Source organism: Mesorhizobium sophorae (genome assembly GCF_002270415.1).
Lineage (GTDB): Bacteria > Pseudomonadota > Alphaproteobacteria > Rhizobiales > Rhizobiaceae > Mesorhizobium > Mesorhizobium sophorae.
In genome coordinates, this window is record NZ_NNRI01000021.1 from 340489 (window position 1) to 398159 (window position 57671).

42 protein-coding genes and 17 pseudogenes (2 of these 59 only partly in view) are annotated in these 57671 nt (G+C 60.5%); 19 read left to right on the forward strand and 40 right to left on the reverse strand.

All coding sequences use genetic code 11. From position 1 onward, the window contains the following. The 14 genes and pseudogenes from CGZ66_RS29840 to CGZ66_RS29915 form a co-directional block, all read right to left on the reverse strand. A protein-coding gene (locus CGZ66_RS29840; RefSeq protein WP_095090372.1) for a HesA/MoeB/ThiF family protein crosses the window boundary here: on the reverse strand, positions 1–1289 show its 5' portion. The gene continues 166 nt to the left of window position 1, outside the view; 1289 of the gene's 1455 nt are visible here — the first part of the coding sequence; the start codon lies at positions 1287–1289; its stop codon lies off the left edge, out of view. Further along, positions 1286–1708 (reverse strand): E2/UBC family protein, encoded by a 423-nt coding sequence (locus tag CGZ66_RS29845; RefSeq protein WP_095090373.1) that lies wholly within the window; start codon positions 1706–1708, stop codon positions 1286–1288. Before CGZ66_RS29845 ends, CGZ66_RS29840 begins: the two co-directional genes overlap by 4 nt. Further along, positions 1708–1953: a multiubiquitin domain-containing protein gene (locus CGZ66_RS29850; RefSeq protein ID WP_095090374.1), complete on the reverse strand. Its 246-nt coding sequence runs from the start codon at positions 1951–1953 to the stop codon at positions 1708–1710. Before CGZ66_RS29850 ends, CGZ66_RS29845 begins: the two co-directional genes overlap by 1 nt. Before the next feature lie 203 nt (positions 1954–2156). Continuing rightward, complete coding sequence (locus tag CGZ66_RS29855; RefSeq protein ID WP_095090375.1) at positions 2157–2654, reverse strand: Lrp/AsnC family transcriptional regulator; 498 nt, start codon at positions 2652–2654, stop codon at positions 2157–2159. Positions 2655–3144: 490 nt separating this feature from the next. Further along, the gene (locus CGZ66_RS29865) at positions 3145–4689 is read right to left on the reverse strand and encodes a fumarate hydratase (RefSeq protein WP_095090377.1); all 1545 of its coding nucleotides are present in this window, start codon (positions 4687–4689) and stop codon (positions 3145–3147) included. A 6-nt stretch (positions 4690–4695) separates the two neighbouring features. Then, the gene (locus CGZ66_RS29870) at positions 4696–6129 is read right to left on the reverse strand and encodes an NAD-dependent succinate-semialdehyde dehydrogenase (protein WP_095090535.1); all 1434 of its coding nucleotides are present in this window, start codon (positions 6127–6129) and stop codon (positions 4696–4698) included. Between the two features lie 187 nt (positions 6130–6316). Further along, positions 6317–7243 (reverse strand): LysR family transcriptional regulator, encoded by a 927-nt coding sequence (locus CGZ66_RS29875; RefSeq protein WP_095090536.1) that lies wholly within the window; start codon positions 7241–7243, stop codon positions 6317–6319. 127 nt (positions 7244–7370) lie between these two features. Then, positions 7371–8273, reverse strand: coding sequence for an HpcH/HpaI aldolase/citrate lyase family protein (locus tag CGZ66_RS29880; protein WP_245331295.1), 903 nt, complete (start codon positions 8271–8273; stop codon positions 7371–7373). A 130-nt stretch (positions 8274–8403) separates the two neighbouring features. Continuing rightward, the gene (locus tag CGZ66_RS29885; protein WP_095090378.1) at positions 8404–9555 is read right to left on the reverse strand and encodes a CaiB/BaiF CoA transferase family protein; all 1152 of its coding nucleotides are present in this window, start codon (positions 9553–9555) and stop codon (positions 8404–8406) included. 15 nt (positions 9556–9570) lie between these two features. Then, positions 9571–10824 carry a methylaspartate ammonia-lyase gene (locus CGZ66_RS29890; RefSeq protein WP_095090379.1) on the reverse strand — a complete coding sequence of 418 codons (1254 nt, stop codon included), beginning with the start codon at positions 10822–10824 and terminating at the stop codon, positions 9571–9573. A 444-nt stretch (positions 10825–11268) separates the two neighbouring features. Beyond that, positions 11269–11778, reverse strand: a pseudogene (locus tag CGZ66_RS29900) (IS630 family transposase); the annotation flags it as partial. Between the two features lie 295 nt (positions 11779–12073). Then, positions 12074–12385: pseudogene (locus CGZ66_RS29905) on the reverse strand (transposase); the annotation flags it as partial. Positions 12386–12560: 175 nt separating this feature from the next. Further along, positions 12561–13901, reverse strand: a pseudogene (locus CGZ66_RS29910) (IS1380 family transposase). Between the two features lie 207 nt (positions 13902–14108). Continuing rightward, positions 14109–15041 carry a reverse transcriptase domain-containing protein gene (locus CGZ66_RS29915; RefSeq protein WP_245331297.1) on the reverse strand — a complete coding sequence of 311 codons (933 nt, stop codon included), beginning with the start codon at positions 15039–15041 and terminating at the stop codon, positions 14109–14111. Between CGZ66_RS29915 and CGZ66_RS29920 the strand changes: the two genes are divergently transcribed. From CGZ66_RS29920 to tnpC (CGZ66_RS29930), 3 genes are all read left to right on the forward strand, one after another. Beyond that, positions 15021–15407 (forward strand): transposase, encoded by a 387-nt coding sequence (locus CGZ66_RS29920; protein ID WP_095090381.1) that lies wholly within the window; start codon positions 15021–15023, stop codon positions 15405–15407. The two genes, CGZ66_RS29915 and CGZ66_RS29920, sit on opposite strands and share 21 nt — an antisense overlap. Continuing rightward, complete coding sequence (tnpB, locus tag CGZ66_RS29925) at positions 15404–15748, forward strand: IS66 family insertion sequence element accessory protein TnpB (RefSeq protein ID WP_023693549.1); 345 nt, start codon at positions 15404–15406, stop codon at positions 15746–15748. The genes CGZ66_RS29920 and tnpB (CGZ66_RS29925) overlap by 4 nt, the downstream gene beginning before the upstream one ends. A gap of 76 nt (positions 15749–15824) precedes the next feature. Further along, positions 15825–17465 carry an IS66 family transposase gene (gene tnpC / locus CGZ66_RS29930; RefSeq protein WP_095090382.1) on the forward strand — a complete coding sequence of 547 codons (1641 nt, stop codon included), beginning with the start codon at positions 15825–15827 and terminating at the stop codon, positions 17463–17465. A 1006-nt stretch (positions 17466–18471) separates the two neighbouring features. On the opposite strand, the pseudogene CGZ66_RS29940 reads toward tnpC (CGZ66_RS29930), so the two are convergent. From CGZ66_RS29940 to tnpB (CGZ66_RS29970), 6 genes and pseudogenes are all read right to left on the reverse strand, one after another. After that, positions 18472–19106: pseudogene (locus tag CGZ66_RS29940) on the reverse strand (IS110 family transposase); the annotation flags it as partial. 142 nt (positions 19107–19248) lie between these two features. Then, entirely contained in the window at positions 19249–19515 is a 267-nt protein-coding gene (locus CGZ66_RS29945) for a hypothetical protein (RefSeq protein WP_206073807.1), read from the reverse strand. 291 nt (positions 19516–19806) lie between these two features. Next, complete coding sequence (locus CGZ66_RS29950; RefSeq protein WP_095090383.1) at positions 19807–20853, reverse strand: IS110 family RNA-guided transposase; 1047 nt, start codon at positions 20851–20853, stop codon at positions 19807–19809. 16 nt (positions 20854–20869) lie between these two features. Beyond that, positions 20870–22345: a group II intron reverse transcriptase/maturase gene (ltrA, locus tag CGZ66_RS29955; protein WP_095090362.1), complete on the reverse strand. Its 1476-nt coding sequence runs from the start codon at positions 22343–22345 to the stop codon at positions 20870–20872. 450 nt (positions 22346–22795) lie between these two features. After that, a pseudogene (tnpC, locus tag CGZ66_RS29965) lies at positions 22796–24410 on the reverse strand (IS66 family transposase); the annotation flags it as partial. Positions 24411–24481: 71 nt separating this feature from the next. Further along, the gene (gene tnpB, locus CGZ66_RS29970; protein WP_095090384.1) at positions 24482–24655 is read right to left on the reverse strand and encodes an IS66 family insertion sequence element accessory protein TnpB; all 174 of its coding nucleotides are present in this window, start codon (positions 24653–24655) and stop codon (positions 24482–24484) included. Between the two features lie 23 nt (positions 24656–24678). Between tnpB (CGZ66_RS29970) and CGZ66_RS41840 the strand changes: the two genes are divergently transcribed. From CGZ66_RS41840 to CGZ66_RS29985, 3 genes are all read left to right on the forward strand, one after another. After that, entirely contained in the window at positions 24679–25008 is a 330-nt protein-coding gene (locus CGZ66_RS41840; RefSeq protein ID WP_167392284.1) for a DUF5372 family protein, read from the forward strand. Between the two features lie 159 nt (positions 25009–25167). Then, a complete protein-coding gene (locus tag CGZ66_RS29975; RefSeq protein ID WP_245331263.1) occupies positions 25168–25590 on the forward strand; it encodes a helix-turn-helix domain-containing protein in 423 nt (140 codons plus the stop codon). Positions 25591–25894: 304 nt separating this feature from the next. Next, positions 25895–28012 (forward strand): recombinase family protein, encoded by a 2118-nt coding sequence (locus CGZ66_RS29985; RefSeq protein WP_095090385.1) that lies wholly within the window; start codon positions 25895–25897, stop codon positions 28010–28012. Positions 28013–28018: 6 nt separating this feature from the next. On the opposite strand, the gene tnpB (CGZ66_RS41845) is transcribed toward CGZ66_RS29985, so the two are convergent. The 6 genes and pseudogenes from tnpB (CGZ66_RS41845) to CGZ66_RS30015 form a co-directional block, all read right to left on the reverse strand. Beyond that, on the reverse strand, positions 28019–28135 hold the full coding sequence (tnpB, locus tag CGZ66_RS41845) for an IS66 family insertion sequence element accessory protein TnpB (RefSeq protein ID WP_095090386.1): 117 nt from the start codon (positions 28133–28135) through the stop codon (positions 28019–28021). Between the two features lie 371 nt (positions 28136–28506). Further along, the gene (locus CGZ66_RS29995) at positions 28507–29706 is read right to left on the reverse strand and encodes an IS91 family transposase (protein ID WP_095090387.1); all 1200 of its coding nucleotides are present in this window, start codon (positions 29704–29706) and stop codon (positions 28507–28509) included. A gap of 10 nt (positions 29707–29716) precedes the next feature. Then, entirely contained in the window at positions 29717–30598 is an 882-nt protein-coding gene (locus CGZ66_RS30000; RefSeq protein WP_095090388.1) for a tyrosine-type recombinase/integrase, read from the reverse strand. Between the two features lie 218 nt (positions 30599–30816). Next, a complete protein-coding gene (tnpA, locus tag CGZ66_RS30005; protein WP_095090389.1) occupies positions 30817–31161 on the reverse strand; it encodes an IS66-like element accessory protein TnpA in 345 nt (114 codons plus the stop codon). A gap of 242 nt (positions 31162–31403) precedes the next feature. Continuing rightward, positions 31404–31681 (reverse strand): annotated as a pseudogene (locus CGZ66_RS41055) (helix-turn-helix domain-containing protein); the annotation flags it as partial. Between the two features lie 195 nt (positions 31682–31876). After that, positions 31877–32827 carry a MurR/RpiR family transcriptional regulator gene (locus CGZ66_RS30015; protein WP_095090391.1) on the reverse strand — a complete coding sequence of 317 codons (951 nt, stop codon included), beginning with the start codon at positions 32825–32827 and terminating at the stop codon, positions 31877–31879. Between the two features lie 185 nt (positions 32828–33012). Between CGZ66_RS30015 and CGZ66_RS30020 the strand changes: the two genes are divergently transcribed. Together CGZ66_RS30020 and CGZ66_RS30025 are read left to right on the forward strand one after the other, a co-directional pair. Then, positions 33013–33873, forward strand: a complete 861-nt coding sequence (locus tag CGZ66_RS30020) for a tyrosine-type recombinase/integrase (protein WP_095090392.1) — start codon at positions 33013–33015, stop codon at positions 33871–33873. 11 nt (positions 33874–33884) lie between these two features. Next, positions 33885–34166, forward strand: a pseudogene (locus tag CGZ66_RS30025) (transposase zinc-binding domain-containing protein); the annotation flags it as partial. Positions 34167–34603: 437 nt separating this feature from the next. Here the strand turns inward: CGZ66_RS30025 and CGZ66_RS30030 are convergent. Both CGZ66_RS30030 and CGZ66_RS30035 read right to left on the reverse strand, forming a co-directional pair. Next, positions 34604–35510, reverse strand: a pseudogene (locus CGZ66_RS30030) (IS91 family transposase); the annotation flags it as partial. 277 nt (positions 35511–35787) lie between these two features. Beyond that, positions 35788–36951, reverse strand: coding sequence for an IS110 family RNA-guided transposase (locus CGZ66_RS30035; protein ID WP_095090393.1), 1164 nt, complete (start codon positions 36949–36951; stop codon positions 35788–35790). Between the two features lie 102 nt (positions 36952–37053). Here CGZ66_RS30035 and CGZ66_RS30040 point away from each other — a divergent pair. After that, positions 37054–37379 (forward strand): annotated as a pseudogene (locus CGZ66_RS30040) (IS630 family transposase); the annotation flags it as partial. A 117-nt stretch (positions 37380–37496) separates the two neighbouring features. Here the strand turns inward: CGZ66_RS30040 and CGZ66_RS41850 are convergent. After that, a pseudogene (locus tag CGZ66_RS41850) lies at positions 37497–38103 on the reverse strand (IS110 family RNA-guided transposase); the annotation flags it as partial. 110 nt (positions 38104–38213) lie between these two features. Here CGZ66_RS41850 and CGZ66_RS41075 point away from each other — a divergent pair. Both CGZ66_RS41075 and CGZ66_RS30055 read left to right on the forward strand, forming a co-directional pair. After that, positions 38214–38477, forward strand: a pseudogene (locus CGZ66_RS41075) (IS481 family transposase); the annotation flags it as partial. A 469-nt stretch (positions 38478–38946) separates the two neighbouring features. Beyond that, entirely contained in the window at positions 38947–39837 is an 891-nt protein-coding gene (locus tag CGZ66_RS30055; RefSeq protein ID WP_095090395.1) for a TauD/TfdA dioxygenase family protein, read from the forward strand. Positions 39838–40107: 270 nt separating this feature from the next. Here the strand turns inward: CGZ66_RS30055 and CGZ66_RS41080 are convergent. Then, positions 40108–40308: pseudogene (locus tag CGZ66_RS41080) on the reverse strand (IS110 family RNA-guided transposase); the annotation flags it as partial. Positions 40309–40355: 47 nt separating this feature from the next. Here CGZ66_RS41080 and CGZ66_RS30065 point away from each other — a divergent pair. The 3 genes and pseudogenes from CGZ66_RS30065 to CGZ66_RS30075 all read left to right on the forward strand — a co-directional run bounded on the left by CGZ66_RS30065 (position 40356) and on the right by CGZ66_RS30075 (position 43457). Next, positions 40356–40862 (forward strand): UPF0149 family protein, encoded by a 507-nt coding sequence (locus CGZ66_RS30065; RefSeq protein ID WP_245331299.1) that lies wholly within the window; start codon positions 40356–40358, stop codon positions 40860–40862. Positions 40863–40949: 87 nt separating this feature from the next. Next, a pseudogene (locus tag CGZ66_RS30070) lies at positions 40950–41437 on the forward strand (transposase); the annotation flags it as partial. Positions 41438–42149: 712 nt separating this feature from the next. Then, entirely contained in the window at positions 42150–43457 is a 1308-nt protein-coding gene (locus tag CGZ66_RS30075) for an IS1380 family transposase (RefSeq protein WP_095090396.1), read from the forward strand. 187 nt (positions 43458–43644) lie between these two features. Here CGZ66_RS30075 and CGZ66_RS30080 read toward each other — a convergent pair whose 3' ends face one another. Continuing rightward, positions 43645–44139 carry a serine hydrolase gene (locus CGZ66_RS30080; RefSeq protein ID WP_167392301.1) on the reverse strand — a complete coding sequence of 165 codons (495 nt, stop codon included), beginning with the start codon at positions 44137–44139 and terminating at the stop codon, positions 43645–43647. 118 nt (positions 44140–44257) lie between these two features. Here CGZ66_RS30080 and CGZ66_RS30085 point away from each other — a divergent pair. After that, positions 44258–45325: pseudogene (locus tag CGZ66_RS30085) on the forward strand (IS630 family transposase). A 264-nt stretch (positions 45326–45589) separates the two neighbouring features. On the opposite strand, the gene CGZ66_RS30090 reads toward CGZ66_RS30085, so the two are convergent. Then, the gene (locus CGZ66_RS30090) at positions 45590–47029 is read right to left on the reverse strand and encodes an amidase (protein ID WP_095090539.1); all 1440 of its coding nucleotides are present in this window, start codon (positions 47027–47029) and stop codon (positions 45590–45592) included. 469 nt (positions 47030–47498) lie between these two features. Continuing rightward, positions 47499–48338, reverse strand: coding sequence for a transporter substrate-binding domain-containing protein (locus tag CGZ66_RS30095; RefSeq protein ID WP_095090398.1), 840 nt, complete (start codon positions 48336–48338; stop codon positions 47499–47501). A gap of 226 nt (positions 48339–48564) precedes the next feature. Between CGZ66_RS30095 and CGZ66_RS30100 the strand changes: the two are divergent. Then, a pseudogene (locus CGZ66_RS30100) lies at positions 48565–48763 on the forward strand (IS6 family transposase); the annotation flags it as partial. A 208-nt stretch (positions 48764–48971) separates the two neighbouring features. Here CGZ66_RS30100 and tnpC (CGZ66_RS30105) read toward each other — a convergent pair. Further along, positions 48972–50664 (reverse strand): annotated as a pseudogene (gene tnpC, locus CGZ66_RS30105) (IS66 family transposase). Between the two features lie 44 nt (positions 50665–50708). Then, positions 50709–50882: an IS66 family insertion sequence element accessory protein TnpB gene (gene tnpB / locus CGZ66_RS30110; RefSeq protein WP_095090400.1), complete on the reverse strand. Its 174-nt coding sequence runs from the start codon at positions 50880–50882 to the stop codon at positions 50709–50711. 23 nt (positions 50883–50905) lie between these two features. Here tnpB (CGZ66_RS30110) and CGZ66_RS41855 point away from each other — a divergent pair, with 23 nt between their 5' ends. From CGZ66_RS41855 to CGZ66_RS30125, 3 genes are all read left to right on the forward strand, one after another. After that, the gene (locus CGZ66_RS41855) at positions 50906–51235 is read left to right on the forward strand and encodes a DUF5372 family protein (RefSeq protein WP_167392284.1); all 330 of its coding nucleotides are present in this window, start codon (positions 50906–50908) and stop codon (positions 51233–51235) included. Between the two features lie 159 nt (positions 51236–51394). Continuing rightward, positions 51395–51817, forward strand: coding sequence for a helix-turn-helix domain-containing protein (locus tag CGZ66_RS30115; protein WP_245331263.1), 423 nt, complete (start codon positions 51395–51397; stop codon positions 51815–51817). Between the two features lie 304 nt (positions 51818–52121). Further along, complete coding sequence (locus CGZ66_RS30125) at positions 52122–54239, forward strand: recombinase family protein (RefSeq protein ID WP_095090385.1); 2118 nt, start codon at positions 52122–52124, stop codon at positions 54237–54239. 6 nt (positions 54240–54245) lie between these two features. Here CGZ66_RS30125 and tnpB (CGZ66_RS41860) read toward each other — a convergent pair whose 3' ends face one another. The 5 genes and pseudogenes from tnpB (CGZ66_RS41860) to CGZ66_RS30155 form a co-directional block, all read right to left on the reverse strand. Beyond that, positions 54246–54452, reverse strand: a complete 207-nt coding sequence (gene tnpB / locus CGZ66_RS41860; RefSeq protein WP_095090401.1) for an IS66 family insertion sequence element accessory protein TnpB — start codon at positions 54450–54452, stop codon at positions 54246–54248. Beyond that, positions 54449–54952 carry an IS66-like element accessory protein TnpA gene (gene tnpA / locus CGZ66_RS30135; RefSeq protein WP_245331300.1) on the reverse strand — a complete coding sequence of 168 codons (504 nt, stop codon included), beginning with the start codon at positions 54950–54952 and terminating at the stop codon, positions 54449–54451. The genes tnpB (CGZ66_RS41860) and tnpA (CGZ66_RS30135) overlap by 4 nt, the downstream gene beginning before the upstream one ends. A gap of 57 nt (positions 54953–55009) precedes the next feature. Next, positions 55010–55219, reverse strand: a pseudogene (locus tag CGZ66_RS30140) (transposase); the annotation flags it as partial. Between the two features lie 832 nt (positions 55220–56051). After that, complete coding sequence (locus tag CGZ66_RS30150) at positions 56052–57233, reverse strand: IS91 family transposase (protein ID WP_095090403.1); 1182 nt, start codon at positions 57231–57233, stop codon at positions 56052–56054. 8 nt (positions 57234–57241) lie between these two features. Next, positions 57242–57671, reverse strand: partial view of a tyrosine-type recombinase/integrase gene (locus CGZ66_RS30155; RefSeq protein WP_095090404.1) — the 3' portion only. 440 nt of this gene lie beyond the right edge of the window; the window shows 430 of its 870 coding nt (coding positions 441–870); its start codon lies off the right edge, out of view; the stop codon is at positions 57242–57244.

A 57671-nucleotide genomic window follows, 5' to 3' on the forward strand; every position in this document is an offset into this window, starting at 1 on the left:
CTCGGAAGCCGTCGATAGGGGCGCACCAGATCAAACAATGTCGCTACGGCCATATCGGCGGTCGCACTGGTGAACGGACCTACTCCGGGAGCCTGCTCGCCGCCCCCGACCAGATAGTGCTCCTTTCGAAGCGTTTCTGGATCCAGCTCCGCCAGCTCCGGACGTGCCTTTAGTGCACTCTCATAACTGAGCTTTTCCTCAGTCACCACGCCTTGGCACCTCAAGCACGCACCATATTCCGGAAGAACTGTGCTAACTCGGCCTCTATGGTCACGTAGATAAGGCTGATGCTCCTGGTCAAGATCAATCTTGCCGGTGAGCCCGCAGTCGATAAGTCCTTGGCAGTAGTAATACAATGCCTGATTAAGCACTTCCCTTCCCGCAACATCGTCAGTGCATCCGAACACCAGGTCAGCACTAGAAATTGCATCGATCGCTTCTGGAGACTCGTTCACATATGCCTCAGTGGCAACGACAGTCACCAGTAAGCCTAGATCTCGTATGTATCGGGCTAACGTGGCTGCCTTGCTCTCGCCGATATCGCAACGGCGATATCCGCGGACGCGGTTCAGATTGCTATCTTCGAGCAAATCGCCATCGATAATAATGAGTTCGCCAACACCCGCGCGGGCGACGAGTGTGGCGACCGAAGACCCCGTTCCGCCACCTCCGACGATTGCTATTCGCAAGGATTTGAGCTTCTCGTTGAAGGGCTTGCCAAACGCAGCTTCCTGGCGCCTTAGCAGTTCCGACGGAGCGGCATCATCTGCCCTGCCGATATGAACTCCCAAGTCCGTCCCAAGAACACAGACATGCCGGACATCAGCCACACAGTCGGGGGCCGCACCCAGCCGAACTCTCGCACGCCACTGCCCGTCAGCCAAAACCATCGCGACAAGTGATACGTCAGGGCCGTTGCAGCCAGCGTATCCCCTAAGAATGCTCTGTTCGTTCTGATCATCCTTGCTTGAGAAATCCAGAATGCCTCTGGGATGACAATGAGCGAACCCGAGTTCGAGCCGCTCCTGCTCGCAACGAACGTAGATATCCTGAAACTTGCGCAGATTGATGCGCAAGTGAACCGGGGAACTGTCTAGCACCCAGTCGCCATCCATCTCAATTATGTCAATACCCACGAAACGTGCTGACGGCGGCAGACCCGCTACAGCCCTGTCCATTTTGCGGAAGAGAACCAGCGCGCCGCGCTCGTGAGCGTCAGGGTGCCCCATCAACCAACTCTTGAGCTTATTGTCGAGAGAACCGGTAATCGAAATGCGATGTCCGTTCATGGGCGCCTTGCGTCAGGGTACTTAAAGGCCCACGAAATCCGATCCATAATCGTTTGGACGTTGTCGACCTTTGGTTTCCAAGGATTTTTGTTCCAGTGCCTAGACCACCGGCAAAACACCACGCCTTCGTGAGTACGTGAATCCTCATTGGGACTAGGCCCGCCAGTGTTTGGTATTGGCTTGCCGTCAGCCCTATGCAAGCGCGGGTGAACCCAGAACATGTCGCCACCAGAGGCATTGTAGTTCTGCGGAATAACATACAAAACATCGACGGCATCCGCGGGCTTTCCATCAGCCAGATAAACGCCTTTCGATAGCGGAAATTTTTTGAATATAAGAAAACGGGCGCCCTCTTCTTCTTTAAAATCGACGCCGGCTTTATTGAGTATCGCGTAGTCAGAATCGAACAATAGGGACATTATCCATTTCCGGCTTCGGAGCTTGCATCCTGCGCGTAAAATTTTTCGATCCCCGACTGCCGCAGATCGATTGATTCATCCCGCCCAACCAGCTGCCCGGGCTGGCCCGGCATTTTCATATACAAGTCCATGCTATCTGGCATGCCAGGGCCTACGCCTCGCACCTCCGCGCCGGTTATGGTCCGGTTGTCCCATTCGTAAATTTCGCTTTCGATTTTGAATTTATACTTCTCTTTGGCAGCCATAAGCTTCGATCCTTCTCTCGTAGTTGCTCGGTTCCCTGCTTGCCCAAGCGCATCGTCTCCCTTCTCGCGAATTCATGGAGAACACCCGGCCAGCCGCCTCTCTATATCAGAAACGCCTCTCGAATTTCGCGGGAATGCACGTCTTTCGCCGACGAATTCTCGGAATCGGCATCAAACGCCGTGAAAACGAGGGCTTCGAGGATTTACCGTTGCCTCAGAGCGGACAAGGGGATTGGTGAATTTGATTTCACCGGTTTCGTCACGACAAGGCTGTAGTATTGATCGATACCCAAGCCTGCCTGCAGCAATCTCTCCATGAAATCCTGATACGCAGCCATGGAAGGAGATGAAACGCGCATCAAATAGTCGATCCGCCCCCCGATGGCCCAGCAGTCCAGGATTTCCGGAATCTCTTGGATCGCAGTCTCGAAGTGCCGTTGATCCTCGAGACGATGGCGATCCAGAACCACCTCCACCATTATGGAGATGATACCCCCGATGAGGGCTGGACTGAGTCGCGCATAGAACCCCTCAATGATCCCTTCGGCTTCGAGCACACGGAGTCGCTCCGAACAGGCCGACGCCGAAAGATGAACACGCTTTGCGAGTTCGCTCTTCGAAATCCGACCATTTGACTGGATCTCTGAGAGAATCCGGACGTCCCAAGCGTCTAGGCGCACAGGAGAGGGTTTCGACTTCATGACCTTTTGCTCTCAAGCGGTGAACGACAGCGGAATTAGTTCTAACCAATTCTATCATTGATTGAAGTTAGGAATGTAGTGGACGTCATCCGTCCTTCGGCCAGCAACGCGTCAGTGAAGTTGTCAAAAGTCAGGTGACTGAGAGCGATCCAAGCAGAAAGGTTGTAGAACAGCTGGGCTATTGCCCCTCCCCTAGCCGGGCGTTGATGAGGGGTGATCGCCTGTCCGCGGCGAGCTCGTCGTAGATAGATCGCGCATTATTTTGGTATCTCCAGTGCTTGACCTGATTGGCACCCTCGAAAGCACTCGAGTGTCGATCGTATGGAAGGTAGATCGAAGCAGTGTTTGCCTCCGAGGATTTGGCATCGAGAGCGACTTGAAGGCCTTTCTTGTCTCGCTCGCCGAGGAGCTGAACCACAATACCGCTTGCGTGACCGTTGCGGCCCAAAATCCGGCGCGGAAGTCTGGCCGGATCGCGCAGCCGGGAAACTCAAACGCCGATGCTGCGGGCAATGCTTTCGGCGGCCATGCGCTTGCGCCACTCAAGAGGCCCGGAATTGTGAATGGAGTTTCCCTCAACATCGACAGCCATGATGACCGGCATGTCCTGCACCTCGAATTCATAGATGGCTTCCATGCCCAGGTCTTCAAAGGCAACGATGCGCGCCGCCTTGATCGATTTTGAAATCAAGTACGCAGCGCCACCCACTGCGATGAGATAGGGCGCCTTGTGTCTGACAATTGACTCGATCGCCGCTGGTCCCCTCTCCGCCTTACCAACCATCGCGAAAAGTCCGGTTTCGGCGAGGATCTTGTCAGTAAAACCGTCCATCCGGCTGGACGTTGTCGGGCCAGCCGGCCCGACCACCTCATCCCTGACTGCGCGGACGGGTCCGACGTAATAGATCACGCGTCCCCGCAGATCGATCGGAAGCGGCTTGCCGGCATCGATCAGGTCGACCATTCGCTGGTGGGCAGCGTCTCGGCCCGTCAGCATCTTTCCGGACAAAAGTAGGGTTTCACCGCAGCGCCACGATGCCGTCTCTTCTTTTGTGACCGCATTGAGATTGACCCGCCGGACGCCAGTTGCGTGCAAATCCTCATGACCGACCTGGGGCCATTCGGAAAGGTCAGGCGGCTCAAGCCTGATGGGTCCAGAGCCGTCCAAGGTAAACGTAAGGTGTCGGTTGGCGGCGCATTGCGGAATGAGCGCTACAGGCTTTGACGCCACATGTGTAGGATAGGTCGCAACCTTGACGTCAACAACTGTCGTCAGCCCCCCGAGACCCTGGGCTCCGATACCGAGCGCGTTAATGCGTTCATAAAGCTCAATCCGCAGTGCCTCCTCCGCGCATGACGGCCCCCTGCCGATCAAATCCGACATGTCGATAGGTTCGTTCATGGCCTCCTTGGCCAGCAGCATCGCCTTTTCAGCGCTACCACCGATGCCGACCGAGATCAGGCCGGGGGGGCACCATCCGCTGCCCAGGGTCGAAACAGTGTCGACTACCCAGTCGGCAACGGACGCGCTGGGGTTAAGGGTGGTGAAACGCGCCTTGTTTTCCGATCCGCCCCCTTTTGCGGCGATGGTGATTTCAATCTGGTTGCCTTGCACAAGGTCGACGTGGACGACTGCCGGTGTGTTGTCGCGGGTGTTCAATCGTGCGGCAAGCGGATCCGAGACGATCGATGGTCGAAGGGGATTGTCGGGGTCGAGATAGGCTCGGCGGACGCCCTCATTCACAAGGTTAGCGAAACTCGCCGTTGATTTGATGCGGACGCCCATGCCAACCTTTGCAAAGACCACCACGAGACCGGTGTCCTGGCAGATCGGGCGCCGTCCGAAGGCCGCCATGCGGGAGTTCAGCAAAATCTGACCGATGGCGTTCTTAGCCGACGGACTCTGCTCGCGCGCGTATGCCTGCGAAAGGTATCGGATGTAGTCGGGGGGATGGTAGTACGAGATATACTGAAGGGCGTCGGCGACGCTCTTTGTAATATCCTTGCCCGCAATGGTCCGTGTTTTTTTATCCACGAAATCTCATCCCAATGACCCGAGCCCGTTGACCAGTTTCAGGCTTTGAAAGCTCCGCAATCCCTGCTCGCCCCCCTCATATCCATAGCCGCTTTGTTTGACGCCCCCATAGGGTGCATCCGCGGAAACCCCTTTCAGGTAATTTACACTGATCGCGCCTGCCGAAAGACCGCCGATCAGCGCCCGTTTTGCATCGGTGGCGCCGGTGAAGAAGTAGGCAGCCAGGCCATACTCAGTGGCGTTGGCTTCTTCGATCGCCTCCTCGATCGTGTCGAACGGCGCCACGGTGAGGATCGGCCCAAACGGCTCGTCATGAAGCACTTTCGCATCTTTTGGCACCCCTGTCAGGATGGTCGGCGGCCAGAAAAAGCCCGGCTGGTCGAGGCGGGTGCCGCCGGTTTCGACGCGGGCGCCGCGATCGACCGCATCCTCGATCAGACGCTGCATGGCCTCGATTCGCCGCGCGTTTGCCATTGGACCCATCTCCGTCGCCGGGTCGTCCGGTGGGCCGATCTTGATTTTGCGAGCGCCTTCGGTCATCCGGGACAGGAATTCCTCATAGAGAGGCCGCGCGACGAGGATCCTGCTGGGCGCATTGCAGCTCTGGCCCGCGCATTCGAACTTGTATTCCGAAATTGCCGGTATGGCTTTTGCCAGGTCGGCATCCTCGCATACAACAACCGGGGAGTGCCCACCGAGTTCAAGAATGCACCGCTGCAAGTTATTCGCGGCGAGCTTGGCCAGCTGTTTTCCAACCTCGGTTGAGCCCGTGAAAGTTAGCACCTTGACTATCGGCGAACTGAGGAGATGCCGGGATATTTGCACAGGCACGCCAAAGACGAGATTTACCACGCCATCCGGAATACCCGCTTGTCGCAATGCTTCGACGAAATGAACGGCAGCGCTTGGTGTCTCTTCAGCTCCTTTGAGGATCACCGGGCAGCCCGCCGCCAAAGCAGGGGCGAGCTTGCGGGCGATGAGCACGGCGGGATAGTTCCAAGGCGTAAAGGCAGCAACGACGCCAAGGGGCTCGGGGACGATCATCCGGTTCGGGCCCATCGGAACAGGGGCCGACAGCTCTTCGGCGTGCGTGCCGTTCCACTCCAATGTTTCAACAGCGCGCGCGTATTCACCGGTCGCTTCGGCAATCGTCTTTCCCTGTTCGGTCGACAAATCCTTCGCTGCGTCTCCCACCTTCGTGGCAAGGATCCTGGCGGCCGCCACAAGGATTTCGCCGCGCTCTTTTGCAGGCCGTGAGGACCAAGCCCGGCGGCTGCGCTCTGCCGAAGCGAGGGCCTCATCAAGGTCCGACGCTGAAGCCGCCGCCACCGAGGCAAACACTTTCTCTGTCGCCGGGCTGGTAACCGGCAGAGTGGTTCCGTCGCTACTGTCTCGCCACCTGCCGTTGATGAAAAGCTGATAGCTCGGGGCGTTGGACATCGCATGCTCCGCTTGAGTGAATTCCTGCCAATTCGAGACCAGCCGATATCCGGACCAAGGCTCGCCTCTCTGCAGTTTCATCGCGATGGTCACGCCCGGTCAAATATGGAATATCGACCAAAACCATCTCGAATACAGATGACACAGCCGCGGAGGAGCGATAGCACTGAAACTGGTTGGGATGTGTTTAAGCCCGGTCCGGGGCCGCGGCTGACCAGCGCTTGCTCTCGATCAAAGTATTTGCGACCTTGGGGATCAGCTTGCGGACCGCAGAAACGGCCGGAGACCGCTCATCTTTCGGGTTGACGGCAAGCACAACGGAACGGGTGATCACGGGATCAATGATTTTAACCGTCCGTACTTGGCCTTGAGACGCCTCTTTCTGAATGGCCGACGGGGTAAGGATAGAATACGCTTTTCCTTCCATGACCATATTGATGATCGTTGAAAGGGAGTCGACTTCGAATCTCACGTCAAGCATACAACCGTGTTGCGCAACGACATCAGCCACCGAACGCCTGACATTGTTGTTGCGCATCGGAACCGCCAGCGGAAACGCATACAGGTCGGCGAGCGGAATCGAATCTTCGAAAGGCGGTTCACCTGGCGGCACCACCAGGCAAAATTCTTCGCGGGCCAGCACCGTCATTCGCCCCACGCTCTCGGCAGTGCGGTACAGGACTGCCAGATTGAAGCGGCCAGCAGCCATCCACTCCTCCAGCGGTCCCGTCATGCCCTCGATCATCTTAAGCGAGATCCTCGGCAATTCGCTTCTTACCGATTCAAGCAGCGGACCGCTAAGGACGCGAGCAGCTCCGGACGGAATGCCAATGGTCACCTCTCCAGAAGGAGAAGCCACCGTGTTGGTCAGTTCCGTCTCAGTGAGTTGAATTTCCCTAAGGATGCTCCGACCGCGCTCAAGCAATCTTGCGCCGGACGCGGTGACACTAACACCAGTCCTGTCGCGGACCAGCAGTTGGATACCAAATGCTTCCTCAAGCTGACGCACATGCAGGCTTAGAGCGCTTTGAGCAACGTTGAGGATCGAAGCTGCCTTCGTGAAGCTACCTGCTTCGACGACGCCGACAAAGTATCTTAGCTGCCTGATGTCCACGATGAACAAACCCAACCGAGGCGCAATCCCCAGTGTCTTCATATCTATCTCGAAACGAGATGGCAGACAAGTCACAAAACTGTCAAATCATGGCTCGAAAACCGGCTGTCTGGATGCCGATTAATGCTCAGTTGTTGCTAGCGAGAGCCAGGATCTCGCGGGCGCGCCGAACCACTGGCGGATCAACCATCTTACCGTCCAATGAGAATGCAGACAGGCCACGCGTGGTGGCATCGTCTTCCGCCGCGACAACACGATGGGCCCACTCGAGCTCCTGTGCGCTTGGCGAGAAAGCCTCATTGAATATGGCCACCTGTGTTGGATGGATCGCCAAAGCTCCGGCAAAGCCAAGCCGCCGTGCATGCGTCGCCACTTCCCGAAGTTTTTCAGTGTCGGAAAATTCGCCGATGCTTCCGATGAAGCCTAGAGGAAGCAACCCAGCCGCACGGGCAGCGAACAGAACGGAAAGGTTCGGCGCCAACAGAAGGTCGAATTCCGGAGCGCCGCCGACAGCGGCGCTGAAGTCTTCAGGACCCAGCGCCATTGCAACCATCCTAGGATGGGCCGACGCAATGGCCGCGAGCCTTTGCAAGGCGCCCGGGGTCTCGATCTGGGCAAGGAACCGAATGCGTCCTGGCGGAAGATTTCGTTCTCGCTCAAGTTCCGAAACCGCATTCGCGATCTCTATAACCCATTCAGCGGAATCCGTCTTCGGAAGAACCAGTGCGTCGACACCCGCTATGACGGCTGCATCGAGATCCGCCGCCAACGCGCGCAAACCACGATTGACCCGGACCAAAACCGACGCACCCCTACGGCTCACCTTTGCCACGGAGTCAGCCAGCTCCCGGCGGGCCTCGCGCTTCTGATCCTGGGGAACGGAGTCCTCCAGATCGAGAATGACTCCATCCGCACCCCGCTCATGGGCCGTCTTCACAAAGCGTGGAACGTGAGCGGGCACGAAGAGTAGGGATCTCCAACGGGGTACAGACATCGCGCCTTCAACGGCCGGGAGGGTATCCTTAATCATAGGTCGCCTCTGCGGTCGCCTTTAGCGAGGCCGGCAGCGGCAAGCTTGCTGGTCGGCCGATGACTCAGTGATCCGAGGTAAACAGGCTCTTCGTAAACCGCGAGCAGTCTCACCTTACTCAGACGCGCGCTCACGCTGACGCGGCTCTTTCGCGCAAAAGCCCCAGAACCTCGTCGCGGATAGCCTCGGTGTGAGCGCCAAGAGCCGGAACTGGTCGCAACGAGGGCCGCTCAGAGTTGAAAATTGCGGCCGGCGCTATCGTCTCGACAGTTCCTTCGGGTGTGCCAACCTGCACCCTGCGAATGTGCGGATGCCTTGAAACATCCGCCACCTCGTTCAGTCGGCCATATGCCAGACCGGCCGCCTCGAGCTCGTGCATTGCTTCGTGGCAGGATAGTTCGGAAAAGCGCTGTTCAATGATCTCATCAAGTTGCGCACGATGACCAAGGCGCTCCATGTTGTCGGCAAAACCAGGTGCGCGTGTGAGCTCGGGTCGCTTGAGGAATTGCTCGCAGAAATTTACCCATTCGCGGTCATTCTGAACCGAAAAGATGACGTCCTTGCCATCGGCGCAACGATATGCACCATATGGCGCCAGCGACGGATGTTTCACGCCCGCGCGTACCGTGTGATAGTCGCTGTAGTCGTGTTGCAGAACCGGAACGTTCATCCAGTCGGCGACGGCATCGAACAGTGACACCTGAATGCTTGTCCCTTCGCCGGTGACCTCGCGGTGATAGAGCGCCTGGAGAATCCCGCTATGCGCTGTCATGCCCGCCGAGATGTCGCAAACCGACACCCCAACACGCGCGGGCCCTTGTTGGTTGCCGGTGATCGCGCATAGCCCTGTTTCGGCCTGGACGATGAGGTCATAGGCCTTCAAGTGGGAATACGGTCCTGTCTCTCCGAAACCAGAGATGTCGCAGGTGATCAGCCGGGGATATTGTCGACGGAGATCCGCAGACCCGAAACCCAGTTTTTCGATACTGCCCGGCTTCAGATTCTGGATAAAGACGTCAGCGCTGGCAATGAGCGTGTTCAGGACGGCGCGGTCCGCTTCCGATCTCAGATCCAGACAGACTGACTCCTTACCCCGGTTGAGCCAGACGAAGTAAGCGCTCTGTCCCCGCACCAGCTTGTCGTAGTTGCGGGCAAAGTCCCCCTCGGGCCTCTCGATCTTGATCACACGGGCGCCCGCGTCCGCAAGGCGCGACGATGCGTAAGGCGCAGCCACCGCCTGCTCCACGGCTACGACAGTGATCCCCTCAAGAGAGTTCTGCATGCGACACCGTGCTTTTCATCCAATGATTTCGTTTTGAGTCCGGCGACGGTTCAGCATCGCCAGCAAACGGTTTTGTTCGTTCCCAACAATTGAGAATGCCTCGTCGACGCCCATTCCCGGCTTTGCAAGCATCATGTCTGCCTGGGTTGCCACCGATACGTGGACAGAAGCTTGGGCGGAGAGATCCGTCTCGGTACAGCTTCCCCCGACATACGCTCCGACCTTGTTTTCCTTGCAGATGAGAACGGCGCGCGCCGTATCGGCGAGCGAGCCGACGTCTGGAGTCTTGATTTGGACCAGATGCGCAGCCTTCGCTTCGGCAAAGTGCCGGATATCCTCAAGCGTATTGCATCTTTCATCAACGACAATGCGCGCCCTGGAACCCCGCTTGTCCAAAATCGATACGATCTTGGCGTAGTTCTCAATTTGAGCTTGCGTCGAACCAAAATCCGCCGGGGCCTCGATGTTGAGCGTGAAACCCGGGACGGTGTCTGCAACCTTGCAGATAAAGTCGGCGATGCTTTGCGGCTTCAGGCCGAATTCCTGGCCGATCCAGCCATACACATCGAAATGCAGCACCGGATGATATCCCCGGCAGCCGATTTGACGCGTACGCGTTGCAACCCACTTCACGAACTCCATGAAGGTCTGGCCGTTGACGCCGAATTTCTGCCGTGAGTTGATCAGGCCGTGGGGTAGCACATCGACTGCCTTCAGGATCATTTTATCGACGTTGAGTTCGCGTGCGTCACCGCTTTGGCAATAAATCGGGACCCTGCGCGTCGGCAGCGCGAGGTCAAATTCCGCACACACGACCTCTGCCATGGTCCCGCGGCAGAGGTGGGCCGCCGCCCTAAGCAGCGCTTGGCTTACCCCGTACTCGATAGCGAGGGGTAGCCACTTGTGTTCGTATGGCTCGAAAACCTTCGCGCAGGCCTCAAGGTAGTGAGATGCATCGACATCAAGAAGCCGCGGCGCAACCACGCGTGATGTTAGATTTGAGATTTGTTTGGTGTCGAACAGAGGATCGCGCCCACCTGCACCAGAGTACTGAACGTTCATCATGTCGCCCCAGACAACGGTGTCGTCAGTGAGGACAAGCCCGATGCTCAGCGAATTTGCCGGAACGCGAATGGACGTGAATCCCGGCGTTATCGGTTCGCCAAGATAGCTGAAGCCGTCCTGGATTGCGCCGGCTCTGATGGCAGCTTGGTCGTCATAGAAAAATGCGCCGTTGCCAAGTGCGAGAAGGACGTCTTTGATCTGCATTTCGTTCGCTCGATTTGTTTCAAACGCATCTGGTCCACCCCTATTTCCCAACTATGCGTCACTTAGCATGGAGTTCGCCAATATAAAGTCCGGAGCTGTGGCATCGCGTTTTCAGATGGCCAGGGCGTGAACAAGTATGCACCTCGCAGGCAGGCATATTTTTTCAGGTCGTTGATCGCGCGGAGAAACGCGGGACCATTATCGAGGATTGTCCATCCGCCAGCGCTCCGCGGCAAATCTTCGTGGCGCAGAGTCGTTCCGCAAGTGGCGCGTTCGTGACGCTCGCGGTAGGTTAGACTAGAATTCGCGCAGAAACCAGAACGCGTCCGGGATGCGCGTCATTCCAATCCTTTCATAGAAACCGGCAGAGGCGGGTATGGAGATCAAGACTATAGAGACGGCGGGTCCGAGCTGCCGGCGCGCTTCGTCAAGTAATACCAACGGTCAATTTGATTGACCGACGTGAGCCCATTCGCGCATTCCGATTGATGTGATGGTCTTTGGTCGTTCGATGAGCTCGCGCCAGGCCCCGCACGCGGCGTCGATGATGGCGTCGTAGCCTTCGAAGACGCGATTTGAGAGCCCAGTTCTGGCACAGATACTGCCAACCTTCTCGACGGGGTTCAGCTCCGGCGCGCGGGGCGGCAGGAAGATTAGCGTGATGTTCTTCGGCACTTTCAGTTTGGCGGTGGTGTGCCAGCCTGCGCGGTCGAGCAGCAGAACGGCATGGGCTCGTCTTGCGACATGGCGGCTGATCTCGTCGAGATGAAGCTGCATGGCCTCGGTGTCGGCGAAGGGCAGCGCCAGCGCCGCCCCGGTCCCACGCGCCGGGCAGATGGCGCCGAACAGGTATGCCGACTTGTAGCGCTGATCGGCCGGTTGACGGGGCCGCGTGCCACGCCTGGCCCATTGCCGCACGACACCGTTCTTCTGGCCAATGCTGGCTTCGTCTTTACATGAGGGTTCGACTGTCAACGCGATTATTGCATTTGCTTCTCCGCTTGAGGATGGTCCTGCGTCGACATCGTTTGGGTCCGGAGCTTGAGTTTCCCGCAGCGAATGCCGCGTCACCTTACTTACGGTCGCGCCTTTACACGGACGCGCACCACAATGCCTCTTGCACGAGACGTAGCCCCGGCGAGACACGACCCACCTGAAACGCGGCAGCGACAGGCTGCCAAAGAAGAAGACGGTCGCGCTCCCCTAGTCGCCGCCGAACCGAGCAGTGTCGGCGGCGAATCCTTGTCATCTATGCCGCTGCTGGTTCTTCGGTGCGAATGTCGGCGCCGGCCGGCACCACCCCGTCTTCGGCATAGCGCCAGAGTGCGATCAGCAGTTTTCGCGCCATCGCCACGATCGCGATCCGGCGCGTGCGTCCCGTCAGCGTCCCGACGCGATCGCGAAACCACTTGGCCAGGTCGCTGCCAGGCTGGTAGCGAAGCCAAAGCCAGGCAAGCTGGATCATCGTTGTTCTCGCGCGGGGATTCCCGGCTCGACTGATGCGCCGATCCCTGTCCATGCCGCCACTTTGGTAAGGCATCGGCGTGATGCCGACATAGCTAACCCGCTTGATGCACGGCGATCGGCTTTCGGCGGCCTGCATCGGCGATCTGGCCGCCCTCGGAGTGCATTTTGACAAGCCTCGTCGGGCGCCGGCGATGATCCGTCGTGATGGAAGGCGGGGGTTTGCGGGTTGAGGTCGGCGGGTTTGTTTCGGGACGTCTGCGTCCCATCGTTTATGTCGCGAGTTGCGGGATGCGACTGAGGACGATGCGCAGGATGCGCTGGTCGGGGCAGGACGTCGGCAGGTGCAGGCGGATCTGGGTTTTCATCTCGACCACGCGGGCGGCGATCTTGATGAGGCGCAATCGCAGCGTGTCGAATTGGGCGACGGCAAGCTCGAGCGTTTCGGCATCGCGGCGCGCAAGCCCCACATCAACCAGTAGGCGCCGGCATGCAGGAATAGCCGGAACTGGTTGGCCGTCGCTCTTGTGCAGGAGGTGCGGTCGGCGGCGAGATGCGTCTTCCACGACTTGATGTGGTTCTCGGCAGCGCCGCGCCGGCAGTAGACATCCTCGTAGAGCGCCTTGGCCTTGCCACTTGCAAGGTTGGTGACGATGAAGCGGGTATCGGCACCTTGGGCGCCGACCTCGACGCGGGCGATGATGCGCTCTACGCGGCTCCAACTGGCGGCGCCATCCAGGAACTCCTTGAAGCGGCGGACCTTGTTCGTCTTCGATGACACTTCAAAACGCGCCATCGTGCTGCTCTCCAGGTCCGCGACATGCTTGCGCAGGGTCGTGGTGGGCGCCACGCCGAGGATGAAGTCGACATCGTTGGCGCGGCACCAGTCGATGACCTGCGGGCTGCAGTAATGCCCGTCGGCCCGGATAAGGATGCCGGTGTTCGGCCAGTTGCTCCGGATCGCCCGCACCAGGCGGCGCAGGTGGGGGCGGATTTCAGCCCCGCTCGGCCGCTTCGCTGGTCGCAGGACCGCACCGACGAACCGGCCGTCGCCATCGAACACAACAATCGGCTGGAAGCCGTATTCGTCGTAATGGGCATTGAACAGCCGCAATTGCTGGCCGCCATGCACGGCGTCAAAAGTGTCGTCAATGTCGAGCACGATCCGCTTCGGAACCTGGCGGAAGGAAGAGCAATAGAGGTCGACCATCGCACGGGCCCATAACGACCAGTTCCCGCACGCCAGGCAGGTTCTCCAGCCGGCACATCGTCGATTGAGAGGCCAGATCCCGACCCGAAGGCAGCGCATCCTGGGCCATCTTGAAGATCGGATCGCAGCGCAGCCGGTTGGCGTCGTTGCCATCCTCGTAGCCGGCGGCAATCATCTTCATGCGAAAGCCGATCATATCGGCCACGCTATGGATGACCTGGTCCGGGCAGCGCGGATCATCGATGCAGCGCGCCAGACGCTCGGCGACACGCAGCCGCTTTTCCACCTCGGCCAGAGCCAGAACCCCACTGTTGGACGACAGCATGCCGCCGTCGAAACGGGCGATCACGGACTTGCCACCGACAGATGACAAACCGGCCAGCGGCAGCGTAAGATCATTCATGGCGGGTGCGGTCTCCGGGAAATGGTTCGGATCGGCTTCGACAACCAAATCCTACGTCATTTCAACGGCTTGCACCACATCCGCCAACCCCCCCGTAGAGTCGAGGAGGGGCGCGGTGGCTTGGGCCGTGTTGGCCTCGCTCCGTCTCCCTTCCCCGCTCATCAAACCGGACGTGCGGATTTCCCGCATCCGGCTTTCCGACTGGTTTCATCGTGAGGCACGCGGCGGCGGTCCAATGTGCACGCGTCGAAGACGCAGGACACCAAGTTTTCCGAAGACAATGTCGTCGGAGAAACGCTGTGTGCCGCGTCCTTGCACCTTGTGCCGTTTGCGCAGGAAGGCGCGAACACGGTCATAGACGTGGTTGTCGACCGCTCGATAGGCCGGCAAGCGTGTTCCATAGCCAAAGTAGCCTGACCAGCCGCGCAGAAGCCTGTTCAGCTGGGTGCAGACCACGGGCCACGGCTCTTTGTTGCCGTTTACCAAGTGATCGCCAATCTTCGTTTTGATCCGTTGCACGCTCTTCTTGGATGGGCTCGCACCCAGGTACCAATGGCCGTCTTTCCGGTAGCGGTGAGGTCCGAACGTATAGCCAAGGAAGTCGAAAGGCTCCGTGCGGGCATCCTTCAGCGAGGTCTTCGCCTCGTTCAGCGTCAGCCCGAGTTTTGTCATCACCGAACGTGTCCACGCCAGCGCCTCGTCCGCGTGCCCGCGGCTGAGGATGACGAAGTCATCGGCATAGGAGATGACATGCGCACGGAACGCCTCGCCGCGTCCGGTGAGCCGCCAATGTTTCAGGAACCGGTTCATGTAGATGACCGAGAGCAGCGGACTTGCGACCCCACCTTGCGGCGTGCCGCGCGTGCTGCTCTTACCACCGCTCACGTGCCGTTTCCCGTCACCGTCCCGCTCTTCGATCGGCGCTTTCAGCCACAGCTTGATCAGCCGCAGCACGTGCCGGTCGACAATGCGCCGGGCCACCGATGTGAGGAGGTCCGAATGCGGAATCGTGTCGAAGTATTTCGACAAATCGGCGTCTACCGTAAGCGCGTAGGCATCCCCACGTAGCGTGCAGGCGGTTGATCGCTCATTTTCAGCATGAATCATGCGGAGAATCCTGTGAGCGACAGTATGAGCCATCATCGAACATTCGAGATTTTGACGGCGGAGCCTGTGCCGTCCCGACGCAAGCCGCGCCATCGGTCGGAAGACGAGAAGGCACGGCTTGTCGCCGAAGCGTTCTCGCCAGGGGGCAATGTGTCGGCGGTTGCGCGTTCCGAGGGGCTGGATCCCTCGCAGCTCTATGCGTGGCGCCGCAAGGCGCTTTCGTCGGGCATGGTTGCGCCACTGACGGAGGCAGCGAGCAAGCCGGCGAAGTTCACGCGCTTTGAAGCGGTGGGCAGCGGCACGGTGGAAATCGTCATTGGCGATGCCGTGGTGCGCGCCGGCGGCGATGTTGATCCCGATCGCCTGGCGAGGATCATCCGCGCGGTTCGCAAGGCATGATCGCTTCCGGTGTGGTGGTTTACGTGTCGTGCCAGCCGGTCGACTTCCGCAAGGGCGCGGCATCTTTGATGGCGCTGGTCAGGGACGGCGGCCTGGACCCGTTCTCGGGGGCGCTTCACGTATTCCGTTCGAAGCGTGCGGACCGGGTTCGCATCGTGTGGTGGGACGGCAGCGGGGTGTGTCTTTATTCGAAGACTCTGGAAGATCACAGCTTCTGCTGGTCTGCGATATCGGCCGCGCGCATGCGTCTCGACCACGCCCAGTTGATGGCGCTTCTGGCCGGGCTAGACTGGAAAAAGATCCGTCCGGCCAGGGTCAGGCGGCCGTTATCGACGGGCTGAAACCGGCCTGCGGCAAGATGAATCATGGGGCTGTAACGGTTGGGAAAGCGGCTGTTTTTGTGCTCTGTTGCTTGCCATGGTTCTACCGGATCTTGCCCTTCCCGACGACGTTGATGCGCTGAAGGCGATGATCCTTTCCATGGCTCGCGAGCAGGCTGCGAGCGAGGCCCGGATCGCAGTCGCCGAAGCTCGGATCGCAGCATCTGAGGCGGAGGTCGCCCGGCTGAAAGCCGTCGAGAAAAGCGCCAACGAGCGTATTGCCAACCTCACGTCGATCCTGAAAGTTTTGCAGCGCACGCAACATGGCACGCGTTCCGAGCGGCTACGCCTGGCCATCGACGACGAGCAGGCCTCCTTTGTCTTCGAGGAGGTCGAGACCGGCCTTTCGGCGATCCGGAGCGAACTTGCTCACGCGGCCGGGGAAAAGCCGAAGCGTGCCCCGCGCCCGCGCAAGGGTTTTGCCGCCCACCTCGAACGCATCGAGGAAGTTATCGAGCCGGAAATCCCGGCCGACTGCGAGGAGTTGGAAAAGGTTCTGATCGGCGAGGATCGATCCGAGCGGCTGGACGTCGTGCCGCCGAAGTTCCGAGTCATCGTGACGCGCCGTCCCAAATACGCTTTCCGGGGCCGTGACGGCGTGGTCCAGGCTCTGGCGCCGGCGCACATCGTTGAAAGCGGCCTGCCGACGGAGCGGTTGCTCGCCTATATCGCTGTCTCGAAATACGCCGACGGCCTTCCGCTTTACCGGCAGGAGGCAATCTATCTGCGCGACGGTGTCGAGATCAGCCGGTCGCTGATGGCGCAGTGGATGGGACATCTGGGCTTTGAATTGCAGATGCTCGCCGATTATATCCTGGAGCGTGTGAAGGAGGGCGAAAGGGTCTTCGCCGACGAGACGACCTTGCCCACCCTTGCCCCTGGGTCCGGGAAAACCACGAAAGCCTGGTTGTGGGCCTACGCGCGTGATGATCGACCGTTCGGCGGGACCAGCCCACCGATGGTTGCTTATCGCTTTGAAGATAGCAGAGGCGCCGATTGCGTGGCGCGTCACCTCGCTGGATTCGGGGGCATCCTGCAAGTGGACGGCTACTCGGCCTATACTAACCTGGTCAAGGCACGGGCCAAAGCCGGCGGCAATGAAACAATCCGGCTCGCAGGGTGCTGGGCGCATCTGCGGCGCAAGTTTTACGATCTGCACATCAGCGGGATCTCACAGGCCGCGACGGTAACGATCACCGCCATGACCGAATTGTGGAAGGTCGAGGACGAGGTTCGCGGCAAGGATGCTGGGAGCCGCGCCGCGCTGCGTCAGGAAAAGTCCGCGGCCATTGTCGCGAGCCTCTTCGACCTGTGGGAAAAAGAACTGCACAAGGTCTCCGGAAAATCCAAGACTGCCGAGGCGATCCGCTACGCGCTCATCCGGCGGGAGGCGCTGGAACGCTTTCTGATGGACGGTCGTATCGAGATCGACTCCAATATCGTCGAGCGTGCAATCAGGCCCCAGACAATTACGAGAAAAAATAGTCTCTTCGCTGGAAGCGAGGGCGGTGGACGCACCTGGGCGACCGTCGCGACACTTCTGCAAACCTGTAAAATGAATGGCGTCGACCCACTCGCCTGGCTCTCCCAGACCTTGACCCGCATCGCTCAGCGCTGGCCCGCAGCCAAAATCGAACTGCTCATGCCCTGGAACTTCAAACCAGACGCCGTCAGCTAACCGCTTACCGTCTACCACGTCCGTGTAGCCCCGGCAGACAAGCCGGTGCACTTCCTTGATTGCGTCGGTCCCACTGCGTCTGGGCCGATAGCCATAGGCACCATCCTCGAAGTCCGCCTCGAATATCGGTTCCAGCACCAGCTTGGCGGCGGTCTGAACCACCCGGTCCCGAATGGTCGGGATGCCGAGCGGACGTTCGCCGCCCCCCGGCTTCGGGATCATCACCCGTCGCACCGGCTGCGGCCGGTAGGTCTTCGAGACAAGTTCCTCGCGCAGGCCCGCCAGCCACCTCTCCGCGCCTTCCGCCTCGATCTTCGCGAATGTCACGCCGTCCACGCCCGGCGAACCCGCATTGGCGCGGGCCAGCGCATAGGCATGGCGCAGCATGTCCTCACGGCAGATCTTGTCGTAAAGCACGTAGAAGCGGAAAGCGGGCTCCGCCTTCGCCTTACGATACAGCTTCCTCTGCAGGTGCCTGATCTTTTCGGGTGTTTCGAGGCTCATCGCCAATCACCCCCTCCTAACCAACTTCGAAAGCACACCAGAAGTCAGGGCCCTTCCCTCCACCGGCATTACCCGGCTTCAGCGGTATTATGACCCTGTCCGACTCCCACCGGCACCGCCGCCCTGACGGCTGCGTTGAGGCCGCTACCCTCATGCCGAGCGGGTCTCCCCCGTTACCCGCATCACCCTTCCGACGTGCCGTGCCCATTACCCCGGCGGATCGAACGGGTGCACATGTCGATTGCTTCCCCGTTCGCCCGGCCTTCCCCGAAATTCAGGCGGGTCGGCATCCACATCATCACTTTCGAGACCTGCTCAGGCTTCACTCACGTTACGGCCCATCGGATTGCTCAACCGCCCAAGGCGGCCTTTGTCACGAGGCTTCGACCCGGCCAGTTACCCGACCGAGCCGCTCGTCAGCTACCAGACCAATCGACTACTATCTGGGTGGAACCTTCCTCCACTGGTGATACGCGCCATCGGGGCGCACTGAATTTTCCGGGCTAGCAAGTTGCCGCCGATTATCAAACGAACGGTAAAAGACCTCCCGCGTAAGCACAGCGGCGAAGTTTGCACCGACGCCGCGGATAAGGCACAGGCTTGCAATCTTTCCGCAAGCCTGGTCTTTCGGATTGGCGTTGGCCACCTCGTCGCGTTCGGCTTCGACCTCCCGGATCAACTCCAACGTGATGACGAGCCGGCGACGCAGGCGGTCCAACTCAGCCCGAAGATGGTGCGCCAATTCACGGCCATCACCAGTTCGGACAGCAGCAAGATCACGCTCCCATGTGCGTAGAGAAGGCCTCTTGTGGATCCCCTGTGTGAACAGCAATGCCTGGATGCGGTTCTCGATGCGCAGCCTCTCCTGCACCAGGTGCTCGCGCTCGCGGTGAATGCGTTTGGCGTCCTCCTCATCGGGCGTCGGCACACCGTGCTGCAAACCTGTCGGTCCCCTTGAAGGCAGGCCGCAAGCACGCGCAGCATGCCTTCCGCATCGAGCCGGTCGGTCTTGGCCCGACGGGCACGACGATTGACGAGAATGCTGGTCGGCTCGAGCACATGATTGGTGATTCCGTGGGCGGTCAGCAATCGGTGTAGCCAGAAGCCGTCACGCCCCGCCTCGAAGCAGCAACAAACTGCAGGCGCTGCGCCCGACCGGGAAAAGACACGGGCCTGCAGTGACGAGAAATGCGATAGAAGAGCGGCCGTGGCATCGATCTTAAGAAATCGGGGTTTTTCCACTCCCGGCGTATCCCTCCGGTGAGGGACGCGGACGGACCTATTTGTTTCCGTCGCGATGGATGGCGATGAGGTTTTGAAGGCTTTCGATGCCGAATTCGGAGAAGGCCATGACGCCGTCTTCGTGGTCTGGCCCGTAGACCCGGATCAGACCGTCCTCGGGTTCCATTTCGATAGCGATTTGGCCGAGCCAGTCCTCATCTTCGCCGAGGTCCCGGGCGACGAGCGCGGTGGTTCGCACGGAATGGATTTTGTTGATGTGCATTGTCAGGCTGCGATTGCGGCGGGCTTGGACCGCCAGTTCCATATGTGGACGGCTCCCACTTGCAAGTGTTTTTTACAGATATTTTTGATCGGATCGCTTGCTTCCATATGTGCGGCCTTTGTGTGTGGTCGCACATGACCACTGGCCAAGATGGTTTCCGCAACGCATGTTCCTAACACGGCAACGACCTTGAAAGGCCAATGGAACTGACGGAGTATCACGCGTCTTGGATCGATCGATCGCACCATCTGCTTTTCTCTTGCAAGTTCACAGCATCAGCTCAACACAGTAGCATTCTATTCTGCTCACCGTGATGACCAATTCCTATGTTGCTTACGTTTGCTCCTCTGTCCGCCGATACGCCTCGCCGCTCACCATGAGCTTCCACGCAATACGGGCGATCTTGTTGGCGAGCGCCACCGCAACCAGCTTTGGTTTCTTCCGTTGCAGGAGTTCGATCAGCCATCGGGAAGCATGTCTGCTTCGACCTGCTCTGACATGCTGAAGAAGGGCAGTTGCGCCAACCACCAATATGCTCCTCAGCATTTCGTCGCCAGCACGTGTGATCACCCCCAGTCTGACCTTGCCTGCGGTCGAATGGTCTTTGGGCGTGAGGCCTATCCAAGCGGCAAAATCGCGACCCGACTTGAACGTTCGGGGATCTGGGGTCTTCATCATCAAAAGCGATGCGCCGACCGGCCCGACACCCGGAATTTCGGCCAGGCGCCTGCTGCATTCATTGGAGCGGTGCAACGTGGTCAGTTTTTCCTCGACGGCTTTCGTTTCAGCCAGCAAATCTCGATATTCAATGCCATGCATGACAAAAAGCTCGCGGGCCAATTCAGGCAGGGATTGATCCGCCGCAATCCGCTCCAACAACGGTTCGATGCGGCACATGCCCGTGGCCGCGACGATGCCGAACTCCATGGCAAAACCGCGAATGGCGTTGGCGAGCTGTGTCCGATTGCGAATGAGTCTCTCTCGCAAACCGACCAGCATCAACGCCGCCTGCTGGTCCGCGGTCTTCACCGGCACGAAGCGCATCGTCGGTCGGCTCATCGCCTCACACAAAGCTTCCGCGTCCGCCGCGTCGTTCTTGCCGCGTTTCACATAAGGTTTCGCCAACTGAGGCGCTATCAATTTCACCTCATGACCGAACGAACTTAACAGCCTCGCCCAATGATGAGAGCCTCCACAGGCTTCGAGTGCGATAGTAGTCGGCGGCGTTTTCTCGAAGAATTTCACCATCTCCCTACGCGAAAGCTTCTTGCGAAGGACTGGTTGCTCGCCTGCGTTCACGCCATGCAATTGGAAAACGCTCTTTTCGCGGTAGGGACGCCCGTTACCGGGCGCCCCCCGCTCAGATCCCGGCGAGCCCAATTAAGGCACCGGGCTCCTACCTTGGGTGTGTGACGGCGAAGCGCACGTCGGGCCATGGATGAAGGATGCGTGGCTTCGGGAGCCAGTGTTCTGTCACTTTTGTGGTCCGGCCCCATGTGAATCCGTCCTTCTGGCTACGCCGCCGAAGCGTGCGCCTCCAGAGTTCTTCCACATGGTGCCGAAACGCGGCTAAAGCGCGCGCGTTTGTCGGCACCGCGAAGTAGGCGAAATGCCCGCTCACGATCTGCCTTAGCCATTTCCCCTGTTCGGGTATGGGCCAGTGCATCCGACGCCACAGCTCCTCCTTTATGTTCCTGAGCTTCGTCCGCATGCGGTCGCCGCGGGTCTTCCGTTGAAGCTGGAAGCGCCCGCTGCGCGATTTGCCGCAGATGAACGTGAACCCGAGAAACATAAAGGTCTCCGGCTTCCCGAGGCCGCGCCGCTTGCGATTAGCCGCCGCGAAGCGACCAAACTCAATCAGGCGGGTCTTGTCCGGATGGAGCGACAGTTCGAACTCCTCAAGCCTCGCGCGCATCGCATCGAGGAATCGACGGGCGTCGTCCTCGCGCTCGAAGCCGACCACCAGGTCATCGGCATAGCGCACGATGACCATGTCGCCGGCGGCGTCGTGCTGTCGCCAGCGTTTCGCCCACAGATCGAGTACGTAGTGCAGGTAGATATTGCCGAGGAGCGGTGAGATCACCGAGCCTTGACCCGTCCCCTTGTCGTCTACGGTCACGACCCCGTCTTCGAGAATACCTGCCTTCAACCATTCCTGGATCAGGCGGATGATGCGCTTATCGCCGACCCGATGCTCCAGGAAGCGAACCAGCCATTTCTGACTGACCGCCCCGAAAAAGTTTTGGATGTCGGCGTCAATTATCCAGCTCACTTTCCGATGGTCGATCGCGACGCACAGCGCATCCAGCGCATCGTGCGGCCCTCTCCCCGGTCGAAACCCGTAGGAGAAGCCGCAGAAGTCGCCTTCATAGATGGCGTTGAGCACCATGACGGTCGCCCCTTGGACAATCTTGTCTTCCAGAGCTGCGATTGCCAGCGGCCGCTGCTTCCCATCTGCCTTCGGTATAAACGTCCGGCGTGACGGTTGCGGGCGGTACGCTCCCCGTTGGACCCGGGCGTGCAGATCGATGAGCCGGGGCTCAAGCTCTGCCTCGTAGTCCTGCCATGTCATGCCATCCACCCCGGGGGCGGCCTTGCGCCTGAGCGCGTAGAACGCCGTCCGGAGTGCGTCGACAGTGATATGGTGGAAGAGCGCGGTGAACCTGTCCTTCTTCCTCAGCCTTGCGGCTTTCCGTACGCGATCCAGCGACTGGGACATGCGATCCCGGCCCTGTGTCCGGTGCATGCGTTGCTGTTCCGCGTTCCCCTTGGTCCCCGGCCTTCGCTCCACCAACTCCGCCACCGGTCGCCCGGCTTTGTTCGTCGGCTTCACAGCTACTATGCCGAAGTCAGACTTCTCTGGATCGTTCATCAGCGGCTACGACTCCTCGCCTTCCCACTGCGGACCATCCACCCGCAGGACGGGTTGGGTGGCCAATCCAGAGATCTCCCGGTTCCCGTACAAGGAGCTTCCGTGCATGCCAGGGTCTCAGACCACGCCGGGTCGGCTGAGCGCTCGCGTAACGCGCTCAATCGTATTGCCTTCCGGAACGTCAACGCCGTCGGCACCCGGGATTTTGGACTTTCGCGGCTCAATGGCTGGCCTGCACGCTCCCCTACCGACGCTTCGCCGACATCCTCACGGTTGCCTGCGCACGGCTTGGGGCCGATATGGGTTGCTAGCCCTTCATCGTGGTGGACTTTCACCTCCTACTCCTTGCCAGTCTCCCGGCGCACTGACGTATCCATGCCAATTCTGATAATCTCTTCCACGGACGGTCTCCCTCGATTGAGCTTTCAACGAACTCATTCTGGCACATTGCGATGCCGTTGGGAGCCGTCCACCCCAACACGGCAGCAACTCGTCGAGGCGATTGGCGGGGTGCCCGGCAATGCGGTGAAGCACATCGGTAAGCCAGGCTTGCGGATCGACATTGTTGAGCTTGGCGGTGCCGATGAGGGCGTAGATGACGGCAGCGCGCTGGCCTCCACGATCGGAGCCACAGAACAGCCAGGCCTTGCGACCGAGCGGGACGCAGCGCAAGGCCCGTTCAGCCGCATTGTTCGTAATGCAGATCCTGCCATCGTCGAGGAAGCGGGTAAACGCCGGCCATCGGCGCAGCATGTAGTTGATGGCCTTGGCGAGATCGTGGTTGCGCGAGAGCTTGGCAAGCTGGGCGATCAGCCAAGCGTGAAGGTCCTCCATCAGTGGAGCGCTGCGCTCCTGGCGAGCGCAGGCACGCGCTTCGGCGCTCAATCCGTTGATCTCGCGCTCGATATCGAACAGGACATCGAGGCGCTGCACCGGCCTCCAGTGCGATCGGGGAGATCGTCCCTTGTCCGTTCGCCGCGGCTCTTCTTGCGCGCTGATCCCTCGACATCGGCAAGTTCGAAGAACTTGCGGCGCGCATGGGCAAAGCAGCCCGCTTCGAGCACAGGCCCTGGGCGACGATCGGCAGCGTAGAGTTCGCCATAGCCGCCATAGGCGTCTGCCTGCAGGATCCCGGACCAGCTGTCGAGATGCGCTCGCGGATGTTCGCCACGGCGGTCGCGCGAATAGTGGAACAGCGCGGCGGGCGGATCGGCGCCGCCGAATGGCCGGTCGTCGCGGACATAGACCCACAGCCTGCCGATATCGGTCTTGCCCTTGGCGAGGACCGGCACCGTTGTGTCGTCGCCGTGCAATCGGTCGGCGGCGAGAACATGAGCCTCGATCCGGCGATAGAGGGGCATGAGCGCGAAAGTGGCCGCGCCAACCTGGTCGGCGAGCGTCGACAGGCTCAGTGGCACGCCCTCGCGAGCGAAACGTTCAGCCTGGCGGTTCAAGGGTTGATGCTGGCCGTACTTGTCGAACAGCAGCATGGCGAGCAAGCCAGGACCTGCCCAGCCACGCGGCACGACATGGAACGGCGCCGGCGGCTGGGTGATCGTCTCACAGTTCCGGCACGAGAACTTCTCGCGCACCGTCTGGATGACCTTCCACTGACGCGGGATCACCTCCAGCGTCTCGGTCACGTCCTCGCCGAGCTTCGAAAGCCGCGTCCCGCCGCAAGTCGGGCACGAACATGGCGCGGGGATGACGATGCGCTCACGCGGCAGATGCTCGAGAAACGGCTTCTTCGCCGGCCGTTTGCGCTCGAAGGCGGTGACACGGGTCGTCCTGGTCGCCGCCGCCTCGGCGGCAAGGTCATCTTCGCTGGCGGTGGCCTCGAGTTCCTCGAGTTGCAACTCCAGTTGGTCGAGCAGCCGGCGGCTGCGCTCGGCGCTGGGCCATACTGCTCGCGCCTGAGCTTGGCGATCTGCAGCTTGAGGTGCGCGATCAGAGCTTCCGTAGCCGACGCCTTGGCCCTCGCGGCGGCAAGTTCGGCGCCCATCGAAACAACCAGCGCCTTCAGCGCTTCGACATCGTCCGGCAGGGGCGAAACGGCGGCTTCCATGGCCGAAATGAATCAGCACCTGTCTCTCGGTGCAACCGAAAAATGCCGCTTTGGCTGAGGAAATCCGCGTCCTATCCCGCGCTCGCCGGACGCCAGCTGTATTGCGGGTTGCGCCAGTCAATCCCGTCGAGCAAACACGACAGCTGAGCGCTCGTCAGCGACACTGCACCGTCCTTCGCCTGGGGCCAAATGAAGCGGCCCTTCTCGAGCCGCTTGTAACTCACTTGGAAATGCAGGCGGTTCATCGTCCCCGTCGCAGTTTGTGACAGTGACTCACCCCTTTCATCCGTATTCCGGGCAGCGAGGTGCCTGCGTTGGGAAGCGCGGTAACCGAGGGGGCAAGCTATTGCTGCTGCGCTTTGACGATGGCCGGATTTGCACTGTTCCGCCGCAATGGACCGATGCAGCAGGCCCCAGCCTTGAGGTTATCGCGGGAAACGGGCGCGCACTGTGCAGCCTCACCGACCTACTGGAACTCAGCGGTCTCGTAGAGCGCCTCATATCGCAAGGGAGATGCGCAACGCCGCAAGATTGTAAGGGAAATTTTGCCGATGTTGCAAGGAAAATAACGCCGCAAAACCCATGGGAACTTCGCTGAATGTGCCGTATTAGCAGAGATTATACTCGATTTGTTGACAGATATCCGCTTGACGGTTTAGCCATACGCGACATATTTATAATTACGTCAATTGAGTCGGCATCGGGGGCGGCGCAGGTGTCGGACAGCGTCAAACACAGGCAATCGAAAGGCAGCGCTTTGGCCGAGGATGGCACGCTCAATCCAGCCCCGGAAAAAATCGGCGATCAGAAGTTCCGGGAGGACGGCTTCTTCGATCCGCGCGACATCGTGCAGGTGAAGTACGAGATGCTGCGGCGCGTATCGGTCGACAAAATGTCGGTAACGGAGGTGTCCGACGAATATGGCGTCTCCCGGCCGACCTTCTACCAGGCCAAAGCCGACTTCGAGGACGCGGGTCTGGCCGGCCTAGTACCGAGGAAGCGCGGCCCGCACGGCCCGCACAAGATCCAGAGCGAAGTGCTGGCCTTCCTCAGGGCCCAGGTGGTTCCGGGCGAGCCCATTCGGGCACGCGAACTGACGAACCGGCTCCGGACAGAGTTCGGACTCGATGTCCACCCCAGAACAATCGAGCGTGCGCTCGGCGAAAAAAAAACGGTGTAACCATCAGTGGCGGTGCGCAATTGCATTGCGCGATGCAGTCCCGCGCCACGGAGCGATACGAAATACTGCGCGCCGCCGCGCTTGGCGCCGCGCTCCCTCTGGAGGCACGCAGCGGTCTTACCATCCTTCTGCATCGCGGCATGTGGGCCTGGGTTAGCGCGATCTTGCGTATGCCGGGCTGGTCCCCACCCGCGGCTTTGCCGCCAGTCGCCAGGCTGCCGATCGCAGACGAAACGTCCGAGCGACGCACAATCATCCACTTGCTCGCCACCATCGTGATGGCGGCCCCTGAACGGAGAACAGCATGAACGAAAAGCTCAAGGTCCAATCGCATCATCTCGAGCGTGGCGCCTACCTCTACATCCGACAGTCATCGATGCGACAGGTCATGGAGAACGTCGAAAGCACCAAGCGTCAATACGATCTTCGTGGTCGCGCGATCGGGCTTGGATGGCGCGACGACCAGATCACCGTCATCGACAGCGACCAGGGCGAATCCGGCGCTTCAGCGGCGTGGCGCGAAGGCTTCCAGCACTTGGTGTCCGATGTCGGCATGGGGCGCGCGGGGATCGTCATGGGGCTGGAAGTATCCCGCCTCGCCAGAAACAATGCGGACTGGCATCGGCTGCTGGAGATCTGCGCTTTGGCCGACACACTCATCCTCGACGAAGATGGCGTGTACGACCCGGCCAACTTCAATGACCGGCTTCTGCTGGGCCTCAAGGGCACGATGAGCGAGGCCGAGTTGCACGTTATCAAAGCCCGGTTGCGTGGTGGCATTCTCAACAAAGCACGCCGCGGTGAATATCGTTGCCCCCTTCCGACCGGCTTCATCTATAATGAGGTTGGCGATGTGGTCCTCGATCCAGACGCTCAGATCCGGGAGATGATCACCCACTTCTTCGAGACGTTCTCGCGGGTCGGGTCGGCTACGCAGACCGTCAAGGCGTTTGCCAGCGAAGGTCTGCTCTTCCCATCCCGGTTCCGCAACAGCAAGCGGGTGGTCTTCCAACCCCTGACCACATCGACAGCCTTACGCACGCTGCACAATCCTCGCTTCGCGGGCGTCTATGCCTATGGCCAGCGTCTTTACCGCAGGACCGTCGACGGAAAGAAACAGGTCCGTAAACGTGAGCCCAATGAATGGCTCGCATGCATCCCGGACGCCCATCCCGGCTATATCAGTTGGGAGCAGTTCCAGCACAACCTGAAGGCGCTCGAGGCCAATGGCCAAGGCTACCAGACCGCGCGGGTCTCGCCACCGCGCGAAGGCGCGGCTTTGTTGCAGGGGCGCGTCATATGCGGGCGGTGTGGCTGCCACATGAGGGCCCGTTACGTCACCCGGCGCGGTCAGGTGGACACTTGGTACGTCTGCAGCCGCGCCTACGTCTCTCGGGGTGAGCCTCACTGCCAGTCGATCGCAGGCTGGCCCGTCGACGCGGCGATCGGTGAACTGATCGCCGCGGAAATGACGCCCGCCGCCGTGGAATTAGCTCTGGAGATCCGAAAAGAGATCGAAGCGCGCTATGACGAAGCGGACAAACTCCGGCTCCGCGCCGTCGAACGCGCCCAAATCGATGCCGATCTTGCACAGCGGCGGTTTATGCTGGTCGATCCGAACAACCGCCTGGTTGCCGACACCCTTGAACGCGAATGGAACGACAAACTGCGCATGCTGGCTGATCTACGAGAAGAAAGAGCGCGCGCTCTACGCGAAGACCGAGCGACACTCGACGATGCAATCCGTGATCGATTGATCGCCATGACGGCCGACTTCAAAACGGTCTGGTGCGACCCCACCTTGCCGAACCGAGAACGCAAGCGACTCCTTGCCTATCTTGTCGAAGACGTCACATTGCTCAAGTTCCAGGCCGAGGGAGAGACCCGGATCCACATCCGCTTCAGAGGCGGAAGGACCGAAACATTGACCACTCAGAACCCGAAATCCTCCGCACAGCAGGTAAGGACCCGGCCCGAGGTGGTCGAATTGGTCGACAAGCTTCTCGACGATCATATCTGCGCTGAAATCGCTGACATCCTGAATGCAAGGGGAATCCGTCCCGGCGGCTCAGCGCGGCGCGGCAAGGCTGACGCCCAGTTCACCGACTTGCGCGTCATCTATCTTGTCAAGCAATATGGTCTGCGCTCGCGCTACGACCGGCTGCGCGAGCGGGGAATGCTGACAAAAGCAGAAGCCTGCGCAAAACTCGGGATCACCGAATGTACCCTGGTCAGATGGGCGAAATACGACATCGTGAAAAGACATGCCTACAACGGCTATATCGGCCTCTATGAGCTGCCAGGACCGCACGTCCCAGCCAAGCAGTGCAGCCGATGGAACCAGCTCGCCCATCGGGCAGAAGCCATCCGCCGACTCAACTCCTCAAAATGCTCCGATCTCAAGGAAAGGGCTGTAGTATGAAGCCAGTTAGTTGGCATAAAGCGACATGCCGATCCCGTCATGCCAGATGATCTTTACCAGCGATCCGGCGCGTCCGCGGAAAACGTAGAGATCACCACCGAACGGATATGTGGCGCGCCACATATTGCAGAGCGTTTTTAGCTTGGCGTCGCGCAGAAAGGCGGCTGGCGAGAGCGCGCTGTGGTGGATCGCGACGGTGAGCTAAAAACGTGTTGGACTAAGCCGCCGGCACAGGTGGCCGCTATGGGCGTTCAATTGAGGCCGTGCCCATGAACCGGCATGGCGTGGGCGCGGATGCGGTCGTGGACGCGGCGATTGCAGGGGTCGGTGCGCCGAAAGCGGCACGGATATCGGTTGCGGCAAGGTGAGGACCGGCGCCGCGCCCTGCCGGGAGAGGCTGCCGGGGGTGACGGCGCGCACCTTCGCGGGACCGGCTCGGTTTCGCGGCCGAACGGCCCGGGCGATACGGTGACGACGAAAGCTGAGCGCTTCTTTCATGATGTATCCCGGTATGGCGGGGGTCCGGTGACGCCGTCGAACGTTTCGATGATGATCATCTGCCCCTGATGACAGGCCGGGCATTGCCGGAGGGAATGCCCGGTAAGGTCCTCGTAGCGGTCGCGGTAGTCCTTCGCCGAGCAGCTGTTCGATGCCTCTGGAGCCGGCATGCCGAGCAGGTCGCGGCAGTGGGCGAGCTTTTGCGCGCGATGGCGATTGCCGAGGAAGCCGTAATAGCGGATGCGATGGAAGCCGTCGGGCAGGACATGCAGCAGGAAGCGGCGCATGAACTCGTCGGCCGAGACGGTCATGACCTTTTGCCGATTGCCGTGCCGATAGTCCTTCCAGCGGAAACGAACGGCGCCATCCTCGATGGCGACGAGGCGGTTGTTGGAGATGGCGACGCGGTGGGTGTAGCGGCCGACGTAGTCGAGGACCTGTTCGGGTCCGGCGAAGGGCGGCTTGGCGTAGATCACCCACTCGGCCTTTCGAAGGGGCGCCAGATAGCGCCGGAAGGCGTCGCGCTCGCTCAGGGCCTGCAAGCTAGAGAAGAACTTCAACTGGCCGGCCGCGAAGGCTTTCTCCAGGTGCTCCAGAAACAAGCGTCGGAACAGGCGTGAGAGCACCCGGACCGGCAGGAAGAAGCCGGGTTTGCAGGCAATCCATCGCGTGCCGTCGGCAGAAAGGCCACCGCCTGGGACGACGCAGTGCAGGTGGGGATGGTGCAGCAAGTTCTGGCCCCAGGTGTGCAGCACGGCGAAGAAGCCGATCTCGGCACCCAGGTGTTTGGGATCGGCGGCAATGGTGCGCAGTGTCTCGGCGGTGGCGCGGAAGAGCAGACCGTAGACGAGCGCCTTGTTCTGATAGGCGATGGCGGCAATGTCACCCGGCAGCGTGAAGACGACGTGGAAGTACTGGGTGTCGAGAAGCTCGGCGCGACGGTCCTCCAGCCATTGCGCGCGGGCCAGCGATTGGCAGCGGGGACAATGTCTGTCGCGGCAGCTGTTGAAGGCGATGCGCTGGTGGCCGCATTGATCGCACTGCTCGATATGCCCGCCGAGCGCGGCGGTGCGGCAGAGTTCGATCGCCGTCATGACGCGACGCTGCGCGGTGCTGAGCGACGCGTCATGCTGCACGCGATAGGCTTCGCCATAGCGGCGGAATATATCCGCCACCTCCGGCCCCGAGCGGGCCATCGGCTTGAGCTCAGAAGTACTGAGGCTTGGCCGGCGGCGGCGGGGTGGGGGCCGGACGCGGTAAGAGCTCGTACGGGCTCGACGTGGCGCAGACCTTGTTGGTGGCAATCCGCAGGTAATGGGCGGTGGTCGCGAGGCTGCGGTGACCGAGCAGCAGTTGAATGGTGCGCACGTCGGCGCCGGCCTCCAATAGATGGATGGCAAAGGCGTGCCGCAGACTGTGCGGCGTGACCGGTTTGGGCAAGCGGGAGAGGTCGCGCGCTTTCGCGCAGGCTTGTCCCACCGCATCCCTGGTGATCGGCTGGCCGGCACGATCGCCGGGGAAGAGCCACGCCTCTGGCCGGCGCACCTTCCAATAGCTGCGCAGGATCTCCAGCAGCTTGGGCGACAACATCACGTAGCGGTCCTTCTGGCCTTTGCCCTGCTCGACGCGGATGACCATTCTCTGGCTGTCGATGTCCGTGGTCTTCAGCTGAACCGCCTCCGAGATGCGCAAGCCGGCGGCATAGCAGGTGGTCAGGATGGCGTGGTGTTTGACGTTGAGGACGCAGCCGAGGAATTGCTGAACTTCCTCGGGGCTGAGGATGACCGGCAGCTTCTGCGGCTTCTTGGGGAACGGGAGGACCCCTTCAGGCGCCCAGTCCCTTTCGAGCGTCACACTGTAGAGAAAGCGCAGCGCAGCGATGGCGGTGTGGATCGAACCGGACGCCAGCTTCTTCTCGTTGGTCAGATAGACCTGATAGGTCCGAATGTCCTCGCGCCCGAGCACGTCCGGCGACTTGCCGAAGTGGCGGGCGAACAGCGACACCTGTTGCAGATAGGAGAGCTGGGTGTTGAGCGCGAAGTTGCGCACCTGCATGTCCTCGCTCATGCGTTGCCGAAGTTGGGTCATGACAAGCTCCTTTGTCCGATGGAATGGGCTGCAAGCAGCCACCCCATGCTCGCGCAGTTGGAGCTCCTATTGAACGCCTGACCGGCACGACAGAGGACGCCATCAAGACCGCGCCGTCGGCGTACACCCCCTTGCCGCTCCGCCGTGGCGGAGCGGGTTAGTCCAATGCCTCTTATCGGTGTGGCCCATCGACAGCCACACCCGCGCGCCCGACGGGATCACCGCAGTGCCTTTACCACTGCCGTAACCAGCGTGGGCGTCGCTCCCGCGAAGATGCTCACCCGGCCGCCCTTTACCAGCTCCACGACAATAGCCGGCCGGTGCTCCAGTGGATGGCCGACGTCTTCATCCACAACCACCACCTCTGTAAGGCACGGGTCCGGGACGTGTTCGCACAGCTTGCGACGCCATGTGTAGATCAGCGCCGTCGAAACGTCATGCCGCTGCGCCACCTGCGTCACACAGGCTCCGGGCGAAAACGCCTCCTCCAAAATCTGGCGCCGTTCCTCCTCGTTCCACCGCCGCCGACGTTCGGGGCCTGTGAGCAACGTGATCTGACCCATCAACTGCTCCTAAGTGCGCTCATAAGAGCACGCTTAAGACCACTCGTTCATCACCCGAACAAGGCGCGACACGCCGGATGGATACCTCCCGGCAAGCGGGAGGGGACGAGCCATTCTGATCGGCCGAGCTCGATTGCGATGGTGATGATGTTCTCCAGGTCGATGGTATTCGAGGAAATGATGGCTTCCTTCGAGTGAGGTCGGACACCCGCCACTCTCGACGATATCCGTGCTCATAGCATCTGAAACCAGATCTCGACCGGCTTGCCTTTGGGCAGTTCGGCCAGATGGGCGCTCAGCGTGCGCGGGAAGTTTTTTTATACGCCTCGACGATCTCGCCGTCCTGGCCCGGATGACGTGGCCGGGCACTGACATGGGAGAAACCGAGCTGCCGCAGAAGCGTCCCGACATAGCGCTCCTTGATGAGCTTCTGGAGATCGATGCGCCGCCAGCGCACGACGCCGTCGACGGCTAGGTCCGGCCCCGTCTCGACGATCCGTGCCAGTTCCGCCTTCTGCGACGCGCAGCGGCCGAAGGTCGTCGCCAATGTCTGCTTTGTCGCGGAATTCTTCCGTCGGAGCTTGGCCAACATAAAGGCCGCCAACAGTGACAATACGAACAACTTGCGCCTCGGATGCGAGCAGAGCGCCTCCATCGCCCGGCCGTCTTGGGTAGAGGCCGACAAAATCGGTTGCAGCCTACAGACGCATCGAGATCAGTCCCGATTTGGAACGCTCCCTTTGCGTTTCGATGCGGTCGAAGAGGTCGACTGGGATGAGCGGAGCTTTCGGGTCCAAACTCTCGATTTCAAGTGTGTGCTGAAATCCGCAAGATGAGCATCGAACCGGAGTAGAGATTCACGCGCGGCCTCCGCACCCTGTCCGGCGACCAATGCGCCTAGCACTTCAGCGACCGCGAACGCAGGTGTCATCGAGTGAAGGAACGAGGGACTCCTCGTCTGGACAAGAACGACATCGTCGGCAATACGAGCGAGCGGAGCAACCTCGCTGTCGGTAATGGCGACTATCGGTATGCGATGTTGATGCGCATGTTTAGCGATCTCAACCGTGACGCGCGTGTACGGGAACACACTAGTCGCGAAGAGCACGTCATTGCGGGAGGCGCGGGCCAACGAATCTGAACCGGTGCCGCCGATCGCATCGAGCACGACCGACTTTTCCTTGATCATCGACAAGATGTAATGCAGATGCCAAGCAGTTGCGTGGCTCGACCTCAATCCCACGCAGAAGACGCACTGGGCGGATGCAAGGCGCCTTGCCGTTGATACGATTGCATCAAGTTGAGTCTCAGCCAAATGGACAATCTCGGCCGCTTGTGCTCGGAGAATTTCGCGCGCAAGGCCATGGTCTCCTTTGCGCTTTTGAGCGATCGCTTGTACGTCGGCCTTTCCGGCGAATCCGACGTCGCCGCTGCGAACGGCCTCAGCATAAATGTCGCGAAGCTCGTCGTAACCTGTGAGGCCAAGATGTTTGGCCAGTCGCGTCATGGTTGCCGGCTGGACCCCGGCCACACGCGCTTGGTCGCGCATGGACAACAGTGCGACGTCATGCGGTTGGTCGATAATATAGCGCGCCGCCAGTTGGAACTGCTCCGACATTGTGTCGAAGCCGGCGACCAATCGTTCCGAAAGAGGTCCGTCAACCATGACACCTCCTTAGCGCAACGTTATTGCATGCGCAACATATGTTGCATTTCTAGTCTAAGGCTTGTTGAGATTCAGGATTGAACGAAGCCGCTGGCGCGGCATTTGGTGGTTCGGTTTGCGGATGAGGCTTCTGTTTTGAAGGATTGCGGCTGTTGAAGCGCAATCTTGAGAACAGGAGATGAGAGATGGCCGAACTGAGCCCTCTTCGCCGGCGCATGATCGAGGACATGACGATCCGCAATCTGTCGCAGGCCACGCAACGATCCTACGTGCATGCGGTAGCGAAGTTTTCGCGCTACTTTGGCCGCTCCCCCGACCGGCTTGGCCTGGAGGATGTTCGCGCCTTCCAGGTGCATCTGGTGGCGAGCGGGATTTCGTGGCCGGCGTTGAACCAGACGGTGTGTGCGCTGCGGTTCTTCTACGGCGTGATGTTGGGCCATGCCGAGATCCCGGAGCGGATCACGTATGCCCGCTCGCCACGCACGCTGCCGGTGGTTCTCAGCGCCGACGAGGTTGTCCGCTTCCTTGAGGCGGTGCCGAGCCTGAAGACGCGCACGGCGCTGACGACAGCCTACGCTGCTGGCCTTCGTGCCTCGGAGACCGTCGGGCTGAAGGTCGGCGACATTGACAGCGAACGCGGCGTCATCCGGGTCGAGCACGGCAAGGGTGGCAAGGACCGCACCGTGATGCTGTCGACGCAGCTCCTGCGCATCCTGCGGGTCTACTGGCGGCTGGCGAAGCCGCAGGTCTGGCTGTTTCCCGGCCGGGACGCAAATCGTCCCATTGACGTGCAGGTGCTGTATTCGGCCTGCCGCTCGGCGCGTGCCGCCGCCGGCATCGACAAGCGCGTGACGGTGCACACGCTCCGGCACAGCTTCGCCACCCATCTCCTGGAGAACGGCACCGACATTCGCATCATCCAGGTTCTGCTCGGCCACAACAATCTGTCGAGCACGGCGCGCTACACCAGGGTCTCGAACGGTCTCATCCGGCGCACGACGAGCCCGCTCGACCGGCTGAACATCGAGGTCGTGCCGACGGGCTGACCGGTCCGCCCATGTCGGCGAGACTGGAGGTGGCGGATATCTTCCGCCGCCATGGCGAGGTGTATCGGCGGGTCCATGACGGCCATCTCGGGCGCGTCGAGCGTCGCACGATGAGCGCGATCGGACTGTGCCGGACCGCCGAACTGGGCGGCCATGTCGAAGGTTGTTCGTCCTGCGGGGCGATCCGCGTGGCCTACAATTCCTGCCGCAACCGGCATTGCCCCAAATGCCAGGGGCAAGCCTGCCGGGACTGGCTTGCCGCCCGGCAGGACGAGCTTCTGCCGGTTCCCTACCAACAGGCCGCCTCAATCAACTGGTTGAAACGGAAGAAATAACGAAATGGGCAGTCGCGATGGCTTGACAAACAAATCCCCATACAAGGCTTCTGTGAGGTCCGTGGGCACAGGCGAGGCCTGCGGGCTCGAGTCGGACCTCACTGTAAGCCGGATTGAACGAAGCCGCGGGCAGGACTGGCGCTATGGGGATTGTGGCCTGTAGAGGCGGTCGCGATTGTCTTCGCCAGGCTGATGAAGGGGGTTTGCGGTTCGACCCCAGCGAAGAATGGTACGGTGGAAGGCGGAGCTTGATGGCGATTGCCGCGAAAGGTGGCTGCGGCGCTCCCCATCGCCGACTTGGACGCTCGCGACCTTGTGCGGCAGATCAAAGGTCGACGTGCCGGCGCGCATGGCGACGGATGTCGAACCGGGTGATTTGGACGTGCTCGGCATGATCATGAGGTGTCTCTCCAGAAGGGGCTCGGCGGCGCTTGTCCGCACCGCCAGATGGCGAGCGTGACCATTGGCCCTCCGCAGCATGGGCAGCGATGCGTTGCCGCAAGGCGCTCGGCGGCGACAGCGGCGCTTTCGGCCTCCGGTTCGAGATCGTCCTGCCGCGGGCTGGCCAGCAGCCTGCGGCACAGGTCGAGCCTGGCGGCGCGATGGCCGTTGGCGAGGAAGCCGTAGTGGCGGATGCGATGGAAGCCGTCCGGCAGCGTATGCAGAAGGAAGCGGCGGATGAACTCGTCGTGCGCGTGGAGCGTCATGACCTTCGTCTTGCCGCGGTGACGATAATCCCTCCAGTGGAACGCGACCTGATCGTCGGTCATGCTGATCAGCCGAGAATTGGCGATGGCGACGGGTGTAGCGGCCGAGATAGGCCAACACCTGCTCTGGCCCGCCGAACGGCGGCTTGGCGTAGACCACCCAGTCGAGGCGGCGCACCCTGGCCAACAAGCGGGTGAAAGCGGCTGGCTCGGCCAAGCCGGCGAGATCGCCGAAGAACTTGAGGATGCCCGCGTCGAAGGCCGCCCGCAACTCCTGCAGAAAGAGGCGGCGGAACAGACGCGACAGCACGCGCACGGGCAGAAAGAAGCCGGTCCGGCAGGCGACCCAGTGCGTTCCATCGAGAGAGATGCCGCCGCCCGGCACGATGCAATGGAGGTGGGGATGATAGTGCAGGTTCTGACCCCAGCTATGCAGCACCGCGATGAGGCCGATCTCGGCGCCGAGGTGTTTGGGATCGGCAGCGATCGTGCGCAGCGTCTCGGCCGCCGCCTTGAACAGGATCGTGTAGGCCGCCGCCTTGTTCTGGAAGGCGATGGCGGCGAGCTCCGCCGGCAGCGTGAAGACGACATGGAAGTCTGCTTCATGGTCCGGATCCAGTATGGATCCAACCGAATACAAGGTCGCGGCGCATGTGTTGCGCGCGAGGCGGGTTCCCCTCGGATCATCTCAACTATGCGGCCCTACAAGTCATTCGCTTCGGCGGCAAGGCTCCGAGGCGGCGGGCCCATTCTCCAGACGGCCATCGGAGCCAGGTTTCTGTTCGGGTCACCACCACCTCGGATCATCGACGGCCTGTCAGCAAAATCCGACCGGACGCCGAGTTGCTTGTTCGGTTTTCTCGCAGTCCTGTTCACGCTGGCTGCCGAAGCATGACCCCATCCGGTATCTCACCCACCGTGCTCAGACGCCACAAGGCTATGAGCAACTTGCGGGCGAGCGCTACGATCATCTTCGTTTTGCGTGCGGCGGTCGGACCTTCCGTTCGCGCCCGGTACCATTGGGCCAGAGCGCTATCCTTCTGAAACCGCAGAAAGCGCCAAGCAAGCTGGATCAGGCCGCGACGGACGCGGGCGTTACCTGCCTTCGCCAGTCCCTTCTGGCGCCGCTTAGAGCCACTTTCGTCGGGCGCGCCGGTCAGGCCGGCATAGCGCGCCACAGCCCGCCGGTCGCGAAGATTGCGGGAGAGCACCTCCTGAGCCAGCATGTCTGCTGTCTCGATGCCGATGCCGATAATGCTGGCGATGAGACGCACCATCGCGTGCGGCCCCGCCGCCGGCTCCTGTTCGAGACGCGCAAGGCGGGCCTTCTCGATCGCTTTGATTTGCTCGCAGACCATGGCGAGCCGGGCCATGTCGCGCCGGAGCTCATCGATCGTATTGGGTAGCAGTGGCAGACCGTCCGGTGTCCGCAGCCCGTCAAGGCGCTGTACTGCCTTTCGCAATTTGGGATTGAAGCTGCGGATCCCGAGCCACGCCAGGATCGCCTTCATGCGGTTGATGATCCGTGTGCGCTCGCTGACCAGACTTTCCCGCTCACGGCTTGGACGCCTGGCATCCTCTTCCTCGAGCGTCGGAACTGCGACCATCCCGCAATGCCCACGCTCGCCGCGTAGCCAGCCCAGGAAGACGCGCATCAGCATCGCCGTGTCCAACCGATCGGTCTTCGCCCGACGATGCTCGCGCGACACCGCGACGCTAGTCGAATGGACGACGTGCACCTCGATGCCGCGCCTCTCCAGCCACCGCGCCAGCCAGAACCCATCGCGCCCGGCCTCGAAGGCCAGCGCAATCCGTTCGATTGCATTGCCCACCTTGACCGCCTCGTCACGCCACCGCTCCACCAGCCGCAGCAAAGCAATAGGATCAGGCTCCAACTTTTTCAGAGGCAAGCGTTCAATGCCGGGAACCTGTCCCGCCGCCAACCAACTCGATTCACTCATTTCAACAACGACGATTACGCTGCTATTTTGATCAAACGGGACGAGCGAACGGCTCAGATCGTCAACCTGGGTCATGGGACACCTCTATCGCTTCTATCAAACGACGATGGTGCCATGCCGTCGCCGCTCACTCCATAGCTTCTCCAGATTCAACATCCACCTCGATGGAGGTGGACGATGGGAACAGCATTGAGCGGGGATCTTCGGTCGCGGGTCTTGAAGGCTTAGGACGAGGGCATGTCGGCGTGCGGCGCGGTTCGGCGCGGGAGTGTCCAGCGCGATCCGCTGGATTGCGCGGGCGAAGATCGGCGAACTGGCGCCACGCCTGCAGGGCCGCCGCCGCGCCTCCAGCCTCGATGCGCATGAAGCCTTCATCGTCGGGCTGATCGAGGAGCGCAAAAACATCACGCTGAACGAGATGTGGAGCGGCTCGTCGCCGAGCAGTCGGTGCGGATCAGCCGCAGCGCCTTGAGCGCCTGGATTCGGGCCACGGCTGGACATTCAAAAACGTATGGCCCGCCCGTCGGCAAGGGGTTTATTTCTGATGGCGGTTGGTCTGCATCAACGTTTACGGCGTGTCGGCTGATTGCGGTCGCCAAGATAACGCGCCTAATCCGGCTTCGGGCCAGCGACGGCAAGGCCGCCCTTACCCCATGGATTAGCAGCGTGCGTAGGTATTTGTTGCCCCACTTGGAGATGCCGAGCAGTCTGGGTTTGCCGCCGGTGGTATGTTGCCGGACACGAGCCCCAGCCATGCGCCGAGATCACGGGTTCTTGCGAAGGACGTGCCTTCCCCTACAGCGGCGACGAGAGCGGTGGCATTGAGAACACCGATACCGGGGATCGACGTCAGCGGCTGCATCGTTGCGGGCCAGTTCGACGAATTCCCAATCCAAAGCCTCGATACGGCGGTCGAGATCAAGCCATTCCTCCCGCATCTCCCCAAGCAGGCGGCGGATGCGGCCGGCCATGAAGTCCGGATCGACGAGCAATGCCTCCTTGCTTAAGCTTGCGGCGTCCCTGTGCGATAGTCGTGCCGCGCTCCAGCAGAATGGCGTGCAACTGGTTGGTCAGCGTCGTGCGCGTGCCCACCAGCCTCGAACGAGCCCGATGCAGCGACTGGATGTCCAGCTGCTCCGCCGTAGTCAGCTCGACAACTCGCATCGTCGGACGTCTCGCGGCTTCGGCGATGGCTTCAGCGTCCCGATCATCGTTCTTCTGCGCCTTCCTAATCACGAGGTCCCCGTAATGCGGAGGAGCGCGCGTACCGCGGCCCAAGCAGCTGTGACGGCGTGGTTTTCAAAGCGACATAGCGATCGAAAGCTTCCATCCAGGAATTGTGCGAACGCTACGTCATAAACCCCAAGACGGTGACGAAGTGACGAAGTGGAAGAAGCGCGAATTCGTCATCGACACGCCGATGGATCCGAAGGATGTGCGCTTGGCAGTGGCTCTCAAAGGAAGAGGAAGCACTGGTCGTCGCCTTCCGCAGGCATACCTGCTGCTGCTTCGATGATTGCCTCTACGCGCTCCAGGCCACGATCCCACGTCTCACCCGTTCCAGTCCGCATCGGCTGTTTCAGCGCCATGACATCAGTCGAGACGTCGCGCTGATCTCGCCCGCGTGAGATCAACCCACTAGGAGTGGTAGGGTGCGGTGCAAATGGAGACACCGTAATACTACCCACCAACGACCAGGAGACAACAGTCTGCCAAGCCATAACGATCGAGTTAGATCCCGCGAGAGCCCGTGGCCGTGATGCCAGATCAAAGGATAAAGAACACAGAATTTGGAAGTGCCTGCAAAGCACCGGTTGGCGCGCTTCTTCGGAAAACAATTAGTCCGGATGATCAATTCCCGCGGCAGTCGGAGACTTGTCGTGCAACATCGGAAGAGTGTCACTGATCCAGAACTTTGAACCGCTTTTCGGAGCCAAGAGTAACATTCTGTAAGACCAGAGCTTCCGACACTGGATATAAGAATTGTACGTTGGACTATATATGTTACAACGCCACTAATGCGTTGTTTCAACAGTTGAATAGCTTGCATCGAAAAAGGAGAATTTTACTATGAGTGAAATGGACTTGATCGATAATTTCATTCCACGTAGCGATGTCGTTAAATGCACAGCGCGCATCGGGGCTGAAATCAGGAACATCAAGCTGTGGGCCGATTTGCCGGACCAGGCTATCGCTGCGATAAACGGCCTGGTGCTTAAGCACAAGGTCATCTTCTTCCGCGACCAGGGTCATCTCGACGACGCCGAGCAGGAGCGCTTTGCTCTTCGTTTCGGGAAGCCTTCGCCATATCCGGAGGGAACGATGCCGATTTTCGAGATTGATTCACGCAGAGATATCGGAGCCGACATTTGGCATGTCGATTGGTCCTGCATGGATGCCTATCCCAAGATTTCGGTGCTGCGAGGCGTAGTGATCCCACAAGCCGGCGGTGACACGGTGTGGTCAAACACGGCGACCGCATATCGCGATTTGCCGCTGCCGCTGCAACGGCTTGCGGACGACCTCTGGGCTGTTCACAGCTGGCCCGGAGCTCATTATAGGCGTTATGCCGAGGCCATTACCGGAACGAGGATCGAGACCGAGCATCCCGTGGTACGCGTCCACCCCGAGACGGGTGAGCGCACACTGGTGCTAGGCTCTTATGTAGAAGGATTTGTTGGCGTCTCGAAATATGACAGCCTGAGGCTATTCGATCTATTTGAGTCTCATATTACCGCGCAGGAAAACACCGTGCGTTGGAAGTGGAAGCAGGGTGATGTCGCTGTCTGGGACAACCGAGCCACGATGCATTGTGCGACCAAGGATTTCGGCGACCAGCGCCGCGTCGTTCGTCGCGCGACCATCGAGGGCGAGGTGCCCGTCAGTGTCGACGGCCGGTGCAGCGTTGCGCGTTTCAAGTTCGTCGGGCGAAATGAGAAACTGACCACTAACGAAGCTTAGATGTTTAGCAGGCTTCTCTATTCGGCGAGTTGAGGTCAAGCACATTCGAGCTCTTCCACATTTGCTGGCATCAACGTCTTCGCGGGGCCTCGCTTCTCTTCGGGATCGACACCTCGGCCCTCTCAGGATGGGATTAGAAGAATGAGTGGAACAATCTGTTGGGCGTCCTGATCGCGGTGATGCAATCGGCACAAGCCTGTCCCGCGAAGGACGTCTTCCACCAGTTGGTGGAACTCTTCGTCTCCTTGATGGTCTACGTAACGTGGGCCATTAGGCGGCCACTGGCGAGTTGCTCTCCCTAGTCCAACGGAACTGCGTGCCGTCGCTCCACATCCGGTGCATGATCACCGCCAGGCGGCGGGCCAGGGCGACAATGGCCTTCTGCAAGCCACGCCGTTTGGCGACATTCATCGCCCAGGCTTTCAACCAGGACCATTTCTTCACCCGCGTCAGCAGGGTCTGGGCAGCTTCGAGGCCTGGATGGCCGCCAAGACCGCCCCCGCCCGTTGGTGCGGACCATGTCGGCGCTGGATGGCTTCGTAACGGCGGCGGTAACCGGACCGCGGTTCGCGGACCCGCAAGACTGGATGTGCCCGCTCATGGGGTTGCCGCGCGACGTCCTGGCCAAAGGCTCTGCAACCGATCGCGCCGTGTTCGCCAGCCTCGCCAGGATCCACAACCGGATCAACGAGACGCTCTTCGACAGACCGCAGGATTATGCGCCCCGGTTCGCCACCAAGCCCAGCGGCGGCATCGACCCCCGGCCGTGGTGCCAGGGCTTCCACACGGCCATGAATCTCAACATCAAACGCTGGAAACGGCTACTCGACCTCGACAACCCCAACCACGGCCTGCTGCTGCCGATCCTGATCTACTGCGTCGACAAAAAGGGCAGGCCCGTTCTCGGCAAGCCCAGGCCGGGGCCCGAGACCGCGCAGTTCATCGAGCACGAGGCCTACAAAGACATCGCCCTCGTCATCCCTGCCCTCCGCGAACTCCACTACGTCACCCACTACCATCAGTGATCGGCGCCGGCGCGTCGGCCAACGAGCGACCTACCATAGACGAGCCACAAGACGATTTTGGGCAGGTGCCTTGGTGCATCGCTTACGGTCCGCCGCTTCAAGGAGTTTTTTGACGGCGCCGCCAGTTGGAGCCGCGTAGAGCGCATCATCGCCCGCGTCGAGGTCGGCGCCCAAGGTGCCGATACCCGCTTCATCGTCACCAACCTTGCAAGTGGCAAGGCCAAGGCGCTCTACGAGGATGTCTACTGCCGGCGCGGCGCTGCCGAGAACCACATCAAGTCGTGGAAGACGCATCTCGCCGCCGACCGCACCTCCTGCACAAGAGCGACGGCCAACCAGTTCCGGCTATTCCTGCATGCCGGCGCCTACTGGTTGATGTGGGGCTTGCGCGCCGCGATGCCGAAACGCTCGAGCTTGCCGTCGCCCAATTCGACACGCTGCGATTGCGCCTCATCAAGATCGCCGCCCGCGTGGTCGAGATGAAAACCCAGATCCGCCTGCACCTGCCGACGTCCTGCCCCGACCAGCGCATCCTGCGCATCGTCCTCAGTCGCATCCCGCAACTCGCGACATAAACGATGGGACGCAGACGTCCCGAAACAAACCCGCCGACCTCAACCCGCAAACCCCCGCCTTCCATCACGACGGATCATCGCCGGCGCCCGACGAGGCTTGTCAAAATGCACTCCGAGGGCGGCCAGATCGCCGATGCAGGCCGCCGAAAGCCGATCGCCGTGCATCAAGCGGGCTAACAAGATGGCCCGGACAATTTGGACCATGCTGACAAAGCAGGAGGATTACCGGGTTCCGGCAGCAGCCACAGTAGCTTGATCAACAGGCTGCGCAAGGCTGACGCCGGTAACGGGGAGACAAAAAGGCGACGTCCCGAATGGGCAAAATGATCGAACAGATCTGGATCAGGAAAACCAGTGCAGTCTCTTGAGCATCTGAGCTCGTTTGAAAGATTTGGACCTGATCCGCAGATCACCATACCGGCCAGCGGCTTCTGAAAGCGCCGCATTTAAAGGCCTGACAGAAGACCGCACTCGATCACCACCCATAGGATCAGAAACTTCTTGCATCACAGGCGGCAACCACAGAAGAAATTACCGGTCTCACAGTGGGGTTTCGCTTAAGAAGAGTGGATCGATGTTCTGGCCACTAGCCCGTCTTATGCACGACGACCCGTCTGAGGGGCTGGCGGATGTAGCTTAAGCGATTGATGTGGCGTAGGATTTTGGTGCTGAAGCCATTCCTGTCGCCCACATCTTGCGAGCCACACCCGCCATGACCGACGATACGTTGCTGCCGTTCTCGTTTCCAGCCGTTGGACGCAAGAAGATCACAGCTGCGTTTGACGGCGGACGCATCACCTCGGATGGCGGCGTGATGCTGCTGGCCGCGGCCGAGCGGCGGCTGCACCTGGCTGACAGGCTTGCCGCTGCGATCCAGGATCCGCGCGATCCAGCGCGCGTGACGCACGCCATGGCTGACATCCTGCGCGCCCGCATCTTCGCCATCGCCTGCGGTTATGAGGACGCCAAGCTCGCCTGTGGTCAGCTGCCCGACAGTGGGAATGACCTGTGCTCGCAGCCGACGTGTTCGCGGCTGGAGAACCTGCCGGACCTGCGCACTGTCATCCGGCTGGGCCGGGTACTGGTGGATCTGTGGCTGTCGAGCTATGTCGCGCCGCCCAAAAGCGTGACGCTCGACATCGATGACACGCTCGATGCCGTTCACGGCCATCAGCAGCTGTCGCTCTTCAATGCTCATTACGACGAGCGCTGCTTCTTGCCGATCCACATTTACGACGCCGCGACAGGGCGGCCGGTCGCCATGATCCTGCGTCCGGGAAAGACGCCGACGGGCAAAGAGATCCGCGGTCATCTGCGCCGGCTTGTCCGGATGATCCGCGCCCGCTGGCCGAGAACCCGCATTCTGATCCGCGGTGACAGCCACTATGGGCGGGCGCAGGTCATGGCCTGGTGCGAGGATAATGCGGTCGACTACGTCTTCGGTCTGCCCGGCAACAAGGTTCTCCAGCGTCTCGTCGATGAAGTCGCCGATGATATCCGTACCCGCCGAGCGCTCGAGCACAAGCCGGCGCTGCGCGGCTACACCGAGACCCGATACAAAGCGAAATCCTGGAAGATGCATCGCCGCGCCTGCGCCCGCATCGAGGCGACCAAGCTCGGCCTCGACATCCGCTTCGTCGTCACCAACCTCGCCAACGGCTCGGCCCAGCACATCTACGACGTGGTCTATTGCCCCCGCGGCCAGGCCGAGAATCTGATCAAGATGCACAAGAGCCAGCTTGCCTCGGACCGCACCTCCTGCCGCTCACCAATTGCCAATCAGGTGCGCCTCGTCCTGCACACTGCCGCATACTGGCTGATGCTCACGCTGCGTGACGCGGTGCCCAAAACCCACCAGCTCAGCAAAGCCGAGTTCGCCACTTTGCGGCTCAGGCTCCTTAAGCTCGGCGCCCGCGTCACCGAAACCGTCTCGCGCATCCGCCTGGCCTTCGCCGCAGCCTGTCCCGAAGACAGCTTGTTCCGCGCGATCGCCATCACGCTGCAGCCGGCAGCACCATGAGCGCCGGGGCATATCGAATGCCCCCGCCGAACCCCACATCTCTACCCTCCAGCGCGTTCAACAAGTCCAGCCCAAGCCGCGGTGAAAAAGACGCCTCAACCATCCGCGCCGGCTCGCTGGCGGCAAACGCGCAATCGCGCTCATGAATAAGACGGGCTAGCTTTCACGGCCTGCTCCGATGCGCTATCTAAGTTCCAATAACGGTAGATCCGGGACCGGTTGAGTCAGCCGTTGCGACTTCGGCCATCATGTTGATTAGAGGGGGATAAAGATCCGCTCTGTCACCGCTCTCGTTTTCGAACACGGCCATAAAGACCACCGCGATGCCGGTGTCGGGGTTAGTGAGCAGGTATTGCCCACCATAACCACCGTGGCCGATCCAGGTGCCGTTCGTCGTCGTCTGGCGGCTATAGTACATCCCCTCGCGCGGCTTTGGCCAACGAGGTCCGGGATCGCGGCGTGTCTCTTCGATGAAGGCGGCATCAGCGACACGGCGTCCGTCAACGCCTACACCCCTGCGCGCGAATAGTAGGCCGAAGCGCGCGAGATCACGGGCGGACAGGGAGGCACCGCCCCCAAGTACAGGTACACCCTCGCGCTCGCAGGTGATATGGAAGGAGCCCTCAAAGCCCGCCCCCTCTACGATCTCGATAAGCCAGCTGCGAAGCGACCGGTTACTCACTCGCTCGACGATCCAGCCGAGCAGTTCGGTGTTATACTAAAGGATCTGACGGCTGACTCTCTTGGGATACCGGAGTGAGCGGAACCGTGATTCCATTGGGGCGAGGAGGATTCGCGCCATGGGATCAGCGATCAAGATGCGGACGGACTATTCGGCAGCCGAGTTGCGGCGGCTGGCCAAGAGTTCGAAGGATAGCAAGCAGAGCCGTCGGCTGCTGTCGTTGGCAGCGGTTCTCGACGGGATGAGCCGTGAGGATGCGGCCCGGGTCGGCGGCATGGACCGGCAGACCCTGCGGGATTGGGTTCACCGTTTCAACGACGCTGGTCCAGACGGCCTCGAGGACGCCTGGAACGGCGGGCCGGAGCCGCGCCTGTCGGTGTCGCAGAAGGCCGAACTGGCACGGATCGTCGAGACCGGGCCGGACCGGGCCGTCGACGGCGTCGTGCGCTGGCGGCGCATTGATCTCCAGAGGCTCATCAAGGAACGCTTCGGCGTCGACTATCACGAGCGCTACGTCGGAACGGTTTTGAAGCAGCTCGGCTTCTCCCATATCAGCGCCCGGCCACTTCATCCGGGCCAGGACGGCGAGATCGTCGAGGCGTATAAAAAACTTCCCGCGCACGCTGAGCGCCCATCTGGCCGACCTGCCCAAAGGTAAGCCGGTCGAGATCTGGTTCCAGGACGAAGCCCGCATCGGCCAGAAGAATGGCATCGTGCGGCAATGGGCCAGGCGCGGCACGCGGCCCCGTCAGCCGGCCGACCAGCGCTACAAGAGCGCCTATCTGTTCGGCGCCATCTGCCCGGCGCGTGGCATAGCAGCCGGGCTGGCGCTGCCCTTCGCCGACACGGAGGCCATGCAACTTCATCTCGACGAGATCAGCCGCCATGTTGCCAGGCGCGCTCATGCCGTTCTGCTGCTCGACCGCGCCGGCTGGCCACCACCGCCAAACTGAAAGTGCCCAAGAACATCACGCTAATCTTCCTGCCGCCCCGCGCGCCGGAGCTGAACCCCGTCGAGAACGTCTGGCAGTATCTGCGCCAGAACTGGCTCTCAAATCGCGTCTTCGAAGGCTACGACGCCATCATCGACGCCGCGTGCGGGGCCTGGCGCGAGCTCATCGAACGACCAAACACCATCACATCAATCGGAATGCGCGAATGGGCTCACGTCGGTCAATCAAATTGACCGTTGGTATTAGCCGTCTTGTAGATCACATGGCCGGTCCGATTGACGAGATCGTCGCCGGTGATGCCGCACAGGAGCGAGCGGATCGTCACCCCCGTCGCTTCATCCAGTCAGCCGGCAGATCCTTTAGTATAAGGTGCCGGCACGCAGAACGACATTTCTCTCATCCGGTGGTCAATTACAGGAGGCAACCGAAGATTAAATTGCAACCTTGGTTGCCTCATTTCCACGGCCACGGCTGGCAGCTTACATCTGCCCTGACTGTTAGTTGCTGCCGGCACGAACTGTCGGTTGCCGCTGTTTCCACGGTCTGGCTTCCTCCAGATCGCGTGCCAAACGCACAAGCGTGGCCTCGTCGCCGAAGCGGCCGACGACTTGAATGCCAATGGGTAGGCCGCTAGAGCTTTGCGATAAAGGCAAGGATACCGCAGGTTGCCCAGTGACATTGAATAAACCAGTAAATTGACAGATCGCAGTGTCCGCTTCGGTGATTCCCTCGGCAGAAAGCGTCGGGTTAGTGGCACAATAGATACCGCCATGCGGCAGGGCCACCGTTGGCAAAGTTGGGGTCAGCAGAATGTCGAAGGCATTTATCGCCTCGCCTACACGGAACCGTAGTTTCCTAAGGGCCTCTTGTAGTTCTTCCCCCGATTGAGAAAGCGGCAAGTCTCGGCCAAATTCATAGCGCTTGAGGTTGGCTGGTTCCAAGGTGTCGGCGCTAATGGTGCGACCCATTGCACGCGCCGCTACTTCAAGTGAAGTCGCGGAAATCTTGCGCTGGGCAAAAGTTATTCTGCTGTACTCGACGGGCTCATATGGCGGGTCGATCTCCGCTATCGAGTGGCCCATTTCCTGGAGAAGCATCGCAGTCGTTTCGACCGCATGTAGCACTTCGGGATCGAGGTCGACCGCGCCCCAGCGGGTTCTAGCGACCCCAACCCGCAGACGACCGGTAGGCTGTGAGAGCTCTTCCACATAGGAGCGCTTCGGCTGGACGATGATGAATGGATCGCCCGGATGAGGCCCTGAAAACACGTCCAGCGCGGCGGCCATATCGCGTACAGTCCGACAGAGAACGAACGCGCGGCTGCGACCAAACGATGCGTCCTGATTGTCTGGGCCGCCGGAGATGCGTCCGCGGGACGGAACCAATCCGACAAGACCACACCAGGACGCCGGGATGCGAATTGACCCCCCGCCGTCGCCACCGGATGCAACTGGAGTAATCCCGGCGGACACTGCCGCCGCGGATCCTCCTGAGGAGCCGCCCGCTGTGCGTTCCAGATTCCATGGATTGCCGGTTATGCCATTGAGAACGGATTCGCTCATTACGGCGCTTCCAAGCTCCGATGTTGTCGTTCTTCCCAGAGTCCGAAGCCCCGCCTCCCGCGCGCGACGAAAAAAATAGCTGTCGGTATTGGAACGATGGCCTTTGAACAGACGGCTACCTTTTTCCTGAAGGCGGCCAGCTTCGGTCTCCCCCACATCCTTGCGAAGGAACGGCACACCGTGGAAGGGTCCACCGTCCGCGCCTGCAACGGTTTCGGCATCTTCGTAGAACTCAATTACAGCGTTGACACGCGGATTGACCTCGTCGTGGGCTTGGCGGGCCAATCGGGTCAGTTCCTGTGGAGTCACTTCACCGGCACCGACAAGGGAGGCCAGACCAGTCGCATCGTACCCTACGTATTCACTTACCTTCATTGGAGCTACCTTCATCGTTTGCTTAGTGGCGGCGGATAGATCCACGTGATAACAGCAAAGTTAAATTGCCAGTTGTATTGAAGCCCATTTGCGCAGCCATCCGAATTAACTATTAGCACCAACATTGATTGATTTTAGCTGAGATGGGGAATTGCAATACTTCAAAATCCTGCGCGTTAGCTTCGTTACCTCTGATGCGGTTGGCTATTCACTTCCAAATCAGATCTGACGACGGTCGCAAGCGTCAGCCGTCAAAAGGACGGTAAAGTCGTAAATCGGATCGGTAGCCCTGTATTGCGGGGGAACAAGACACGGGCTATCGGGCGGAAGACCTTCATCAAGTTCAAGAATTCCAAGGACCGCTACCTGTTCTAACGAAGCTCTGCCAAGTCTACAGCTGATATCGTGACGGTCAGTCTACACGAGTGATCGCAGCCCGGACCAGCCGGGCCACGGCTCTTCCGGATAGTTATTTTTCTGAAGTGAAATCAATCCCGTCATACCACTTCATTGATATTTTGGAGAGAGTGCCGTCATCTCTCATACTCTTGATGGCGTCCGCGACCGTTTCAGTAAATTCCTTGTCATTCTTTTCTATTGCAATTGCTGCAGGGGCCGCGAATAGTGGGCCGCCGATCTGCTTAAATGGGTAGCCAGACGCGAGCATTTTGGGAAAGCTTTCTTGTGACATGACGACCGCATCCAGGCGAACGCCGTCGCCCAAGCGAAGATCCTGATTCAACACATCGGCGACGGGATAGCTCTTCACCTCGCCAGGTGTGAACTGGTATTCGACCGGCTTAGCGCCTAGCCATTCCGCTGCGAGCGCGTGTTTGGCATATTCTTCGTCCACCGTACCTGCCCCGGCGCCGACCACCTTGCCATTGAGATCAGAGAGCTTCTTCGCTTTGCTGTCCTTGTGAACGACGGCAATCGATCGCGAATAGAAATACGTCACGAAGTCAAATTTTTCGGCTCTGGCCTTGGTTGGAGTCATCTGACCCATAGCAAGATCCCATCGCCCCTGCCATTTGCCAGCAACAATGACGTCCCAGCCCGGCGTTACGAAGCTGACTTCTACGCCGAGGTGTTTCGCAACGCCCTTGACTACGTCAATATCGAAACCATCAAGTTCGTGCTGGTCGTTTAAGAAAGCCATTGTTCCCCAATCCGTACCGACCGCCACAGTGAGCGTCTTTGTGGAGAGCACGCGATCAAGTGTCTCGCCGGCGTTGGCCATGCTAGACGATGCTATAGACATAACAACAATGGAGGCCGCAACTGCCGCCTTCGTGAAGAGCTTGTTCATATGAGATTCCCCTATCTTGTTTCACCTCGACCTTAAGTGCGGCATACACCCACAGTCGAGACCCGAATTGGAACCAGGTCGACCTTAATTTGAGCCTCGCCAAATCCCAGACGAAGTGTATCGCAACGCTGTCCACGATGCAACAAATGTTTTAGTATGCGCGCGAAAATCCACGTGTTTCACCCTGTGTTAGCCTGTGCCGAGAGCGATAGGCGCGTCACCGCCGAATCATTGCGCGTTGCGAAAGCGGGAGCGCATGATGCATGGGGTTCCGATCACCGGGATCGCTGCAACGTTTCGTCTCGATCTTCTCTGCCCTCAGAAATCTCTTCGTCCCACCTCGCATCAAACGCTCGGCAGCCATTCACCTCCACCGCATCCAGGCCATGGCGGCGTGGAAGACCGTGACCGGAACGCTCGCCTGAATTCTGCAGCAGCGGCCTTAATCCGATCTATCTCAGATAACGTGACAAGCCCGATCCAGGTCTATTCCTCTGATTCAGACCGAATATTTGCTGATTGCAAAGGGAATTGAGTCTGAAATCGCGCCTTCTTGATGGTATGCGTACGCTGAGGGCCGCGGAATGAAGCGTCGCGTGGGACAGTAGTGGCCGTTATGGTGGTGCGATCAGTTCAGGCTGCGGCGGTCTGCTGACCGACCGGTTTCTCGGCGTCGCGCAGTTTTTTCATTCCCAGGGCAGCAGTTCGTGCAGGCGGGAACTTGGCAGATCGGAGATGCGTGCGAGGACGTCGGCGAGCCAGGCTTTTGGGTCGACATCGTTCAGGCGGCAGGTGGTGATGGATGTCAGCATGACGGCAGCCCGGTCGGCGCCGCGCCGGCTCCCGGCAAATGTCCACGCCCGCCTTCCCAGGGCCACACCTCTCAATGCCCTTTCTGCAGCATTGTTGGTCAGGCAGATTCTGCCTTCATCGATGAAGCGGGCAAAGTCGTCCCAGCGCGAGAGCATGTAGTTGATCGGCTTGAGGACATCGGAAGAGCGCGAGAAGGTATCGCGCTCGCGGAGCAACCACTCGTGCATGTCATCGAAGAGTGGCTTACTCTTTTCCTGCCGCACGGCACGCCGCTCAGGGGCTGTCTTGCCGTTGATGTCGCGCTCGATGTCGAAGAGCGCGTCGATGCGCTTGACCGCCTCCAGCGCCGTCGGGGAGATCGGTTTGCCATTCCTCCTGCCCTCGCGGGCATTTTTCTCGACGTCGGCCAGTTCGAAGAATCCCCTGCGCGCATGCGCAAAACAGAATGCGGGCGTGATCGGCAGCTCTTTCCGCTTCGGATCGAAGAGCGGATTGAAGCCGCTATAACAGTCGACCTGCAGAATGCCCCCGAAGCGGGCCAGATGTTTTTGTGGGTGCTCACCTCGTCGGTCGCTCGAAGCGTAATAGACCGCCGCCGGCGGCGCGGCGCCACCGAACGGCTGATCGTGGCGCACATACGTCCAGATACGGCCCGTCTTGCATTTGCTCTTTGCCAGGACACGGATGGTCGTGTCGTCACCATGAAGGCGCTCGGCCGCGAACACATGAGCCTCGATCAGCTTGAAGACCGGCATGAGGGCAAAGGTTCCATGACCAACCTGATCGGCCAGCGTCGAGATCGGCATGTCGATCCCCTCGCACTTGAAGCGCGTGCTCTGCCGGTTGAGCGGGATGTGCATGCCGAACTTGTCGAAGAGGATGGTCGCCAGCAACTGCGGGCCGATGAAGCCGCGCGGCGTGACATGGAATGGCGCCGGCGGCTGGGTGATCGCCTCGCAATCCCGGCACGTAAACTTCTCCCGGACCGTTTCGATGACCTTGAAGCGGCGCGGGATCTCCTCCAGCGTCTTGTTGACGTCCTCGCCCAGCTTGGACAGCCGGGATCCGCCGCAGCAGGCGCAGGCAGTCGGAGGATCGATGACGACGCGCTCGTGTTCGATGTCATCCGGCCATGGCTTGCGCACCGGTCGCTTGCGGATGAACGGGCGGACCTTCTGCGTCCTCGCCACCGCGGCCTGCGCGGCAAGCTCATCCTCGGTCGCCGAGGTGACAAGGTCTTCGAGCTCCAATTCCAACTGCTCGATCAGCCGCGCCGTACGCTCGGAGCGCTTCCCGTACAGTTCGCGTTTCAGCTTTTCGATGCGCAGCTCAAGATGCGCGATCAGCGCCTCGTTGTCGGACAGCATAGCCTGTGCGTCGGCGGCTTCGGCCTGCCAGTTGGCAGCATCCGCGACGGCCACTCGCGTTCAGCCAGCAGCGCCTCACGCTCGGCTAGCAGCGCCACGTAGGCGCTGGCAAGATCCGAGGGAAGATCAACCGGCTTCGAAGTCATGCGCCGATTGAATCACATTTCATTATATTTTCAATTCAAAAATGCTACCCAACCCGAGTTGGACGCCACGTTTCCTGAGGATTTCGCCAGTCTATCCCAGACAGGAGATAACTCAGCTGTGCAGGAGATACTGTCACAACTCCGCCCTCAACTGTCGGCCAGATGAAGCGGCCGCGCTCGAGCCTTTTGTAACTCACTTGGAAATGCAGGCGGTTCATCGTCCCCGTCGCAGTTTGTGACAGTGACTCACCCCTTTCATCCGTATTCCGGGCAGCGAGGTGCCTGCGTTGGGAAGCGCGGTAACCGAGGGGGCAAGCTATTGCTGCTGCGCTTTGACGATGGCCGGATTTGCACTGTTCCGCCGCAATGGACCGATGCAGCAGGCCCCAGCCTTGAGGTTATCGCGGGAAACGGGCGCGCACTGTGCAGCCTCACCGACCTACTGGAACTCAGCGGTCTCGTAGAGCGCCTCATATCGCAAGGGAGATGCGCAACGCCGCAAGATTGTAAGGGAAATTTTGCCGATGTTGCAAGGAAAATAACGCCGCAAAACCCATGGGAACTTCGCTGAATGTGCCGTATTAGCAGAGATTATACTCGATTTGTTGACAGATATCCGCTTGACGGTTTAGCCATACGCGACATATTTATAATTACGTCAATTGAGTCGGCATCGGGGGCGGCGCAGGTGTCGGACAGCGTCAAACACAGGCAATCGAAAGGCAGCGCTTTGGCCGAGGATGGCACGCTCAATCCAGCCCCGGAAAAAATCGGCGATCAGAAGTTCCGGGAGGACGGCTTCTTCGATCCGCGCGACATCGTGCAGGTGAAGTACGAGATGCTGCGGCGCGTATCGGTCGACAAAATGTCGGTAACGGAGGTGTCCGACGAATATGGCGTCTCCCGGCCGACCTTCTACCAGGCCAAAGCCGACTTCGAGGACGCGGGTCTGGCCGGCCTAGTACCGAGGAAGCGCGGCCCGCACGGCCCGCACAAGATCCAGAGCGAAGTGCTGGCCTTCCTCAGGGCCCAGGTGGTTCCGGGCGAGCCCATTCGGGCACGCGAACTGACGAACCGGCTCCGGACAGAGTTCGGACTCGATGTCCACCCCAGAACAATCGAGCGTGCGCTCGGCGAAAAAAAAACGGTGTAACCATCAGTGGCGGTGCGCAATTGCATTGCGCGATGCAGTCCCGCGCCACGGAGCGATACGAAATACTGCGCGCCGCCGCGCTTGGCGCCGCGCTCCCTCTGGAGGCACGCAGCGGTCTTACCATCCTTCTGCATCGCGGCATGTGGGCCTGGGTTAGCGCGATCTTGCGTATGCCGGGCTGGTCCCCACCCGCGGCTTTGCCGCCAGTCGCCAGGCTGCCGATCGCAGACGAAACGTCCGAGCGACGCACAATCATCCACTTGCTCGCCACCATCGTGATGGCGGCCCCTGAACGGAGAACAGCATGAACGAAAAGCTCAAGGTCCAATCGCATCATCTCGAGCGTGGCGCCTACCTCTACATCCGACAGTCATCGATGCGACAGGTCATGGAGAACGTCGAAAGCACCAAGCGTCAATACGATCTTCGTGGTCGCGCGATCGGGCTTGGATGGCGCGACGACCAGATCACCGTCATCGACAGCGACCAGGGCGAATCCGGCGCTTCAGCGGCGTGGCGCGAAGGCTTCCAGCACTTGGTGTCCGATGTCGGCATGGGGCGCGCGGGGATCGTCATGGGGCTGGAAGTATCCCGCCTCGCCAGAAACAATGCGGACTGGCATCGGCTGCTGGAGATCTGCGCTTTGGCCGACACACTCATCCTCGACGAAGATGGCGTGTACGACCCGGCCAACTTCAATGACCGGCTTCTGCTGGGCCTCAAGGGCACGATGAGCGAGGCCGAGTTGCACGTTATCAAAGCCCGGTTGCGTGGTGGCATTCTCAACAAAGCACGCCGCGGTGAATATCGTTGCCCCCTTCCGACCGGCTTCATCTATAATGAGGTTGGCGATGTGGTCCTCGATCCAGACGCTCAGATCCGGGAGATGATCACCCACTTCTTCGAGACGTTCTCGCGGGTCGGGTCGGCTACGCAGACCGTCAAGGCGTTTGCCAGCGAAGGTCTGCTCTTCCCATCCCGGTTCCGCAACAGCAAGCGGGTGGTCTTCCAACCCCTGACCACATCGACAGCCTTACGCACGCTGCACAATCCTCGCTTCGCGGGCGTCTATGCCTATGGCCAGCGTCTTTACCGCAGGACCGTCGACGGAAAGAAACAGGTCCGTAAACGTGAGCCCAATGAATGGCTCGCATGCATCCCGGACGCCCATCCCGGCTATATCAGTTGGGAGCAGTTCCAGCACAACCTGAAGGCGCTCGAGGCCAATGGCCAAGGCTACCAGACCGCGCGGGTCTCGCCACCGCGCGAAGGCGCGGCTTTGTTGCAGGGGCGCGTCATATGCGGGCGGTGTGGCTGCCACATGAGGGCCCGTTACGTCACCCGGCGCGGTCAGGTGGACACTTGGTACGTCTGCAGCCGCGCCTACGTCTCTCGGGGTGAGCCTCACTGCCAGTCGATCGCAGGCTGGCCCGTCGACGCGGCGATCGGTGAACTGATCGCCGCGGAAATGACGCCCGCCGCCGTGGAATTAGCTCTGGAGATCCGAAAAGAGATCGAAGCGCGCTATGACGAAGCGGACAAACTCCGGCTCCGCGCCGTCGAACGCGCCCAAATCGATGCCGATCTTGCACAGCGGCGGTTTATGCTGGTCGATCCGAACAACCGCCTGGTTGCCGACACCCTTGAACGCGAATGGAACGACAAACTGCGCATGCTGGCTGATCTACGAGAAGAAAGAGCGCGCGCTCTACGCGAAGACCGAGCGACACTCGACGATGCAATCCGTGATCGATTGATCGCCATGACGGCCGACTTCAAAACGGTCTGGTGCGACCCCACCTTGCCGAACCGAGAACGCAAGCGACTCCTTGCCTATCTTGTCGAAGACGTCACATTGCTCAAGTTCCAGGCCGAGGGAGAGACCCGGATCCACATCCGCTTCAGAGGCGGAAGGACCGAAACATTGACCACTCAGAACCCGAAATCCTCCGCACAGCAGGTAAGGACCCGGCCCGAGGTGGTCGAATTGGTCGACAAGCTTCTCGACGATCATATCTGCGCTGAAATCGCTGACATCCTGAATGCAAGGGGAATCCGTCCCGGCGGCTCAGCGCGGCGCGGCAAGGCTGACGCCCAGTTCACCGACTTGCGCGTCATCTATCTTGTCAAGCAATATGGTCTGCGCTCGCGCTACGACCGGCTGCGCGAGCGGGGAATGCTGACAAAAGCAGAAGCCTGCGCAAAACTCGGGATCACCGAATGTACCCTGGTCAGATGGGCGAAATACGACATCGTGAAAAGACATGCCTACAACGGCTATATCGGCCTCTATGAGCTGCCAGGACCGCACGTCCCAGCCAAGCAGTGCAGCCGATGGAACCAGCTCGCCCATCGGGCAGAAGCCATCCGCCGACTCAACTCCTCAAAATGCTCCGATCTCAAGGAAAGGGCTGTAGTATGAAGCCAGTTAGTTTGTGAACAGGCATGATCCTTCGCCATCATGCCAGATGACCTTCAGCAAATTTCCACGCTTCCCCCTGAAGCAAAACATGTTGCCCCCAAGGGGATTATGTTTGAGGACCTCCTGTACCCGTAGCGCCAGCGAGGGAAAGCCACATCTCATGTCGGTGTAGCCTGTGGCAAGCCACACACGCACGCCTTGTGTCGGGATCATCGCAGCATTTCCAGGCCCTGCAAGATCCGCAGCAGGACACTTACGTCGACAGTGCGGTCAATGATCACACGCCGGCCGTTGACCCCGACGATTTCCATCCGGCCACCGGCAGACACCGCTTGGCTGGTCGTAGCTGGTACTTCAGAATGCGATCGCGCAGGAGCCGGCTCTTCCGGCTCTACGTCGTGCAGGCTGGGACCGACAACACCCATGTCAATGAACGCGACCGGTGGGGTCTCAGGCAGCGGTTTGGACTGGCCCAATCGCCCTTGCTGGCCTTGCTTTATCCAGATGAACAAGTGGTTCGCGTTCATGTCGTGACGCCGCGCCACAACCGACACCGGATCACCGGACTCCTGCACCTCAAGCACGATCGCCAGCTTCTGCTCAACCGTCCAGGAGCGGCGCGTCCGCTGTTGGCCCGCACCCGGCGGCAGCGGCAGAGCCGCGGACGTGCTCGCTTCCACCGTCGATGGCTGTTCCATAGCCAGATACTTCATTCGCCAAGCGTCCACTTAATCTAAGCGGACACTATCGCCACTAAGGCTTGTTGAGATTCATCGTGAGTTTATGACGGCAGCAGCAAGATTGATGAAGGCTGCGAAGCTCTGGTCGGTTTTGTCAGCTCGCATGGCGATACGCTTGAATTCCTTGAGTTTGCAGAAGAAATTCTCGATCAGGTGGCGCCATTTGTAGAGTTCCTTGTCGAGCGGCAGAGGAAAAGTCCGACGTGAGTGCTGTGAAATAACGATCTTGGCGCCGCGCTGACCGCCGCACGCAAAACGAAGATGATCGTAGCGCTCGCCCGCAAGTTGCTCATAGCCTTGTGGCGTCTGAGCACGGTGGGTGAGATACCGGATGGGGTCATGCTTCGGCAGCCAGCGTGAACAGGACTGCGAGAAAACCGAACAAGCAACTCGGCGTCCGGTCGGATTTTGCTGACAGGCCGTCGATGATCCGAGGTGGTGGTGACCCGAACAGAAACCTGGCTCCGATGGCCGTCTGGAGAATGGGCCCGCCGCCTCGGAGCCTTGCCGCCGAAGCGAATGACTGCTTCATGGTCCGGATCCAGTATGGATCCAACCGAATACAAGGTCGCGGCGCATGTGTTGCGCGCGAGGCGGGTTCCCCTCGGATCATCTCAACTATGCGGCCCTACAACAGGCCGCCTCAATCAACGGGTTGAAACGGAAGAAATAACGAAATGGGCAGTCGCGATGGCTTGACAAACAAATCCCCATACAAGGGTTCTGTGTAGTCGCGGGCGCGATTGGGCGGGCACGCACGGGTCGCGACTACATTGAAGCCGGATTGAGCGAACCCGCTGACGCGGCCACGCGCTATGGTATTAGTATCGCGAAGCCTGCTCTAGGTGTGCGGCTTGGTGTGATGCAACGCTGCCATGTCGGTGAAGACGAGGCCGAGACGCCGACGTTGACCGAGGCGATCGACGCGCCCGTTGGCATCTTTGGGCGTGCTTCGGGGTAATGCTTGTGCTCTTCGGGCTGGTCGGGAAGATGACGATATGGGGGGTCATTGCGTCCGTCGACGCTGATGCCGCGACGCTGCCACGATCGATGCTGGGGCGACATCCTGTCGTCATGAGGTATCCGGCTGCGGTCGTGATGGCCCAGTGCGCCATCGCGGCAGCGTGGCGGTGATGCGCAGAATGCCGCCACAGCAGGGACAGACGGTTGGGTCAAAGCGCGGGAGCGGCCTGGTGGTCTCGCCGGCTGCGGCGGTCGCAGCGAGCTTCATCGCCACCAGGAGTTGCCGGATGATGGTGAGTCGGGTCCGGCGGCATCCATTGGCGAGGAAGCCATAGTGGCGGATGCGGTGGAAGCCGTCGGGCAGGCAGTGCAGCAGGAAGCGACGGATGAACTCGTGCGGATCGAGCGACATCAGCCTGGGCGCGTTGCCGTGACGATAATCGCGCCAGCGGAAGGTTACGCTGGTCTCGTCGGCGCTGACCAGGCGACTGTTGGCGATGGCGACCCGGTGGGTATAGCGGCCGAGATAGGCGAGGACCTGCTCGGGCGAGCCGAACGGCGGCTTGGCATAGACGATCCAGTTCTTGCGACGAAGCTGCCGGATCGCGGCCGTGAAGGCATGGGCCTGACCGAGCCCGTCGAGCGTGCCGGAGAAGCGCAGTCGCCCAGCCGCATAGGCCGCCTGGAGCCGCTCGAGGAACAGCCGCCGGAATAGGCGGGAGAGGACATGGATGGGCAGGAAGAAGCGTGGCCGGCAGCTGAGCCAGCGCCCATCGGAAGAGAGAGCGCCGCCGGGGACGAGGCAATGGATGTGCGGATGATGGGTGAGCGCCTGGCCCCATGTGTGAAGAATGGCCAGGAACCCGATCTCCCCGCCGAGGTGCCGCGGATCGGCGGCGATGGTCTTGAGCGTTGCGGCGACGGCCTCGAACAGGATGGCATAGACGACTGCCTTATTGTGAAAGGCGATCTCGGCGACTTCGGCCGGCACCGTGAACACGACGTGGAAGTAAGACACCGGCAGCAGATCGGCCTGACGGTCGGCGAGCCACCGTTCGCGCGTCGCGCTCTGACACTTGGGACAATGCCGGTTGCGGCAGGAGTTATAGCAGACGCGGGCATGTGCGCAGTCCTCACAGGCCTCGACATGGCCGCCAAGCGCCGCAGTCCGGCAGAGCTCGATCGCGGACATGACGCGGTGCTCGACGCGGCCGAGATGGCCGTCATGGGCAAGACGATAGGCATGATCATGGCGACGGAAGATATCCGCCACCTCCAGCTCGGAGCGCATCGCCGGGCTCAGGCGGGCGGCACCACCTCCAGCGTCAGGCGGTCGAGCGGGCTCTGCGTCCTGGCGATCGTGCTTGTTGCCACATGGGTGTAGCGCGCCGTCGTCGAGAGGTTGTTGTGCCCCAGCAGCACCTGGATAATCCGGATATCCGTACCGCTCTCAAGCAGGTGAGTCGCAAAACTGTGGCGCAGAGTATGCACGCTCACCCGCTTGACCAAACCTGCCGCCTTGGTCGCGGAGCGGCAGGCCGCATGAAGGACCTGCACGTCGATCGGCTTGTCGCCTCGTCCGGGGAACAGCCAGTCCTGCGGGCGTGCCAGTCGCCAGTAGGTCCGCAAGATCCCGAGCAGCTGCGGCGACAGCATGACCGTGCGATCCTTGGCGCCCTTGCCGTGGCGGACCTGGATCACCATCCGGTCGCTGTCGATGTCCGCCACC

What these genes read in the sequence shown, in the direction of transcription:
- CGZ66_RS29845 (WP_095090373.1), bottom strand. Translation starts at nt 1,708, where the DNA reads ATGTCCCTATTGTTCGATTCTGACTACGCGATACTCAATAAAGCCGGC.
- CGZ66_RS29850 (WP_095090374.1), bottom strand. Translation starts at nt 1,953, where the DNA reads ATGGCTGCCAAAGAGAAGTATAAATTCAAAATCGAAAGCGAAATTTAC.
- CGZ66_RS29855 (WP_095090375.1), bottom strand. Translation starts at nt 2,654, where the DNA reads ATGAAGTCGAAACCCTCTCCTGTGCGCCTAGACGCTTGGGACGTCCGG.
- CGZ66_RS29870 (WP_095090535.1), bottom strand. Translation starts at nt 6,129, where the DNA reads ATGTCCAACGCCCCGAGCTATCAGCTTTTCATCAACGGCAGGTGGCGA.
- CGZ66_RS29880 (WP_245331295.1), bottom strand. Translation starts at nt 8,273, where the DNA reads ATGATTAAGGATACCCTCCCGGCCGTTGAAGGCGCGATGTCTGTACCC.
- CGZ66_RS29885 (WP_095090378.1), bottom strand. Translation starts at nt 9,555, where the DNA reads ATGCAGAACTCTCTTGAGGGGATCACTGTCGTAGCCGTGGAGCAGGCG.
- CGZ66_RS29890 (WP_095090379.1), bottom strand. Translation starts at nt 10,824, where the DNA reads ATGCAGATCAAAGACGTCCTTCTCGCACTTGGCAACGGCGCATTTTTC.
- CGZ66_RS29915 (WP_245331297.1), bottom strand. Translation starts at nt 15,041, where the DNA reads ATGGCTCATACTGTCGCTCACAGGATTCTCCGCATGATTCATGCTGAA.
- tnpB (WP_023693549.1), top strand. Translation starts at nt 15,404, where the DNA reads ATGATCGCTTCCGGTGTGGTGGTTTACGTGTCGTGCCAGCCGGTCGAC.
- tnpC (WP_095090382.1), top strand. Translation starts at nt 15,825, where the DNA reads ATGGTTCTACCGGATCTTGCCCTTCCCGACGACGTTGATGCGCTGAAG.
- CGZ66_RS29945 (WP_206073807.1), bottom strand. Translation starts at nt 19,515, where the DNA reads ATGGAACTGGCGGTCCAAGCCCGCCGCAATCGCAGCCTGACAATGCAC.
- ltrA (WP_095090362.1), bottom strand. Translation starts at nt 22,345, where the DNA reads ATGAACGATCCAGAGAAGTCTGACTTCGGCATAGTAGCTGTGAAGCCG.
- tnpB (WP_095090384.1), bottom strand. Translation starts at nt 24,655, where the DNA reads ATGAACCGCCTGCATTTCCAAGTGAGTTACAAGCGGCTCGAGAAGGGC.
- CGZ66_RS29985 (WP_095090385.1), top strand. Translation starts at nt 25,895, where the DNA reads ATGAACGAAAAGCTCAAGGTCCAATCGCATCATCTCGAGCGTGGCGCC.
- tnpB (WP_095090386.1), bottom strand. Translation starts at nt 28,135, where the DNA reads ATGTGGCGCGCCACATATCCGTTCGGTGGTGATCTCTACGTTTTCCGC.
- CGZ66_RS29995 (WP_095090387.1), bottom strand. Translation starts at nt 29,706, where the DNA reads ATGGCCCGCTCGGGGCCGGAGGTGGCGGATATATTCCGCCGCTATGGC.
- CGZ66_RS30000 (WP_095090388.1), bottom strand. Translation starts at nt 30,598, where the DNA reads ATGACCCAACTTCGGCAACGCATGAGCGAGGACATGCAGGTGCGCAAC.
- tnpA (WP_095090389.1), bottom strand. Translation starts at nt 31,161, where the DNA reads ATGGGTCAGATCACGTTGCTCACAGGCCCCGAACGTCGGCGGCGGTGG.
- CGZ66_RS30015 (WP_095090391.1), bottom strand. Translation starts at nt 32,827, where the DNA reads ATGGTTGACGGACCTCTTTCGGAACGATTGGTCGCCGGCTTCGACACA.
- CGZ66_RS30020 (WP_095090392.1), top strand. Translation starts at nt 33,013, where the DNA reads ATGGCCGAACTGAGCCCTCTTCGCCGGCGCATGATCGAGGACATGACG.
- CGZ66_RS30035 (WP_095090393.1), bottom strand. Translation starts at nt 36,951, where the DNA reads ATGACCCAGGTTGACGATCTGAGCCGTTCGCTCGTCCCGTTTGATCAA.
- CGZ66_RS30055 (WP_095090395.1), top strand. Translation starts at nt 38,947, where the DNA reads ATGAGTGAAATGGACTTGATCGATAATTTCATTCCACGTAGCGATGTC.
- CGZ66_RS30065 (WP_245331299.1), top strand. Translation starts at nt 40,356, where the DNA reads ATGTCGGCGCTGGATGGCTTCGTAACGGCGGCGGTAACCGGACCGCGG.
- CGZ66_RS30075 (WP_095090396.1), top strand. Translation starts at nt 42,150, where the DNA reads ATGACCGACGATACGTTGCTGCCGTTCTCGTTTCCAGCCGTTGGACGC.
- CGZ66_RS30090 (WP_095090539.1), bottom strand. Translation starts at nt 47,029, where the DNA reads ATGAAGGTAAGTGAATACGTAGGGTACGATGCGACTGGTCTGGCCTCC.
- CGZ66_RS30095 (WP_095090398.1), bottom strand. Translation starts at nt 48,338, where the DNA reads ATGAACAAGCTCTTCACGAAGGCGGCAGTTGCGGCCTCCATTGTTGTT.
- tnpB (WP_095090400.1), bottom strand. Translation starts at nt 50,882, where the DNA reads ATGAACCGCCTGCATTTCCAAGTGAGTTACAAAAGGCTCGAGCGCGGC.
- CGZ66_RS30125 (WP_095090385.1), top strand. Translation starts at nt 52,122, where the DNA reads ATGAACGAAAAGCTCAAGGTCCAATCGCATCATCTCGAGCGTGGCGCC.
- tnpB (WP_095090401.1), bottom strand. Translation starts at nt 54,452, where the DNA reads ATGATCCCGACACAAGGCGTGCGTGTGTGGCTTGCCACAGGCTACACC.
- tnpA (WP_245331300.1), bottom strand. Translation starts at nt 54,952, where the DNA reads ATGAAGTATCTGGCTATGGAACAGCCATCGACGGTGGAAGCGAGCACG.
- CGZ66_RS30150 (WP_095090403.1), bottom strand. Translation starts at nt 57,233, where the DNA reads ATGCGCTCCGAGCTGGAGGTGGCGGATATCTTCCGTCGCCATGATCAT.